General features: G+C 45.2%; 50 protein-coding genes, 1 tRNA gene and 1 other RNA gene (2 of these 52 only partly in view). 42 read left to right on the top strand and 10 right to left on the bottom strand.

Going from position 1 to position 57671, the window contains the following annotated elements:
* The 8 genes from ACTNEW_RS04775 to ssrA all read left to right on the top strand — a co-directional run.
* Positions 1–681, top strand: the 3' portion of a protein-coding gene (locus ACTNEW_RS04775; RefSeq protein WP_441058523.1) for an aminotransferase class I/II-fold pyridoxal phosphate-dependent enzyme. The gene continues 540 nt to the left of window position 1, outside the view; the window shows 681 of its 1221 coding nt (coding positions 541–1221); its start codon lies off the left edge, out of view; it ends in the stop codon at positions 679–681.
* A gap of 150 nt (positions 682–831) precedes the next feature.
* On the top strand, positions 832–1137 hold the full coding sequence (locus tag ACTNEW_RS04770) for a BMC domain-containing protein (protein ID WP_441058521.1): 306 nt from the start codon (positions 832–834) through the stop codon (positions 1135–1137).
* Between the two features lie 104 nt (positions 1138–1241).
* The gene (locus ACTNEW_RS04765) at positions 1242–2603 is read left to right on the top strand and encodes a citrate/2-methylcitrate synthase (RefSeq protein ID WP_441058519.1); all 1362 of its coding nucleotides are present in this window, start codon (positions 1242–1244) and stop codon (positions 2601–2603) included.
* 13 nt (positions 2604–2616) lie between these two features.
* A complete protein-coding gene (locus tag ACTNEW_RS04760; protein ID WP_441058516.1) occupies positions 2617–3120 on the top strand; it encodes a YqeG family HAD IIIA-type phosphatase in 504 nt (167 codons plus the stop codon).
* Positions 3117–3641 (top strand): shikimate kinase, encoded by a 525-nt coding sequence (locus tag ACTNEW_RS04755; RefSeq protein WP_441058514.1) that lies wholly within the window; start codon positions 3117–3119, stop codon positions 3639–3641. The genes ACTNEW_RS04760 and ACTNEW_RS04755 overlap by 4 nt, the downstream gene beginning before the upstream one ends.
* 62 nt (positions 3642–3703) lie before the next feature.
* On the top strand, positions 3704–4261 hold the full coding sequence (efp, locus tag ACTNEW_RS04750) for an elongation factor P (protein ID WP_441058512.1): 558 nt from the start codon (positions 3704–3706) through the stop codon (positions 4259–4261).
* A 122-nt stretch (positions 4262–4383) separates the two neighbouring features.
* Positions 4384–5766, top strand: a complete 1383-nt coding sequence (locus ACTNEW_RS04745) for an MATE family efflux transporter (protein WP_441058510.1) — start codon at positions 4384–4386, stop codon at positions 5764–5766.
* A gap of 188 nt (positions 5767–5954) precedes the next feature.
* Positions 5955–6303, top strand: a transfer-messenger RNA (tmRNA) gene (ssrA, locus tag ACTNEW_RS04740).
* Positions 6304–6535: 232 nt separating this feature from the next.
* Here ssrA and ACTNEW_RS04735 read toward each other — a convergent pair.
* Entirely contained in the window at positions 6536–7384 is an 849-nt protein-coding gene (locus ACTNEW_RS04735; protein WP_441058508.1) for a LysR substrate-binding domain-containing protein, read from the bottom strand.
* 135 nt (positions 7385–7519) lie between these two features.
* Between ACTNEW_RS04735 and ACTNEW_RS04730 the strand changes: the two genes are divergently transcribed.
* From ACTNEW_RS04730 to ACTNEW_RS04700, 7 genes are all read left to right on the top strand, one after another.
* Complete coding sequence (locus tag ACTNEW_RS04730) at positions 7520–10078, top strand: FAD-dependent oxidoreductase (RefSeq protein ID WP_441058506.1); 2559 nt, start codon at positions 7520–7522, stop codon at positions 10076–10078.
* 362 nt (positions 10079–10440) lie between these two features.
* Positions 10441–11121 carry a response regulator transcription factor gene (locus ACTNEW_RS04725; protein WP_441058504.1) on the top strand — a complete coding sequence of 227 codons (681 nt, stop codon included), beginning with the start codon at positions 10441–10443 and terminating at the stop codon, positions 11119–11121.
* A gap of 131 nt (positions 11122–11252) precedes the next feature.
* Positions 11253–12773 carry an ATP-binding protein gene (locus ACTNEW_RS04720; RefSeq protein ID WP_441058711.1) on the top strand — a complete coding sequence of 507 codons (1521 nt, stop codon included), beginning with the start codon at positions 11253–11255 and terminating at the stop codon, positions 12771–12773.
* 144 nt (positions 12774–12917) lie between these two features.
* Positions 12918–13538: an imidazole glycerol phosphate synthase subunit HisH gene (hisH, locus tag ACTNEW_RS04715; protein WP_441058502.1), complete on the top strand. Its 621-nt coding sequence runs from the start codon at positions 12918–12920 to the stop codon at positions 13536–13538.
* Positions 13539–14321 carry an imidazole glycerol phosphate synthase subunit HisF gene (hisF, locus tag ACTNEW_RS04710; RefSeq protein ID WP_441058500.1) on the top strand — a complete coding sequence of 261 codons (783 nt, stop codon included), beginning with the start codon at positions 13539–13541 and terminating at the stop codon, positions 14319–14321.
* 6 nt (positions 14322–14327) lie between these two features.
* The gene (locus ACTNEW_RS04705) at positions 14328–15002 is read left to right on the top strand and encodes a uracil-DNA glycosylase (protein ID WP_441058498.1); all 675 of its coding nucleotides are present in this window, start codon (positions 14328–14330) and stop codon (positions 15000–15002) included.
* 14 nt (positions 15003–15016) lie between these two features.
* Positions 15017–16648, top strand: a complete 1632-nt coding sequence (locus ACTNEW_RS04700) for a putative polysaccharide biosynthesis protein (protein WP_441058496.1) — start codon at positions 15017–15019, stop codon at positions 16646–16648.
* 241 nt (positions 16649–16889) lie between these two features.
* Here ACTNEW_RS04700 and ACTNEW_RS04695 read toward each other — a convergent pair whose 3' ends face one another.
* Positions 16890–21119 carry an acyl-CoA dehydratase activase-related protein gene (locus ACTNEW_RS04695; protein ID WP_441058494.1) on the bottom strand — a complete coding sequence of 1410 codons (4230 nt, stop codon included), beginning with the start codon at positions 21117–21119 and terminating at the stop codon, positions 16890–16892.
* Positions 21120–21335: 216 nt separating this feature from the next.
* Between ACTNEW_RS04695 and tgt the strand changes: the two genes are divergently transcribed.
* The 9 genes from tgt to ACTNEW_RS04650 all read left to right on the top strand — a co-directional run bounded on the left by tgt (position 21336) and on the right by ACTNEW_RS04650 (position 31073).
* Positions 21336–22487 (top strand): tRNA guanosine(34) transglycosylase Tgt, encoded by a 1152-nt coding sequence (gene tgt / locus ACTNEW_RS04690; protein ID WP_441058492.1) that lies wholly within the window; start codon positions 21336–21338, stop codon positions 22485–22487.
* A gap of 92 nt (positions 22488–22579) precedes the next feature.
* Complete coding sequence (yajC, locus tag ACTNEW_RS04685; protein ID WP_441058490.1) at positions 22580–22879, top strand: preprotein translocase subunit YajC; 300 nt, start codon at positions 22580–22582, stop codon at positions 22877–22879.
* A 274-nt stretch (positions 22880–23153) separates the two neighbouring features.
* Positions 23154–24236 (top strand): 3-isopropylmalate dehydrogenase, encoded by a 1083-nt coding sequence (leuB, locus tag ACTNEW_RS04680; protein ID WP_441058488.1) that lies wholly within the window; start codon positions 23154–23156, stop codon positions 24234–24236.
* A 71-nt stretch (positions 24237–24307) separates the two neighbouring features.
* Positions 24308–25981 carry a dihydroxy-acid dehydratase gene (ilvD, locus tag ACTNEW_RS04675; RefSeq protein WP_441058486.1) on the top strand — a complete coding sequence of 558 codons (1674 nt, stop codon included), beginning with the start codon at positions 24308–24310 and terminating at the stop codon, positions 25979–25981.
* Between the two features lie 12 nt (positions 25982–25993).
* Entirely contained in the window at positions 25994–27685 is a 1692-nt protein-coding gene (ilvB, locus tag ACTNEW_RS04670; RefSeq protein ID WP_441058484.1) for a biosynthetic-type acetolactate synthase large subunit, read from the top strand.
* Positions 27669–28751: a 3-phosphoserine/phosphohydroxythreonine transaminase gene (gene serC, locus ACTNEW_RS04665; protein WP_441058482.1), complete on the top strand. Its 1083-nt coding sequence runs from the start codon at positions 27669–27671 to the stop codon at positions 28749–28751. The genes ilvB and serC overlap by 17 nt, the downstream gene beginning before the upstream one ends.
* The gene (locus ACTNEW_RS04660; protein ID WP_441058480.1) at positions 28751–29914 is read left to right on the top strand and encodes a phosphoglycerate dehydrogenase; all 1164 of its coding nucleotides are present in this window, start codon (positions 28751–28753) and stop codon (positions 29912–29914) included. Before serC ends, ACTNEW_RS04660 begins: the two co-directional genes overlap by 1 nt.
* Positions 29915–29942: 28 nt before the next feature.
* A complete protein-coding gene (locus ACTNEW_RS04655; protein ID WP_441058478.1) occupies positions 29943–30134 on the top strand; it encodes a hypothetical protein in 192 nt (63 codons plus the stop codon).
* 231 nt (positions 30135–30365) lie between these two features.
* Positions 30366–31073: a hypothetical protein gene (locus tag ACTNEW_RS04650; RefSeq protein WP_441058476.1), complete on the top strand. Its 708-nt coding sequence runs from the start codon at positions 30366–30368 to the stop codon at positions 31071–31073.
* Positions 31074–31271: 198 nt separating this feature from the next.
* Here ACTNEW_RS04650 and ACTNEW_RS04645 read toward each other — a convergent pair whose 3' ends face one another.
* Both ACTNEW_RS04645 and ACTNEW_RS04640 read right to left on the bottom strand, forming a co-directional pair.
* Positions 31272–32246, bottom strand: a complete 975-nt coding sequence (locus tag ACTNEW_RS04645; protein ID WP_441058474.1) for a carbohydrate kinase family protein — start codon at positions 32244–32246, stop codon at positions 31272–31274.
* A gap of 267 nt (positions 32247–32513) precedes the next feature.
* Complete coding sequence (locus ACTNEW_RS04640) at positions 32514–32666, bottom strand: molecular chaperone GroEL (RefSeq protein WP_441058472.1); 153 nt, start codon at positions 32664–32666, stop codon at positions 32514–32516.
* A 210-nt stretch (positions 32667–32876) separates the two neighbouring features.
* On the opposite strand from ACTNEW_RS04640, the gene ACTNEW_RS04635 reads away from it, so the two are divergent.
* A tRNA-Thr gene (locus ACTNEW_RS04635) sits at positions 32877–32949 on the top strand.
* Positions 32950–33061: 112 nt separating this feature from the next.
* On the opposite strand, the gene ACTNEW_RS04630 is transcribed toward ACTNEW_RS04635, so the two are convergent.
* Entirely contained in the window at positions 33062–33412 is a 351-nt protein-coding gene (locus ACTNEW_RS04630; protein WP_441058470.1) for a YmaF family protein, read from the bottom strand.
* 123 nt (positions 33413–33535) lie between these two features.
* On the opposite strand from ACTNEW_RS04630, the gene ACTNEW_RS04625 reads away from it, so the two are divergent.
* The 7 genes from ACTNEW_RS04625 to ACTNEW_RS04595 all read left to right on the top strand — a co-directional run bounded on the left by ACTNEW_RS04625 (position 33536) and on the right by ACTNEW_RS04595 (position 41678).
* Entirely contained in the window at positions 33536–34906 is a 1371-nt protein-coding gene (locus tag ACTNEW_RS04625; RefSeq protein ID WP_441058468.1) for an amidohydrolase, read from the top strand.
* An 18-nt stretch (positions 34907–34924) separates the two neighbouring features.
* Positions 34925–36073: an ABC transporter ATP-binding protein gene (locus tag ACTNEW_RS04620; protein WP_441058466.1), complete on the top strand. Its 1149-nt coding sequence runs from the start codon at positions 34925–34927 to the stop codon at positions 36071–36073.
* Complete coding sequence (locus ACTNEW_RS04615; protein ID WP_441058464.1) at positions 36066–36920, top strand: ABC transporter permease; 855 nt, start codon at positions 36066–36068, stop codon at positions 36918–36920. The genes ACTNEW_RS04620 and ACTNEW_RS04615 overlap by 8 nt, the downstream gene beginning before the upstream one ends.
* Positions 36921–36931: 11 nt before the next feature.
* Positions 36932–37720 carry an ABC transporter permease gene (locus tag ACTNEW_RS04610; protein WP_441058709.1) on the top strand — a complete coding sequence of 263 codons (789 nt, stop codon included), beginning with the start codon at positions 36932–36934 and terminating at the stop codon, positions 37718–37720.
* A gap of 141 nt (positions 37721–37861) precedes the next feature.
* The gene (locus ACTNEW_RS04605) at positions 37862–38890 is read left to right on the top strand and encodes an ABC transporter substrate-binding protein (RefSeq protein ID WP_441058462.1); all 1029 of its coding nucleotides are present in this window, start codon (positions 37862–37864) and stop codon (positions 38888–38890) included.
* A 26-nt stretch (positions 38891–38916) separates the two neighbouring features.
* Positions 38917–40536, top strand: coding sequence for a phosphoenolpyruvate--protein phosphotransferase (ptsP, locus tag ACTNEW_RS04600; RefSeq protein ID WP_441058460.1), 1620 nt, complete (start codon positions 38917–38919; stop codon positions 40534–40536).
* Between the two features lie 8 nt (positions 40537–40544).
* Positions 40545–41678, top strand: coding sequence for a DUF362 domain-containing protein (locus ACTNEW_RS04595; protein ID WP_441058458.1), 1134 nt, complete (start codon positions 40545–40547; stop codon positions 41676–41678).
* An 89-nt stretch (positions 41679–41767) separates the two neighbouring features.
* On the opposite strand, the gene ACTNEW_RS04590 is transcribed toward ACTNEW_RS04595, so the two are convergent.
* A complete protein-coding gene (locus tag ACTNEW_RS04590) occupies positions 41768–42643 on the bottom strand; it encodes a homocysteine S-methyltransferase family protein (protein WP_441058456.1) in 876 nt (291 codons plus the stop codon).
* A gap of 1044 nt (positions 42644–43687) precedes the next feature.
* Here ACTNEW_RS04590 and ACTNEW_RS04585 point away from each other — a divergent pair.
* From ACTNEW_RS04585 to ACTNEW_RS04560, 6 genes are all read left to right on the top strand, one after another.
* Complete coding sequence (locus ACTNEW_RS04585) at positions 43688–44428, top strand: DUF3825 domain-containing protein (RefSeq protein ID WP_441058454.1); 741 nt, start codon at positions 43688–43690, stop codon at positions 44426–44428.
* A 57-nt stretch (positions 44429–44485) separates the two neighbouring features.
* Positions 44486–45475 (top strand): acyltransferase family protein, encoded by a 990-nt coding sequence (locus ACTNEW_RS04580; RefSeq protein WP_441058452.1) that lies wholly within the window; start codon positions 44486–44488, stop codon positions 45473–45475.
* 93 nt (positions 45476–45568) lie between these two features.
* On the top strand, positions 45569–46315 hold the full coding sequence (locus tag ACTNEW_RS04575) for an ABC transporter ATP-binding protein (protein ID WP_441058450.1): 747 nt from the start codon (positions 45569–45571) through the stop codon (positions 46313–46315).
* An 11-nt stretch (positions 46316–46326) separates the two neighbouring features.
* Positions 46327–47244: a SufB/SufD family protein gene (locus tag ACTNEW_RS04570; protein ID WP_441058448.1), complete on the top strand. Its 918-nt coding sequence runs from the start codon at positions 46327–46329 to the stop codon at positions 47242–47244.
* Positions 47245–47370: 126 nt separating this feature from the next.
* On the top strand, positions 47371–48183 hold the full coding sequence (larE, locus tag ACTNEW_RS04565; RefSeq protein WP_441058445.1) for an ATP-dependent sacrificial sulfur transferase LarE: 813 nt from the start codon (positions 47371–47373) through the stop codon (positions 48181–48183).
* 84 nt (positions 48184–48267) lie between these two features.
* The gene (locus ACTNEW_RS04560) at positions 48268–49671 is read left to right on the top strand and encodes an MATE family efflux transporter (RefSeq protein ID WP_441058443.1); all 1404 of its coding nucleotides are present in this window, start codon (positions 48268–48270) and stop codon (positions 49669–49671) included.
* A gap of 128 nt (positions 49672–49799) precedes the next feature.
* Here the strand turns inward: ACTNEW_RS04560 and ACTNEW_RS04555 are convergent, their stop codons facing one another.
* The 4 genes from ACTNEW_RS04555 to ACTNEW_RS04540 all read right to left on the bottom strand — a co-directional run bounded on the left by ACTNEW_RS04555 (position 49800) and on the right by ACTNEW_RS04540 (position 53394).
* Positions 49800–50318 carry a hypothetical protein gene (locus ACTNEW_RS04555; protein ID WP_441058441.1) on the bottom strand — a complete coding sequence of 173 codons (519 nt, stop codon included), beginning with the start codon at positions 50316–50318 and terminating at the stop codon, positions 49800–49802.
* Between the two features lie 219 nt (positions 50319–50537).
* The gene (locus ACTNEW_RS04550; protein WP_441058439.1) at positions 50538–51626 is read right to left on the bottom strand and encodes a sugar kinase; all 1089 of its coding nucleotides are present in this window, start codon (positions 51624–51626) and stop codon (positions 50538–50540) included.
* A 210-nt stretch (positions 51627–51836) separates the two neighbouring features.
* Positions 51837–52634, bottom strand: coding sequence for an ABC transporter permease (locus ACTNEW_RS04545; protein ID WP_441058437.1), 798 nt, complete (start codon positions 52632–52634; stop codon positions 51837–51839).
* On the bottom strand, positions 52627–53394 hold the full coding sequence (locus tag ACTNEW_RS04540; protein WP_441058435.1) for an ABC transporter ATP-binding protein: 768 nt from the start codon (positions 53392–53394) through the stop codon (positions 52627–52629). The genes ACTNEW_RS04545 and ACTNEW_RS04540 overlap by 8 nt, the downstream gene beginning before the upstream one ends.
* Positions 53395–53551: 157 nt before the next feature.
* On the opposite strand from ACTNEW_RS04540, the gene ACTNEW_RS04535 reads away from it, so the two are divergent.
* The 4 genes from ACTNEW_RS04535 to asd form a co-directional block, all read left to right on the top strand.
* A complete protein-coding gene (locus ACTNEW_RS04535; RefSeq protein ID WP_441058433.1) occupies positions 53552–54442 on the top strand; it encodes a phosphatidylserine decarboxylase in 891 nt (296 codons plus the stop codon).
* Positions 54390–55031 carry an epoxyqueuosine reductase QueH gene (locus ACTNEW_RS04530; RefSeq protein WP_441058431.1) on the top strand — a complete coding sequence of 214 codons (642 nt, stop codon included), beginning with the start codon at positions 54390–54392 and terminating at the stop codon, positions 55029–55031. The genes ACTNEW_RS04535 and ACTNEW_RS04530 overlap by 53 nt, the downstream gene beginning before the upstream one ends.
* Before the next feature lie 141 nt (positions 55032–55172).
* Positions 55173–56549 carry an argininosuccinate lyase gene (gene argH, locus ACTNEW_RS04525; RefSeq protein WP_441058429.1) on the top strand — a complete coding sequence of 459 codons (1377 nt, stop codon included), beginning with the start codon at positions 55173–55175 and terminating at the stop codon, positions 56547–56549.
* 123 nt (positions 56550–56672) lie between these two features.
* On the top strand, positions 56673–57671 hold the 5' portion of the coding sequence (gene asd / locus ACTNEW_RS04520; RefSeq protein WP_441058427.1) for an aspartate-semialdehyde dehydrogenase. 87 nt of this gene lie beyond the right edge of the window; only the first 999 of its 1086 coding nucleotides appear in the window; it begins with the start codon at positions 56673–56675; the stop codon falls past the right edge of the window.

Raw genomic sequence — 57671 nt, 5'->3', positions numbered from 1 at the left:
ACAGGAGCGGTATATCCCAAAGAAGTACTGGAGCAGATTGTCCAGATTGCCAGAGAACATGAACTGATCATTTTTTCTGATGAGATTTATGACCGTCTTGTCATGGATGGGTATGAACATACATCCATTGCTTCACTGGCACCGGATGTTTTCTGTGTAACCTTTTCCGGATTGTCCAAATCTCATATGATCGCCGGTTTCCGTATCGGATGGATGATCTTAAGCGGAGCCAAAGACAGGGCAAAAGGATACATAGAAGGAATTAAGATGCTTTCTTCCATGCGTCTTTGCTCCAATGTACCGGCGCAGTCTATTGTACAGACGGCCCTTGGCGGATATCAGAGTGTGAATGAATATATCCAGCCGGGCGGACGTATTTATGAGCAGAGAGATTTTATTTACAAAGCCCTGACTGATATTCCGGGAATCACAGCTGTGAAACCGAAAGCAGCTTTTTATATTTTCCCGAAGATCGATACGGAGAAATTCAACATTACGGATGATGAGCAGTTTGCGCTGGATTTCCTTCATGAGAAACAGGTTCTCTTGGTACCGGGCAAGGGATTCAACTGGCAGCATCCGGATCACTTCCGTGTTGTTTATCTGCCGAATGTTCTGCAGCTGGAAAAAGCAACGAAAAAACTGGCAGAGTTCCTGAGTACCTACAGACAGGGAAGATAAAGACAACTGAATGACATAAAAAAATAAGAGTAACGAGTAGTGTTTATCACGTAAATCCAGTTGATAAGCACTACTTTTTTATTTTTGCTGTTTCGGATGGGGACGCGGCCTGTTTGAATAACCTTAAAAAATATGAATGGAGGAAATAACATGGCAGCACATGAAATGAAGATCCGAGTGATGAAGACAGTTTCCGAAGGGACAAAAGAAATCATTCTCGGCAGAGTAAAAAAGAAAAATCTGGAAGAAATTTTTTCCGAACGTACGGCGCTGGCACTTATACATGGAGATGTGTGCGATATGATCTATGTCAGTGACCTTGCACAAAAAACATCCAGTGTGGAAGTTTTTGAAATTCCGGGAAGCTGTCCACAGCATATGACATGTCTTGGGATTATGGGGGATGTTTCTGCAGTAGATGCAGCAGTACAGAGAATAAAAAAAGAACTGTGCTGACAACGGCGGGATTTCGTGTTATAATAAAAAACGAATCAAAATTCTGGGAATGAGGAGGGAAACTGATCGGTAAAGCTGAGAGAATGAAAGGGGTATTATAAAATATGACAAGATTCAACACAAAAGTAACACCAGAAATCGAGAGACTCACAGATATTTGTACGGGTCATACCAGTATGGATGTGTCTCTCTACGGAAAGTACGATGTGAAACGTGGACTGCGTGACATTAATGGTAAAGGCGTTCTTGCCGGATTAACTCAGGTATCGAATGTGAAAGCGACCAGCATGGTAGACGGAAAAGAAGTTCCGTGTGCGGGAAGTCTTTCTTACAGAGGTTACGATATCAAAGACCTGACAGGCGGTTTCGTGAGAGATCATCGCTTCGGATTTGAAGAAACGACGTATCTTCTTTTGTTCGGAGAACTGCCGAACGAAGAGGAATTGAATAATTTTAAGAAACTGCTGGCTAACCAGCGCTCGCTGCCAACTAATTTTGTCCGTGATGTTGTGATGAAGGCACCAAGTAAGGATATTATGAATGCTCTTTCCAGAAGTGTGCTTACCTTGTATTCTTATGATACCAATCCGGATGATATTTCTCTGCCGAATGTTTTGCGGCAGTGCCTGAATCTGATCAGCGTATTTCCATTGCTGTCTGTATATGGATATCAGGCTTATAATCATTACATCAGAGGCAAGAGTTTATATATTCACAATCCGAAAAGGGAATTATCTACAGCCGAGAATATCCTGAGAATGCTTCGCCCGGATAAGAAGTATACGGATCTGGAGGCGAAGATCCTGGATCTGGCCCTGATTCTTCATATGGAGCATGGCGGAGGCAATAACTCTACGTTTACGACACATGTGGTATCTTCTTCCGGTACAGATACCTATTCTGCTGTTGCTGCTGCACTTGGGTCTCTGAAGGGACCGAAGCATGGCGGTGCGAATATTAAGGTAGTCAGCATGTTCCAGGATATGAAGAAAGAAGTGAAAGACCCTGAGGACGAGGAAGAAGTGAGAGATTATCTGAAACGCCTTCTTCACAAGGAAGCCTTTGACAGAAGAGGTCTGATTTATGGAATGGGACATGCGATTTATTCCGTATCTGATCCCCGTGCCGAAGTTCTGAAGGGATTTGTAGAAAAACTTGCCGAGGAAAAGGGCAGGATGAAAGATTACCGTCTGTATTCCATGGTGGAGCGAATGGCTCCGGAGGTGATCGCGGAAGAAAGACGGATCTATAAGGGCGTCAGTGCCAATGTGGACTTTTACAGCGGTTTTGTATACAGTATGCTTGATCTTCCGCTGGAACTGTATACACCGATGTTTGCAGTGGCAAGAATTGTCGGATGGAGCGCCCACCGTATGGAGGAACTGATCAATACGGATAAGATCATTCGTCCGGCATACAAAAATGTGCTTGAGGCAGCGCAGTATGTGCCGCTTCACGAGCGATAAAGGCGGGAAATACATGTTTCGATGTTTTTTTCCGGATGAATACCGGGATTCGACTTATGAAATCGATTTTGACAAATTGTACCGGGAAGGGTACCGGGGTCTGCTCTTTGATATTGACAATACACTTGTTCCCCATGGAGCACCTGCGGATGACAGAGCCATTGCTCTGTTTGCCCATCTGAAAGAACTGGGCTTCAAAAGCTGTTTTATTTCCAACAATAAAATTGGACGAGTGTCTTCTTTTAACGATTCGGTTGGGGAACGTTTTATTGAGAATGCTCATAAACCGTCGGTGCGCAATTATCTCAAAGCCATGGAGCTTCTGGGAACAGACACCGGCAATACGATTTTTATCGGCGACCAGCTTTTTACGGATATTTATGGAGCGAAGAGGGCGGGAATCCGCAATATTCTTGTGAAGCCGATCGATCCGAAGGAAGAGATCCAGATCGTTCTGAAACGATATCTGGAAAAAATCGTACTATATTTTTACCAGAAGGAGGAAAGGAATTCATGAACCATATTGTAATTATCGGATTTATGGGTTCAGGAAAAACGAGAGTGGGAAAACGTCTGGCACAGGAATACGGTCTGCCGTTTATTGATGTGGACAGAGTTGTCACTAAGAAAATGAATCTGACAATCAGTGAAATTTTTCAGAGATTCGGGGAACCGTATTATCGTGCACTGGAAACACTGGTAATTAAGGAACTGACCAATGATAAGGAGCGAAAGGTGATTTCCCTCGGTTCCGGACTTCCCATACAGGAACAAAACCAGAAATACCTTAAGGATCTGGGAACGATCATTTATCTGAAAGGCTCTCTGGAGACGCTGAAGAAACGACTGGAGGCCGGAAGCAATAATCCGCTTCTGGAGGGAGACGACAGAGAAGATAAGATCAAAAAACTTCTGAAACAGCGTGATCCGGTCTATGCGAAGTATGCGGATATTGAAGTGATCACAGGAGTGAAGCCTTTTGAAGCTTTAATTGAGGAAATTAAGGAAAAATTGGAAGCATTCGAAAAAAATAGTTGAAAAAACTCGATAGGTATTATAGAATAGTTGATAGTGAAGCACAATAAGGAGGAAATATTATTATGATTTCAGCAGGTGATTTCAAAAACGGCATCACACTTGAGATTGACGGCAATGTTTGCCAGATTGTAGAATTTCAGCATGTAAAACCAGGAAAAGGTGCAGCATTTGTCAGAACCAAATATAAAAATATCATTACAGGATCTGTACTGGAAAAATCTTTCCGTCCGACTGAAAAATTCCCGCAGGCTCGTATTGAACGTGTGGATATGCAGTATCTTTATAATGATGGTGAATTATATTACTTCATGAACGTAGAGACATTTGATCAGGTTGGTCTTACTGCAGAGCAGGTTGGTGATTCTCTGAAATTTGTAAAAGAGAACGAAATGGTTAAAATCTGTTCCCATAACGGAAATGTATTTGCTATTGAGCCGCCATTATTCGTAGAACTGGAAGTAACTGAGACAGAACCTGGTTTTGCAGGAAATACTGCACAGGGTGCTACCAAACCGGCTACTGTTGAAACAGGCGCACAGGTTCAGGTTCCTCTGTTTGTTAACCAGGGTGATAAGCTGAAAATCGATACCAGAACAGGTGAATATCTGTCTCGTGTATAATGTTGATTGAAGAATCCACTGCCATCGGTATTGCCGGTGGCAGTTTTTTGTGTCATGGAAAATGTGATGTGTTTTCCGTGACACAAAAAGCCTTTCTGGCAGATGTGTGAGGATGAGGGTTGTTGTTTAAAGAAGTAAAGGAAAACAGGGATTTTTACAGGCGTATTTTTAAACTGGTTCTGCCGATTGTGATTCAGAATCTGTTGAGTGCAGCAGTCAGTTCTGCAGACGTAGTGATGCTGAACTATGTGGGACAGTCTTCCATTTCTGCTGTTTCACTGGCTTCTCAGTATGCCAGTGTACTGTTTATGGTACTTTATGGGCTGGGTACGGGGGCTACGATGCTTTGCGCCCAGTATTACGGCAAAGGAGATATGCGTGCGATTCAGGCAGTGGAAGGAATCGTTATGCGGTTTACTCTTAGTATTTCCATGCTGTTTGGATTGATGGCGCTGTTTCTGCCGGAACAGATGATGCATATTTTTACCAATGACAGGGAACTGATCGAGATAGGAGCTTCTTATCTTCGGTGTGTCAGTGTGTGCTATATCTGCTGGGGAATTATTGAAGCGTATCTGTCTGTTCTGCGGAGTATCGGCCGTGTGACCATCAGTACGGCTATGAATGTACTGGCATTTTCGCTGAATATTCTTTTGAATGCAGTATTTATTTTCGGACTGTTCGGTGCACCGAAGATGGGAGCAACCGGTGTCGCGATTGCCACTTCTGTTTCCAGATTTGTGGAACTTCTGGCGTGTATGGTGGTTTCTGCTCTGAGCAAAGATATCAAACTGGATTTCCGCTATATGTTTATACGGAATAAGCAGCTGTTTTCGGATTTTGTCCGTCTGGCATTGCCGGCAGTGGGGAATGATGTGAGCTGGAGTGTGGCTTTTTCCATGTACTCGGTCATTCTGGGACATCTGGGTACAGATGCGGTTGCTGCAAATTCTTTCGTTGTTGTGGTGCGCAATTTCGGAACGATTCTCTGCTTCGGAGTGGCTAGTGCAGGCGGGATCCTTCTGGGGAATGTACTTGGAGAAAACAAACTGGAAAAAGCACGAAAAGAGGCCAGTGAAGTGGTCAGGCTGACCGTGTTTACCGGAGCAATCGGCGGTCTGATTGTTCTGGCGGTTACTCCCTTTGTGCTGAAATATGCAGATCTTTCTGCACAGGCCCTGCATTATCTGAAGTATATGCTGCTGATTAATGTCTATTATATTATGGGTACGGCGGTGAATACAACGCTGATTGCCGGTGTCTTCCGTGCCGGTGGGGACAGCAGATTCGGGCTGATCTGTGATACGATCGATATGTGGTGTTATGCTGTACCGTTGGGATTTCTGGCAGCGTTTGTCTTTAAGCTTCCGGTGATGGTGGTTTATTTCCTGCTTTGTACGGATGAATTTGTGAAATGGCCGTGGGTGATCAAACGTTATAAGAGTGGTAAATGGATCCGGAATATTACGAGAGACAACCTGTTTGATCAGGATGAAAAAAATTAGCAATATGAAAGAATGCGGAAAAGTTATTTTACAGGATTGTTTCAGTAAAGGATAATCATGAAATTGCCCCTTGACAATAAAGGGGCAATTTGCATATAATGAATCATACATTGGTTCACAGGGTATCTGATGGAACTTCTTTGAATCTGATGTAAGAGGTACAGCTTTCATGTGCCGGCCGTAAATCAGGGCTTGTACTGGTTTCGACGGGGGCTTTGAAGTTGAGGAAGCCATCCGCAGACTCCTGGACTGCGTACCAACCGGGAAACTAAATATAAACGCTAACGAAAATTACGCGTTAGCAGCCTAAGCGCTGCTCGTCAGTCCTGATGCACTCACACATCAGGAATCTGGCGTCGACTATGTGAGAAACCTTGTCGGGTAAGCTTTGCCCCGGCAGATGTATCATGAAGCTACTGAAGCTGTAAGCCTGTCGGTGGGCGTACAGCCGAGGGAATGTTAAAACAGCGACTGTGATGGGAGATGCCGCAAGGGATAGGCTTTCGGACAGGGGTTCGATTCCCCTCAGGTCCACTTATTATGCAGAATCCGAACTCATCGAGTTCGGATTCTGTGCGTTTGGTTCCGCTTATGGGGTAAAAGCTGCAAAATCCGAACTCGATGAGTTCGGATTTTTTTGCGCTTATTACAATGAATGATGGGGAATCCGTGTTCCGTCTGTGCAGGAAAGAAATTTTTAAACAGGCTCTGGCATCATCTGCTCTAAACAACCATCAGTTTCGCTGACCGTCTTTCCAGATAGAGTGGATCACACCAGAAACCAGTTGATTTTCTCCTGGACGTCTGCGTGCTTCAGATATACAATATTGAATTCACGGATAATCGGTTCTCCCTGAATGGTGAAAGTGGCAATGTCAGGGTCGCTTTCCGCCAGAATGTCATAGACAAAAGAAACACCATAGCCGGCTTTTACCAGATCCAGGATCAGCTTGAAGCTGGAAATACAGATGTGCCGGTGAAAGCGCATCAGAGATTCATTATAGCCCATCAGTTTCTCTTCCAGGATAGCACGGGTGCCGGAGCCTTCTTCACGGTGTATGATCGTTTCGTCCAGAAGCTCGTTAATACAGACCTCACGTCCTGCAAAGGGATGTGTCTTTTGGCAGATTCCTACAAACGGTTCTTTGCGGTACAGCTGGCTGTCATATCTTTTTTTGTCAAAATAGCCTTCAATAATGGCATAATCCAGTTTATTTTCCCTCAGCAAATTTAGAAGATGTTCCGTATTGTCCACGATCAGAGTCAGAGCAGTATCCGACTGCGAAAGAAACTGGTGGATATGATCCGTAATGACATAATCGCCGATGGTCTTGGTTGCACCAATCCGGAGTTCGCGCAGGTCGCAGCTTTTCAGTTTTTGGCGCAGAGCCAGTTCTCTCTGCCGGACCGCACGAATATGATCCTCCAGCAGGCATGCCTCCGGAGTTTTGGTCAGCTTTCTGTTTTCGTACAGAAAAAGCCGGCAGCCATATTCATTCTCCAGAAACTGAATATGCTGTGTGACGGCAGGCTGTGTAATATGCAGGATTTCTGCGGCCTTGCGGTAATTCATTACATCACATACCGCCATAAAAGTTTCGATTCTGTGGTCTAACATAAATCACCTCATAATGATAAATATAAATTATCAAATAATAAGAAATAATAATTTGATATTATCATAAAAGGGCGATATAATCAACATAAAGCAAAGGAAAAAAATCCCAGAACAAAAACAAAGGAGAAACGCATTATGAAGTGTATCGTTATCGGCGGCGTTGCCGCAGGGACAAAGGCAGCAGCCAAGATTCTTCGTCAGGATCGAAGCGCTGAAGTATGTATTTATACAAAAAGCAAAGAGATTTCTTATGCAGGATGCGGACTGCCCTACTATGTGGGCGGAGGAATTGCATCCAGAGATGCACTGATTGTCAATACACCGGAGAAATTTTCCGCATTGACAGGAGCAAAAGTCCGTACTGAAATGGAAGCTGTGAGTGTGGATGCCGCAGCGAAAACGGTCCGTTTTGCCAATGGAGAAGAAACCGGTTATGATAAACTGATCATTGCGACCGGAGCCGTTCCTTTTGTACCGGATGTTGCCGGAACAGATCTTGACGGTGTGTTTACCATGCGTACACCGGATGATGCAATCGGTCTTCGCTCTTATGTGGAAGAGAACAATTGCAAAAGTGCTGTTGTAGTCGGCGGTGGTTTTATCGGTCTGGAAATCGCAGAAAACCTGATGTCCAGAGGGTTGAAGGTGACAGTTGCAGATATGGCAGACCAGGTGATGCCGAATCTTTTTGATACGGATATGGCGGATTATATGCGTCGTCAGCTTCAGCAGAGAGGAATGCGTATTGTCACAGGCGCTGCGCTGGAAGAAATTCTGGGAGAACAGAAAGCATCAGGAATCCGTACCAGTGTAGGAACCTTTGAAGGTGAGCTTGTGGTTCTGGCAATCGGTATCCGTCCGGCTACGGGATTTTTGAAAGATTCCGGCATTGAAATGAACAAAGGAACCATTGTGGTTGATAAATACCAGAGAACCAATCTTCCGGACATCTATGCGGCAGGAGACTGTGCACAGGTTTATAACCGCATAACTGGAAAACCGCAGTGGTCTGCAATGGGATCTACAGCTAATATTACCGGAAGGTGCCTTGCAAAAAACGTGACCGTGGGAAATACTCCATATGGCGGATGTCTTGGCACAGGTGTGGTAAAACTGGCGGAGGATCTGAATGCAGGCCGTACCGGTCTGACAGAAGCTCAGGCAAAGGAAGCCGGATTTGATCCTGTAACTGTAACAGTTGCAACAGATGACAAGGCACATTATTATCCGGGAGCAGCCGGCTTTGTGACGAAATTGATTGCAGATAAAGAGAGCCACAGATTACTGGGAATTCAGACTGTTGGTGCCGGTGCCGTGGATAAAATGACGGATATCGCAGTAACAGGGATTTCCATGGGAGCAAAAGCAGAAGATTTTGATACACTGGATTATTCTTATGCACCGCCATTTTCTACTGCCATTCATCCATTTGTTCAGGCCTGCACGGTTCTGGAAAACAAACTGGCAGGTGAGCTGGAAAGCTTTACTCCGGCAGAATATGCGGCAGGTGCTGCACGCGGTTACCGGGTGATCGATGTTCAGCCGGCTCCTTCTATTCCGGGAGCAGAATGGGTGGATCTGAGCAAGGTAACAGGCCCGATGGAAGGATTTGCAAAAGACGAAAAACTTCTTCTTGTTTGTACAAAAGGCAAGAGAGGATATTTCCTGCAGAATCGTCTGAAAGCATTTGGCTATACCAATACCAGAGTTCTGGAAGGCGGTGTATCGGTGAATCAGGTGAAAGTTCCGCGTACGGAGGGCAAACTCAGTGCAGCAGAGATCAAGCGGGTAAAAGGTCTGGGGTGCCTGCAGGATAAACGATTTGATGATGTTTTTAATGTTCGTGTGATTACCAGAAATGGCCGTATTACAGTAGAAGAACATCGTGCCATCGCGGAAGCTGCTGAGAAATTCGGAAGCGGAGAAGTGACAATGACTTCCCGTCTGACCATGGAAATCCAGGGTGTGAAATATGATCATATTGATGCGGTAATTGAATTCCTGAACGGATACGGTCTGCTTACCGGAGGTACCGGAAGCCTTGTGCGCCCGGTTGTTTCCTGTAAGGGTACCACCTGTCAGTATGGTCTGATCGATACCTTTGATCTCAGTGAAAAAATTCATGAGCGTTTCTATCTGGGGTATCATGGAGTAACCCTTCCGCATAAATTCAAGATCGCAGTGGGCGGCTGTCCGAACAACTGTGTGAAACCGGATCTGAATGACCTTGGCATTATCGGACAGAGAGTTCCAATGATCGATTATTCGAAATGCCGTGGATGCAAGAATTGCCAGGTAGAGAAGAATTGCCCGATCAAAGTGGCAAAAGTAGTGGATGGAAAGATTCAGATCGATCCGAAAGAATGTAATAACTGCGGACGCTGCAAGGGAAGATGTCCGTTTGGAGCATTGGAAGAATACCAGAACGGTTATCGTGTATACATCGGCGGACGCTGGGGCAAAAAGGTTGCACACGGCAAGTCTCTGACAAAGATCTTTACGAGCGAAGAAGAAGTCATGAATGTGGTGGAAAAGGCGATTCTTCTGTTCCGCGATGAGGGAATTTCCGGAGAACGTTTTGCAGATACTGTGGAACGTCTGGGATTTGATTATGTGAATGAAAAACTGATCAGTGGAAATATTGATAAAAATGCGGTTCTGAACAAAAATGTACAGGGCGGCGCTACCTGCTAGGAAGAAAAGAATAATACTGTGAAAATGGGGCTGATGGATTGCAGTGAGTCTGATGGAACTGTAATCCATCAGCCTTTTTTTTCTATTACAGGAAAGTGCTCTGCATTTTTCTGTAATAGAAAAAAGCTGGAAAAGAAAGAGTGGGATTTGGAGATAATATCTGTTATACTATACAAAAGGCAGTTGGGAAGTAAGGAGCGTGTAAAAGAATGGGGATGTATTTAAATCTGGGAAACGATGAACGATATCAGAAAGAATAAAGAATTTTATTCAATTTCACAAAAGTATCATAAATCTCTGCTATAGTAGGAGTCAGGTGTGAGAGAATTATCAAAAATAAAGAAACAGGAGGAACTGCAGTCATGGATGCATTGAAAATACTTGTTGTGGATGATGAAAGCCGTATGCGCAAGCTGGTGAAAGACTTTCTGACGAAAAAGAATTTCCAGGTACTGGAAGCCGGAGACGGTGAGGAAGCCATGGATATTTTTTATAAAGAGAAGGATATTGCCCTGATTATTCTGGATGTCATGATGCCGAAAATGGATGGATGGCAGGTCTGCCGGGAAATCCGCAAGAATTCCAAAGTGCCGATCATCATGCTGACAGCAAGAGGCGATGAACGGGATGAACTTCTCGGCTTTGACCTTGGCGTAGATGAATATATTTCCAAGCCTTTCAGCCCCAAGATCCTGGTGGCACGTGTAGAGGCAATTCTGCGTCGAACCGGTCAGGATATGTCACAGGACAAATTAAGCGCGGGAGGAATCGTAATCGACAAATCGGCTCATATGGCTACTGTAGATGGAAAGCCTATGGAACTGAGTTTTAAAGAATTTGAACTGCTGACCTATTTTCTGGAGAATGAAGGTATCGCTCTTTCCAGAGAGAAAATCTTGAATTCTGTATGGAACTACGATTATTTCGGGGATGCCAGAACCATTGATACGCATGTAAAAAAACTGAGAAGCAAAATGGGAGAAAAAGGCGAATATATCAAGACGGTCTGGGGAATGGGCTATAAATTCGAGGTGGAATCATGAAAGAATCTGAAAAGCCGGAAAGGCATCACAAGTTCCCTGAAAGAGAAAAGACGTCTGTATTTGAGAAAAAAGAAAAAAATAAGAAGTCTGAAAGGCAAAAAAGTTCCAGGAAACCCCAAAAACTCCATTCCATGCGAAATCAGATCGCTGTACTGTTTATTGGACTTCTATTTGTTTCTATTGTAGCGATCAGCGTAATCAATGCGGTTTTTCTGGAAAAATACTACATTACCAAAAAAACCGATGTGATTCTGGAGGCCATGGAAAATCTTCAGGATCTGAAGGTGATACAACAGGGGGCAGATGAGGATGATTCCAATGAGACAGAAGATATTTTTACAGATGGAACAGATACAGAACTGGAGGTTTCGGATGAACTGAGCAGATTCAGTTCGCGGAATAATCTCAGCTGGGTGGTGATCTCCAGGGATAATATTCTGCGTGCCTCTGTGGCAAATGATCCGGATATGCTGAGAAGCCGCCTGTTTGGCTATGCCTATGATCTGGACCGGGATTCCAAGAAGGGTTCCTGGAGAGTGCTGAAGGAAGAAGAAAACTATGTAGTACAGCAGATACATGACCGTTTTGCAAGTATGGATTATGTGGAATGCTGGGGAGAACTGGACAGCGGTGATTATTTTCTAATCCGTACGCCTCTGGAAAGTATTCGTGAAAGTGTGTCGCTTTCCAATAATTTTTACTTCTGTGTAGGGGCTGTGATTATTCTGATCAGCGGTGTGATCATTTGGGTTCTCACGAATAAGCTTACAAAGCCCATCAGTGAGTTGACAGAGCTTTCCAAGAAGATGACAGATCTGGATTTTGATGCAAGATATCAGAGCTGTGCGGGAAATGAGATTGATATTCTGGGTGATAATTTTAATAAGATGTGTATGGAACTGGAGCATACCATATCGGAACTGAAATCTGCCAATAACACACTGCAGCAGGATATTCAGGATAAGATTAAGATTGATCAGATGCGTAAGGAATTTCTGGACAACGTTTCTCATGAACTGAAAACCCCGATTGCTCTGATCCAGGGATATGCGGAAGGACTGAAAGAAAATATTTCTGATGACCCCGAAAGCCGCGAATTCTATTGTGATGTAATCATGGATGAATCTGCAAAGATGAATAAACTGGTAAAAAATCTGCTGACCCTGAATCAGCTGGAGTCCGGCAAAGATGCAGCAGTGATGGAACGATTTGATATCGTATCTCTGATCCGCGGTGTCCTTCAGAGTATGGAGATCATGATTCAGCAAAAAGATGCGAAAGTGATTTTTGAAGCAGAGGAACCGGTCTATGTATGGGCGGATGAGTTTAAAATCGAAGAGGTGGTCACCAATTATACCAGCAATGCGCTGAATCACCTGGAAGGTGACCGTCAGATTGAAATTAAAGTCCTGAAAGAAGAGAAACAGGTAAGAGTAACCGTATTTAATACAGGAACACCGATTCCCGAAGAAGATATTCCGATGCTCTGGAATAAATTCTATAAAGTGGACAAGGCGAGAACCAGGGAATACGGCGGAAGCGGTATCGGATTATCGATTGTAAAGGCAATCATAGAAGGCCTTAATCAGCAGTATGGCGTACAGAATTATGACAATGGAGTGGAATTCTGGTTCACGCTGGACTGCAGTTGAATGCCTGGATTTCGTCAGCGGGATGGTGCTGGAAAGCTTTGCGTATTCTCAAAAAACAGGCAGAAGCAAAGAAATTACTTTGCAACTGTCTGTTTTTGCGTTATACTTGGAAAGAAAATAAAAGTAGTGACAGGATGTGAACATATGATAGGAATTATTGATTACGATGCCGGTAATATAAAAAGTGTGGAAAAAGCATTGCAGTATCTGGGAGAGCAGGCAGTGGTTTCCCGTGATCCTGAAGTTCTGTTAAACGCAGACAAAGTGATCCTTCCGGGAGTCGGCAGCTTTGGTACTGCAATGGAAAAGCTTCACAGCTATGGGCTGGTACCGGTAATAAATGAAATCGTAGAAAGGAAAACACCGTTTCTTGGAATTTGTCTGGGGCTTCAGCTCCTTTTTGAGAGCAGCGAAGAGAGTCCGGGAGTGGAAGGTCTTGGAATTCTGAAAGGCAGAATTGCCAAAATCCCTCCGAGTCCGGGACTGAAGATCCCGCATATGGGATGGAATTCCCTGCATCTTCAGAATGATGGAAGACTGTTTCAGGGGATACCGGAGCAGACTTATGTGTATTTTGTACATTCCTATTATCTGGAGGCGGAAGAGCCTGAGATCGTGAAGGCAGTTACGGAATACAGTACCTGTATCCACGCTTCTGTGGAAAAGGACAATGTATTTGCCTGCCAGTTTCATCCGGAGAAGAGCAGCCGTTACGGTCTGAAGATTCTGGAGAATTTTGCGAAGCTGGGAAAGGAGGACTGCTGAATGTTTACCAAGAGAATCATTCCCTGTCTGGATGTCAATAAAGGACGTGTGGTAAAAGGTGTCAATTTTGTGGATCTGAAAGATGCCGGTGATCCGGTGGAAATCGCCAGGGCTTATGATGCCGCAGGTGCGGATGAACTGGTTTTTCTGGATATCACAGCTTCCTGTGAAGAAAGAGACACTGTGGCGGATATGGTGCGTGCTGTGGCTGCCAATGTATTTATTCCCTTTACTGTCGGCGGAGGAATCCGTACCGTTGATGATTTCAGACGGCTTCTGCGCGAAGGTGCGGACAAAATTTCCGTAAACTCAGCCGCAATCGACCGTCCGGAACTGATCCGTGAAGCGGCAGACATCTTCGGAAGCCAGTGTGTAGTGGTTGCGATCGATGCCAAGAGACGTGAGGATGGCGGATGGAATATTTATAAGCACGGCGGCCGCCTTGATACAGGAATCGATGCCATTGCATGGGCAAAACAAGCTGAGGAACTCGGTGCAGGAGAAATTCTTCTGACCAGTATGGACTGCGATGGGACGAAAGCCGGCTATGATCTGGAACTGACCCGTGCAGTTGCGGATGCTGTTTCCATTCCGGTAATCGCATCCGGAGGAGCAGGAACTCTGGAGCATTTTTATGATGCTCTGAGCGAGGGCGGAGCAGACGCAGCGCTGGCAGCTTCTCTGTTCCATTATAAAGAACTGGAAATCTGTCAGGTGAAGGATTATCTTGCAGATCGGGGAGTTTCCGTTCGACGTATATCAACAGAAGAGAATATGAGGTGAAAAAGAATGGCTCCTTTGTCGGGAGAGTGGCTGGAGGCGTTAAAGCCGGAATTTCATCAGCCATATTATGCGAAATTATACAAAACAATTAATGAAGAATACAAAACCAGAAAGATTTTTCCTCCTGCGGATGAGATGTTCAATGCCTTTCATTTTACGCCGCTCAGTGAGGTAAAAGTCGTGATTCTCGGACAGGATCCCTATCATAATGACGGACAGGCACACGGACTTTGTTTTTCCGTAAAAAAGGATGTGGAAATTCCGCCGTCCCTGGTCAATATTTACCAGGAGCTCCATGATGATCTGGGGTGCTATATTCCGAATAATGGTTACCTTGAGAAATGGGCGCGTCAGGGAGTGCTGCTTTTGAATACGGTGCTGACTGTACGTGCACATCAGGCAAATTCCCACAGAGGAATCGGCTGGGAACAGTTCACCGATGCAGCTATCCGTGTGCTGGACGAACAGGATCGTCCCATCGTATATCTGCTCTGGGGAAGACCTGCGCAGATGAAGAAGTCTATGCTTCATAATCCGAAGCATCTGATTCTGGAGGCACCTCATCCCAGTCCATTGTCTGCATATCGGGGATTTTTCGGATGCAGGCATTTCAGCAGGACAAATGAATTTTTGGAAGCTAATGGACTTACGCCGATTGACTGGCAGATTGAAAATGTATAAAGGAACCGTGAGAAATGGGAAAAGATAATAATACTCTTGAAAAAAATGCAACATTTTTGATGATTGCGGCGCTGATTTCCAAAATTATCGGTATGCTGTACAAAAGTCCGCTGTCTACGACTCTTGGTTCCCAGAGCTTTGCTCTTTTCCAGTTTGCGCAGAATATTTATTTTATTCTTTTGATGATCGCGACTTTCAGTATTCCTCAGGCTGTATCCAAAATAATGGCGGAAAAGATTGCCTTTAAAAGATACCGGGATGCGCAGAAGGTATTCCGCTGTGCACTTCTGTATGCGGTGATCGCCGGAGGAGCAGTGGCACTGTTCTGTGTTTTCGGAGCTTCCATACTGGTGCCGGATAACATGGCAAATGCACGTCTGGCGCTGCAGATGCTTGCGCCTACGATTTTTCTTTCCGGTATTCTCGGGGTATTTCGAGGATACTTTCAGGCATACCGGAATATGCTGCCAACTTCGATTTCGCAGATCATAGAGCAGATTTTTGTTGCAATCGTGGCACTTGGCATGTCCGGATTTATGGTGCGTCATTTCAGCGGACAGGGGGAAGATGTGGTTCAGAGATGGAGTGCAGCCGGAGCGACCCTTGGAACAGGGGCAGGTGTGCTGTCTGCGCTTTTGTTTATGCTTCTGGTCTACAAAGTAAATTCCAGAACGATCCGCGGAAAGATAGAACGTGACAGACGTTCAGTCAATGAAAGCTATTCAGTGCTGATGAAAAGCATCATGCTGATCGTATTTCCTATTATATTAAGTACATTCATTTATAATGTGAATGGTACGGTAAACAGCTATATGTACATGGGAATTATGGGAATGCGCGGCAGAGAAGAGGATATGCTGCAGGTACTGTATGCAGAGTATGGATTTTTTATGACTCTGATCAATATTCCGCTGACTCTGGCAAGTACAGCGCCTACTTCTATGATTCCTGAGGTTTCGGCTCATTATGCGACCGGAGATCTTGAGGCGGCCAATGCCAAGACGGACAGAGCAACATGGATCAGTATGCTGATCTCCATTCCGGCAGCAGTAGGGCTCGCAGTTCTTTCGGGACCAATCACCCGTCTGATTTTTCCGAAAACCAATGGTGTGGCAGGGCAGCTCCTGATTCTTGGTGCAATTACGATTATTCTGAATGGAAATTCCAATATCTCCAATGGAGTGCTGCAGGGAATCGGAAAACCGAACATTCCCATGATTCATGCAGCCATTGCGCTGGTAGTGGATGTGATCGCGATGGCTCTTCTGATGTTTTTTACAGATCTTGGGATTTACGGTGTTGTCATTGCCATGATCGTGTATGCGGTGGTGATGGTCCTTCTCAATGACCGTGCCATGAAGAAATATATGGGACACCGCAATCCGTGGAAGAGTGCCTATCTGTATCCGCTGCTGGCATCCATTCCTATGGGACTGGTGGCAGGAGGGGTATATTACGGACTGTATGCATTGCTTCCTGTCAATATAATCTGTCTGGGAGTATCCGTGATTTTTGCAGTAGTGGTATATTTTGTGGTTTATCTTCTGGTGAGCAGACCGACGGAAGAGGATTTGTCTGCACTTCCGGGAGGACGTTATCTTGCACGGGCTGCAGGAAGACTGTATCGGTCAAAAGATCCGAAATAATCTGCGAAGGTGCATTTTTCTGGATGGATTACAAAGTATCCTGTTGTGTAGAAATATGAAATAAGATATGTTTGGAAAAAGTGCTGAACTGTGTTGCATTTCTGCAGTTCAGCGCTTTTTATCACTCTATTGAGATCTTTATATTTAGTATTGTCTTTTTTATTATAGAAAAATAATGGTAATAAAAAACCGGAGGAAGATGAGAAATCCCTCCGGTTTTTGTGTGCGCATATATTTTGAATTATTGATTGTTATTCAGATTCCTGACTGCTGTGGAGAGCATCAGCTTGATTCGGTTCAGCTGATTGACCTCACTGGCACCCGGATCGTAATCAATAGCAACGATGTTGGCCTCCGGATGGGTTCTTCGGATTTCCTTGATGACACCCTTTCCGACGATATGATTTGGCAGGCAGCCAAATGGCTGGATACATACGATATTCGGCACACCTCCGTGGATGAGTTCCATCATTTCACCGGTAAGGAACCAGCCTTCACCGGTCTGGTTGCCTGGAGATACGATGGGAGATGCCATTTCTGCCAGGTTTCGGATATCTGCGGAAGGTGTGAAATGACGGCTTTCCGCAAAGGCTTCATTGGCGGTTTTACGGATCCATTCGATTCCTTTGATTCCGAGATTGCCCAGGACTGCTTTTGATTTTTTGAATCCAAGATATTCCGATTTAAAATTCTGGTTATAGAAGCAGTAGTTAAAGAAATCGATGAGATCCGGGCAGACTGCTTCGGCACCTTCTGACTCCAGAAGTTCAGCCAGATGGTTGTTGGCAGCAGGCAGGAATTTTACAAGGATTTCCCCGACAATACCGACTCTCGGTTTCTTTTCATCTGTAATCGGGATCGTATCAAAATCATGCACCATTTCCCGGCATAATTTCTTGAACTGGCTGTGGCTGACACTGCCTCCCTGGAGAAACGCAATGACACGCTGCTCCCAGATTTTGTGCTTGCGGTTGACGATGCCTTTTTCCACTTCGTAAGGACGCATGCGGTAAACGCACTTCATCAGGATATCACCGAATACGGCTCCATATACCATACGTTTGGCCAGTGGAAGAGTAATTCTGAATCCCGGGTTGCTTTCGAGACCGCTGAGGTTTGCGGAAATAACCGGAATCTGTTCCATACCGGCTTTTTTGAGTGCACGGCGGATAAAGGCGATATAATTGGAAGCACGGCAGCCGCCGCCTGTCTGAGACATGATGACAGCAGTCCGGTTCAGATCGTATTTGCCGGAAAGCAGTGCATCCATAATCTGACCTACTACGATCAGGGAAGGATAGCAGGCATCGTTGTTGACATATTTCAGACCTACATCCACTGCGTGTTTGTTGTCGTTCGGCAGTACTTCCAGGTGATAGCCGCAGGTATTCAGCACCGCCTGAAGGATGGTAAAGTGGAATGGTGACATCTGCGGGCAGAGGATCGTATAACTCTTCCGCATTTCTTTGGTAAATGATACTTTTTCAATAGAAGCCGGTTTGATTTCCCGTGGTCTGTTCTGAGCTTCCTTGGCACGGATGGCAGCCAGAAGGGAGCGGACACGAATACGAGCAGCTCCAAGGTTGTTGACTTCATCGATCTTCAGACAGGTATAGATTTTTCCGCTGCCGTCAAGAATCTCAAAAACTTCGTCAGTGGTAACCGCATCCAGACCGCATCCGAAGGAATTCAGCTGGATCAGATCCAGATCATCCCTGGTCTTCACAAAGTTTGCGGCTGCATACAGGCGGGAGTGATACATCCACTGGTCATTGACACGGATCGGACGTTCAATCTGCGCAAGATGGGAAACGGAATCCTCTGTCAGTACGGCAATCCCATAGCTGTTGATAAGATCTGGAATTCCATGATGAATTTCCGGATCAATATGGTAAGGACGTCCGGCGAGCACGATACCTCTGCGTCCGGTCTCTTTCAGGCAGGCAAGAGTTTCTTCACCTTTTTTCTGGACATCTTTATGTACCTGTTCCAGTTCTGCCCAGGCCTTGTGAGCGGCAGCCTTTACTTCATCTGCAGGAAGTTCCGGGAATACCTGTACCAGACGGTCGGTCAGAATTGCCTCGGAAGTAAATGCCAGGAACGGATTGCGGAAGTCGATGGACGGATCATGAAGCTCGTCCACATTGTTTTTGATATTTTCCGCATAGGAAGTAACAATCGGGCAGTTATAATGGTTGACTGCATCAGGAAATTCATTTCTTTCGTATGGAACACATGGATAGAAAATGAATTTCACCCCGTTCTTTAACAGCCAGCTGATATGTCCGTGGGCAAGCTTTGCCGGATAACATTCGGATTCACTTGGAATGGATTCGATACCGAGTTCATAAATCTTTCTGGTGGAAGTAGGAGAAAGTACCACTTCATATTTCAGCTCTGTGAAAAAGGTGAACCAGAAAGGATAATTTTCAAACATATTCAGGACACGGGGAATGCCCACTCGGCCTCTTTTGGCCTGATCTGCAGTCAGCGGCTGATAGGAAAACAGCCGTTTATATTTATATTCATAAAGATTCGGAACATGGTCTTTGTTTTTTTCTTTGCCGATTCCGCGTTCACAGCGGTTGCCGCTGATAAACTGGCGTCCGCCTGTGAATTTGTTAATGGTAAGACGGCAGTTGTTGGTACATCCGCGGCAGTTGGCCATGGATGTGGTATATTTCAGTTCATTGATCTTGTCAATGGAGAGCATGGTTGTCTCTTTGCCCTTTTCATACCGTTCTCTTGCAATCAGTGCAGCGCCGAAAGCACCCATGATGCCGGCGATATCCGGACGGATGGCCTCACAGTTGGCGATTCGTTCAAAGCTTCGAAGAACTGCGTCATTATAAAAAGTACCGCCCTGTACCACAATATGTTTGCCAAGCTCCGTGGCATCGGATACTTTGATTACCTTATAAAGTGCATTCTTGATGACGGAATAGGCGAGTCCGGCGGAGATATCGGAAACTTCCGCACCTTCTTTCTGGGCCTGTTTTACCTTGGAGTTCATAAATACTGTACATCTTGTTCCGAGGTCAATGGGATGCTGGGCAAAAAGAGCCGCTTTTGCGAAATCCTGTACACTGTAATTCAGAGACTTGGCAAATGTTTCGATAAAGGAGCCGCAGCCGGAGGAGCAGGCTTCATTCAGCTGTACGCTGTCAACCGTCTGATTTTTGATCTTGATGCATTTCATATCCTGACCGCCGATATCCAGGATACAGTCGACTTCCGGGTCAAAGAATGCGGCTGCATAATAGTGGGACACGGTTTCGACTTCTCCTTCATCCAGAAGCAAAGCGGCTTTGATCAGTGCTTCGCCGTAGCCGGTGGAGCAGGAGTAGGCAATATGCGCATCCTCCGGGAGCAGAGAATAAATTTCCTGGATAGAACGGATCGCGGTTTTTAACGGACTTCCGTTGTTATTGCTGTAAAAGGAGTAGAGAAGGCTTCCATCTTCTCCGACAAGAGCCGTTTTGGTAGTGGTGGAACCTGCATCAATGCCGAGATAGCAGTTTCCTCTGTAAGAGGCAAGGTCACCAGTGGCAATTTTATAGCTGTCCTGACGGGTACGGAAAGCCTGGTAATCTTCGTCTGTGGCGAACAGCGGTTCCATACGGGCAACTTCGAATTCCAGCTTGATGGAATTACGAAGGCGGTCTTTCAGATCTGTCAGAGAAACAACCGTTTCTTTTTTGGAGTTCAGGGCAGAACCGATGGCTGCGAACAGGTGAGAGTTTTCCGGAACAATGGTGTGTTCCTCATCCAGTTTCAGAGTACGGATAAAAGCCTTTTTCAGTTCTGACAGAAAGTGAAGAGGTCCGCCAAGGAATGCTACATGCCCGCGGATGGGCTTGCCGCATGCCAGTCCGGAAATGGTCTGGTTTACCACTGCCTGAAAAATAGAAGCAGACAGGTCTTCTTTGGTGGCGCCCTCATTGATCAGCGGCTGGATGTCTGTTTTTGCAAAAACTCCGCAGCGTGCTGCAATTGGATAAAGGGCTTTGTAATCTTTTGCATATTCATTCAGGCCGGAAGCATCTGTCTGAAGCAGGGATGCCATCTGGTCAATAAAAGAACCGGTACCGCCGGCGCAGATGCCGTTCATTCGCTGCTCGATATTGCCGCCCTCAAAGTAAATGATCTTTGCATCTTCTCCGCCAAGCTCAATGGCTACATCTGTCTGTGGAGCCATTTTCTGGAGAGAAGTGGAAACAGCGATCACTTCCTGTACAAAAGGTACTTCCAGATGCGTTGCAAGAGTCAGTCCGCCGGAACCGGTGATCACCGGGCTTAAAGAAAGTTCGCCAAGTTCGGCGTAAGCCTTCTCCAGCAGATCTGCAAGGGTCTCCTGAATATTGGCAAAGTGTCGTTCGTAATCCGCAAACAGCAGATGCTCCTGTTCATCCAGAATCGCGATCTTGACGGTTGTGGATCCGATATCAATTCCCAATGTAAATGTACTCATATAAATCAGTATTGCCTCCTCATCTAATTACACGTCACATATATACAAAAATTTCTTATTATAATGCAGTTTTAAAAATATTCCGTAACATTATACGACAAAGTTTTCAAAATGACAATGTTAAAGTTCCACAAGGATTCTTCTCACTGACGGTTGAAATTTAGGATAAATCAAGATATACTGATACATGATCAAATAAAAAGAAGAGGAGCAGAAATGGCAGAATATAAACTGATAAAAACAGAAGGCAGGGCGAAACGTGCAGAATTCCATACCGTACACGGAACAATACAGACCCCTGTTTTTATGAATGTTGGAACGATTGCAGCGATCAAAGGCGCGGTTTCCACTACAGACCTTCAGGAAATCGGCACACAGGTGGAGCTTTCCAATACGTATCACCTTCATGTGCGCCCAGGAGATCAGGTTGTCAAGCAGCTTGGCGGACTTCATAAATTTATGGTGTGGGACAAACCGATCCTGACGGATTCCGGCGGATTCCAGGTATTTTCCCTTTCCGGTCTGCGCAAGATTAAAGAAGAAGGTGTTTATTTCCGTTCTCATATTGACGGACATAAGATTTTTATGGGACCGGAGGAAAGCATGCAGATTCAGTCCAATCTTGCGTCTACCATTGCCATGGCTTTTGACGAGTGCCCCAGCAGTGTGGCAGACCGGGATTATGTACAGAAGTCTGTTGAGCGGACCACCAGATGGCTGGCCCGTTGTAAGGAAGAGATGACAAGGCTGAACAGTCTTCCGGATACGATCAACAAAGAACAGCTTCTTTTTGGTATCAACCAGGGAGGTGTTTATGAAGATATCCGTATTGCGCATGCACAGCAGATTGCGGAAATGAATCTGGACGGTTATGCCGTCGGAGGACTTGCTGTTGGCGAGACGCATGAAGAAATGTACCGTATACTGGATGAAGTGGTGCCATATCTTCCGCAGGATAAGCCGACATATCTCATGGGAGTGGGAACACCGGCCAATATTCTGGAAGGAGTGGAGCGCGGTGTGGATTTCTTTGACTGTGTATATCCCAGCAGAAACGGACGCCACGGGCATGTGTACACCAACCAGGGGAAACTGAATCTGTTTAATGCCCGGTATGAGCTGGATTCCCGGCCGATTGAGGAGGGATGTCAGTGTCCGGCATGCCGTCACTACAGCAGAGCCTATATCCGTCACCTTCTGAAAGCGAAGGAGATGCTGGGCATGCGTCTCTGCGTGCTTCATAATCTGTATTTTTATAATCATATGATGGAAGAAATCAGAGATGCACTGGATGCCGGTAATTTTGCAGAATATAAAAAAATGCGCCTGGAAGGTTTTGAGCAGGGAAATATTCCTGAAAAAATGTGAAAACTACTTGAAGTATCAAACTTTTTTGTGTATGATATCCTATAGTGTTCCTGAAATTCGGAACAAGAATGACTGAAACAGGAGGAAATAACATGGACGCACAGAGCGGAGCAAGTCTGGGAATGATGATTATCTGGATGGTTTTGATTTTTGGTATGATGTACTTTTTGACGATCCGTCCTCAGAAGAAAGAACAGAAGAGACTTCAGGCAATGCTGAACAGCATGGAAGTAGGCGACAGCATTATGACCACCGGTGGTTTCTATGGTGTGGTAATCGACATGACAGAGGAAGATGTCATTGTTGAATTCGGCAATAATAAGAACTGCCGTATCCCAATGAGAAAACAGGCTATCGCAGAAGTAGAGAAATCTGAGCAGGCATCTGCATGATTTTCTGCCCGAAGTGATGGAGAAAGAAGTAAGTACTGCTGACGTGGTACTTACTTTTTTATATGTAAAATTCCTGTACAGACCAGAGAATTGTGGAGATTTTGCAGAGTTTTGGTCATGATTTGTTCCAATCTGGATATTTTTTCACTTTAATAGGTTGAAATCATGGAAAAAGTGCGTTATTATAATAACAATACTCTGGCGGAACGGTTACAGGCGGTATGTAAGCAGAAGGTCTGACACGTGAAACGCCATAGAAGGAGAGGAAATTGTTATGGAATGTAAGATTGCATTGATTCCCGGTGATGGAATCGGACCGGAAATTGTAAGAGAAGCTAAAAAAGTTCTGGATCAGGTTTGCGAAAAATATCACCATACATTTACATATTCAGAAGTTCTTCTGGGAGGCGCCTCCATTGACGTACATGGTGTTCCGCTGACAGAAGAAGCGATTGCACAGGCGAAGGCATCTGATGCAGTTCTGATGGGCTCCATCGGCGGAGATGCGAAGACATCCCCGTGGTATCAGCTGGAACCGTCTAAGAGACCGGAAGCAGGTCTTCTGGCTATCCGTAAAGCCCTGAATCTTTTTGCGAATCTCCGTCCCGCATATTTATATAATGAATTAAAAGCAGCCTGCCCGCTGCGCGAGGATATTATCGGCGATGGATTTGACATGATCATTGTCCGTGAGCTTACCGGCGGTCTTTATTTCGGAGAGCGCAGAACCGTAGAAGAGAACGGGGTAAAAAAAGCCATTGATACCCTTTCTTATAATGAAAATGAAATCCGGCGTATTGCAGTCAAAGCTTTTGAGATCGCTATGAAGCGTTCAAAAAAAGTGACCAGTGTTGACAAAGCCAATGTTCTGGATTCTTCCCGTCTCTGGAGAAAAGTAGTAGAGGAAGTTGCGGCAGATTATCCGGAAGTGACTCTGGAGCATATGCTGGTGGATAACTGCGCAATGCAGCTTGTCCGTGATCCGAAACAGTTTGATGTCATTCTGACAGAGAATATGTTTGGTGATATTCTTTCTGATGAGGCAAGCATGGTAACCGGTTCCATCGGAATGCTTTCCTCCGCAAGTCTTAATGAGACGAAATTCGGTCTTTATGAGCCGAGCCACGGTTCTGCACCGGATATTGCAGGACAGAACAAGGCAAACCCGATCGCAACCATCCTTTCCGCAGCCATGATGCTCCGTTATTCTCTGGATCTTGATGCGGAAGCCGATGCAGTGGAAGCTGCTGTTCAGAAAGTTCTGACAGACGGATATCGTACCGGTGACATTATGTCAGAAGGCTGTACTCTCGTGGGAACAAAAGAAATGGGCGATCTAATCGCAGCAGCAATCTGATCTTTCGTTTTATGGTATTTTGAGAAAATATCTGCAGATGCAGACAGCATAATTATAAAAGGAGTGGAAATATGAGAAGTGATGCAGTAAAAAAAGGCTCACAGCAGGCACCGCACAGGTCCCTGTTTAATGCTCTTGGAATGACAAAAGAAGAAATGGAACGTCCTCTGGTAGGTATTGTAAGTTCTTACAATGAGATCGTACCGGGACACATGAACCTTGATAAAATCGTAAATGCAGTAAAACAGGGTGTTGCCATGGCAGGTGGAACCCCTGTTGTCTTCCCGGCAATTGCTGTCTGCGACGGTATTGCCATGGGACATATCGGTATGAAATATTCTCTGGTAACCCGTGATCTGATCGCAGATTCCACAGAGTCTATGGCTCTTGCACATCAGTTTGATGCACTGGTTATGGTGCCGAACTGTGACAAGAATGTTCCGGGACTTCTGATGGCTGCAGCCAGAATTAACGTACCTACCGTATTTGTCAGTGGCGGCCCGATGATGGCCGGACACATTGACGGTCACAAGACAAGTCTTTCCAGTATGTTTGAGGCAGTCGGCGCTTATGCGGCGGGAACTATTGATGAAGAGAAGCTGACCGAATGGGAAAACAAAACCTGTCCTACCTGCGGCTCCTGTTCCGGTATGTATACCGCGAACAGCATGAACTGTCTGACAGAAGCCCTGGGCATGGGTCTTCGCGGCAACGGAACCATCCCGGCAGTTTATTCCGAGAGAATCCGTCTTGCCAAACATGCAGGAATGCAGGTAATGGAACTTTATCGTCAGAACATCCGTCCGAGAGATATCATGACAAAAGACGCGATCCTGAATGCACTGACAGTTGATATGGCACTTGGATGCTCTACCAACAGTATGCTTCATCTTCCGGCAATCGCTCATGAGATCGGTATGGATTTTGATATCAGCTTTGCAAATGAGATCAGTGAAAAGACTCCGAATCTCTGCCATCTGGCACCGGCAGGCCCGACCTACATGGAAGACCTGAATGCAGCCGGCGGTGTATATGCAGTGATGAATGAACTGGCAGAGGCAGGACTTCTTCATACAGACTGTATGACAGTAACCGGAAAAACCATGGGCGAAAATATCAAAAACTGCGCGAACCTGGATCCGGAAGTCATCCGTCCTCTTGACAATCCATACAGCAAAACCGGCGGACTTGCCGTACTGAAAGGAAATCTTGCTCCAGACGGCGGCGTTGTAAAACGTTCCGCAGTGGTTCCGGAAATGATGGTGCACGAAGGCCCGGCCCGTGTATTTGACTGTGAAGAGGATGCGATCGAAGCAATCAAGAGCGGTAAGATCGTAGCGGGTGATGTGGTAGTGATCCGTTACGAGGGACCGAAAGGCGGTCCTGGTATGAGAGAAATGCTGAATCCGACTTCTGCAATCGCAGGTATGGGACTTGGTTCCTCTGTGGCTCTGATCACAGACGGACGTTTCAGCGGTGCCTCCAGAGGTGCCTCCATCGGACATGTTTCTCCGGAAGCAGCAGTAGGCGGTCCGATTGCACTGGTGGAAGAGGGCGATATCATCAGCATCAATATTCCGGAGATGAAACTGGAAATCAAAGTTTCCGATGAAGAAATGAAGGTAAGAAAGGATAAATGGCAGCCGCGTGAGCCAAAGGTTACTACCGGTTATCTTGCAAGATATGCAGCAATGGTAACTTCCGGCAACAGAGGTGCTATTCTGGAAATACCAAAGGCGAAATAAGGAGGTAATAAAATGCAGCTGACAGGTGCAGAAATCATCGTAGAATGTCTTAAAGAACAGGGTGTTGATACTGTTTTCGGATATCCGGGCGGAGCGATTCTGAACGTTTATGATGCACTTTATGAATACAAAGATGAAATCACGCATGTACTGACATCCCATGAACAGGGTGCTTCCCATGCGGCAGACGGATATGCCCGTGCAACAGGAAAAGTAGGTGTCTGCATGGCAACTTCCGGACCTGGTGCCACAAATCTGGTAACCGGAATTGCAACCGCATATATGGATTCTGTTCCGATGGTGGCGATTACAGCGAACGTTGGCAAGGCTCTTCTTGGTAAGGATTCTTTCCAGGAAGTGGATATTGCCGGAATCGTTATGCCGATCACTAAGCACAGTTATATTGTAAAGGATATCAACCAGCTTGCAGATACCATGCGCAAGGCATTCTGCATTGCAAAAAGCGGACGTCCGGGACCGGTACTGGTGGATGTGACCAAGGATGTGACAGGAGCGAAATGTGAATATACGCCCCGCCGTCCGGCAACGATCCACAGGGAAATCAGTGAGGTTCATAAATCTGATATAGATACAGCAGTACAGATGATCTGCAGTGCACGGAAACCGTTTATTTTTGTAGGCGGAGGTGCTGTTATTTCGGATGCTTCCGAGGAAATTGCAGAACTGGCGCACAGAATTGATGCCCCGGTTTGTGACAGTCTGATGGGCAAGGGCGCATTCAGCGGAGAGGATCCTCTGTATACCGGTATGCTTGGAATGCATGGAACCAAAACTTCCAATCTGGGTGTCAGCCAGTGTGACCTTCTGATCGTGCTGGGTTCCCGTTTCAGCGACCGTGTAACCGGAAATGCCAAGAGCTTTGCTAAAAATGCGAAAATTCTTCAGATCGATATCGATGCTGCCGAAATCAATAAAAACGTAGTGGTTGACGCTTCTATTGTCGGCGACGTCAAGGAAGTCCTGAAGAAAATTCTGGCAGATGTTCCGGAGAAAAAACATACCGAGTGGGTTTCTCAGATTCAGCAGATGAAAGAAAAATACCCGCTGAAATATGATCATACACAGCTGACAGGACCGTATATCATTGAGAAACTGTACGAACTGACAAAAGGTGATGCAATCATTACGACAGATGTAGGACAGCACCAGATGTGGGCAGCACAGTATTATAAATATAAGGAGCCTCATACATTCCTGACCTCCGGCGGCCTTGGAACGATGGGCTATGGTCTGGGTGCTGCTATCGGTGCCAAGATGGGAAGACCGGATAAAACGGTTGTAAATATTGCAGGTGACGGATGCTTCCGTATGAATATGAATGAAATTGCAACAGCAGTTCGATGCGGCAGACCGCTGATCCAGATTGTACTGAACAATCATGTGCTCGGTATGGTACGCCAGTGGCAGACACTGTTTTATGAAAAGAGATATTCTCATACGATTCTGAACGACGCAGTGGATTTTGTGAAGATTTCAGAAGGTATGGGTGCAAAAGCCATTCGTGTGACAAAAATGGAAGATGTAGAGCCTGCATTGAAAGAGGCTCTTGCGTCTGACGGACCGGTGGTTCTGGATTGCTGGATCGACCAGGATCTCAGTGTATTCCCAATGGTTCCGGCAGGGGCTAATATTGACGATGTATTCGACGAGGAGGATATGAAGAAAGATGAGCAGAGTATATAATTTTTCCGCAGGACCGGCTGTTTTGCCGGAAGAGGTATTAAAAGAAGTTGCAGATGAGATGCTGGACTACCAGGGAACAGGGATGTCCGTTATGGAAATGAGCCACAGAAGTGCTGCTTTTCAGTCAATCATTGATGAAGCTGAGAAAGATCTTCGTGAGCTGATGAACATTCCGGATAATTACAAGGTTCTGTTCCTTCAGGGAGGTGCCTCCCAGCAGTTTGCCATGATTCCGATGAACCTTATGAAAAACAAAGTGGCAGACTATATCGTTACCGGACAGTGGGCAAAGAAAGCTTACCAGGAAGCGCAGAAGTACGGCAAGGCCAACAAAATCGCTTCTTCCGAGGATAAGACTTTTTCCTATATTCCGGACTGCAGCGATCTTCCGATCAGCCCGGATGCGGATTATGTTTATATCTGCGAAAACAATACGATTTACGGAACCAAATATAAAACACTTCCAAATACAAAAGGAAAAACACTGGTGGCAGATGTTTCTTCCTGCTTCCTTTCTGAACCGGTAGATGTAAGCAAATACGGTATAATCTACGGTGGTGTGCAGAAGAATATCGGACCTGCAGGTATGGTCATTGTGATCATCCGTGAAGATCTGATCACAGAAGATGTCCTTCCGGGAACTCCTACTATGCTGACTTACAAGACCCATGCAGATGCAGGTTCTCTTTACAACACTCCGAATGCATATTGCATTTATGTCTGCGGCAAAGTATTCAAATGGCTGAAGGCAATGGGCGGTCTGGAAGAGATGAAGAAAAGAAACGAAGAAAAGGCAAAAATTTTGTATGATTATCTTGACCAGAGCAAAATGTTCCATGGAACGGTTGTGGCAGAAGACCGCTCTCTTATGAATGTTCCGTTTGTGACAGGTGATAAGGATATGGATGCCAAATTTGTAAAAGAAGCAACCGCAGCAGGTCTGGTGAATCTGAAAGGACATCGTACCGTAGGCGGCATGCGTGCAAGTATTTACAATGCTATGCCGAAGGAAGGCGTAGAAGCCCTGGTTGCTTTTATGAAAAAGTTTGAGGAGGAGAATGCATAATGTTTCAGTATCATTGCCTCAATCCCATTGCAGATAAAGGATTAAATCTTTTCAGTGATAATTACAAAAAAACAGAAAGCCTGGAAGATGCAGACGCTGTTCTGGTGAGAAGTGCCAAAATGCATGATATGGAGCTTCCGTCCAGTGTCAAAGCCATTGCCCGTGCAGGAGCCGGTGTCAATAACATTCCGATCAAAGAATGCGCAGAGCAGGGAATCGTGGTATTCAATACACCGGGAGCCAATGCCAATGGTGTAAAGGAACTCGTTCTTGCAGGTATGCTCCTTGCTTCCCGTGATATCGTTGGAGGTATTGAATGGGTTGCCCAGCAGGAAGATAAGACCGATATTGACAAACGTGCGGAAAAACAGAAAAAACAGTTCGCCGGATGCGAGATCAGCGGAAAGAAACTGGGTATTATCGGACTTGGTGCCATTGGCGCCATGGTTGCGAACTCTGCTTCTCTTCTGGGGATGGAAGTGTATGGCTATGATCCGTACATCTCCATTGATGCGGCATGGAATTTGAGCCGTACCATTAAGCACAGCAAAACTCTGGATGAAATCTACACCCAGTGTGATTATATTACGATTCATGTGCCGCTTCTGGACAGCACGAAGAAAATGATCAACAAAGAGGCTTTCACAAAGATGAAAGACGGCGTTGTTCTTCTGAACTTTGCCCGTGACCTTCTGGTAGATGAAGAAGCCCTGATCGAAGCTCTTGAGAGCGGCAAGGTGAAAAAATACGTGACAGACTTTGCAAATCCTCTGGTAGCAGGAAGAGAGGGAATTCTGGTGACGCCTCATCTTGGTGCATCTACAGAAGAGTCTGAGGAAAACTGTGCAGAAATGGCTGTGAAGGAACTCCGTGATTTTCTGGAAAACGGAAATATCAGGAATTCCGTAAACTTCCCGAACTGTGATATGGGTACCTGTGTGACCGTTGGAAGAATTTCCATTACCCATAAAAATATTCCGAATATGATCAGCCAGTTTACCAAGATTCTGGGTGAGGAGAACATCAATATTGCGGATATGACCAATAAGAGTAAAGGAGAATTTGCTTATACTTTGATTGATCTGGAAAGTGCTGCTTCCAAAGGAGCACTGGATGCGCTTGCTGCAGTAGAGGGTGTTTCCAGAGTTCGCGTGATCAAATAAAAAGTGATTCCGGGGAGGATTCAGTCAGATGAAAAAAACGAAAACCGGTAAAACGGCAGGAAAGATGAAATGGAATCCGAAGTGGAATAAAATTGCCGGAAAATGGAAGAAAAGAATCCGTCATGTCGGGTGGCTGCCAAAAATATATCATAAAAGAAAGCGCATCGGAGATGCTGTTTACAGCGTGATGTATCTTGCTTCCAACTGGAAAAGTAAATGAGATTGTGAAGATATAATGATAACATTGAAAAACCCTCCTGGTAATCTGGAGGGTTTTTCTTGTGTGTACAATACCGCATATTAATGGTATAATACAAACACGCTCTAAGATTGGAGGAATGTTCAATGACTTACGACTTTACAGTTCTATTCAAAGACGAGCCTGTCAGTGCCGAAATCATGTATGTATCATTCAGCCGGAAGCTCTGAAGGAACTCAGGCCAAATATTATATGGATGGAAAGTGGTTCAAACAAGATTTAAATGGATATGAGAGCGAAGCAGAATATCTTATATCGTGTTTGCTGGACTGTTCGAATGTATGTGACTATGTCTCATGTGAAGAATGTCTTATTAATGGAAAGAAAGGCTGTGTATCAGAAAGCTTTCTAAATGAAAATGAGGCATTCATAACATTTGAGCGATTGCACCAAATATATACCGGAAGACATATGATTGATGAAGTCATGGTGCTTAATGATATAGAAGATAGGATACAATATGTGAAAGATTTCATATTAAGTAATACTGGTCTTGATGTATCCAGTTATCTCTCAAATATATTTTCTCTTGATGCATTAACATTAAATTATGACAGACATTTCAATAATCTTGGAATTATATATGACAGTGAAAGAGAAATATATAGAGAAGCGCCTATATTCGATAATGGAGCCGGTCTGTTAAGCAACGTATCAAGATTTCCATTATTTAAATCTATTGATGAAAATGTTGGAAATATTGCAGGTCAACCGATATGCGCAAATCTTGATTTGCAGGCATATTACGCTGGAATTACACTCAGAATAGATTACCGGATGTTTGAGAATCAATATTTAAAATACATGAAACCATCAAGAGCGATTGAAATCTTGGAATATCAGCTAGAGCATAAGCGTTCTTGGATTCCCAACTTTGAAAAAATTGAAATCGAAGAATAGTGTTAATGCCTTGTTAGAAAATACGCTCTAGAACCTACGCAAGAGCCAACGATGAAATGAAACGGCAGGGACAAAAGAAATTTTACTCCTGATATCTTGAAGAAAAGAGCAGACTCTCTGATTACAGGGAATCTGCTCTTGACTTTATAACAGAAAAAAGTTCTTATATTGGAGATAAGACTCTCCATGCAGTATTTCTCAGCGTCCGCTTTCTGCGATGAAATCAAGTACGTTCTGGCGGGACGGCATTACACGGAGTGCACCCTTGCGTGTAGTGATGAGAGATGCTGCAGCATTGGCAAAGGTCAGAAGTTCCATAAGATTCTCTTCCGTAAGATCATCAAGGCCATGTTCCAGCACGTAATTCAAAGAACTTGCACAGAAAGTGTCTCCTGCACCTGTAGTCTCAATGGTGTTTTCCTGAAGGAACGGAGCTGCCTCTACGCGGAGATTCTTGTAGTATGCGCGGCTGCCGTCTTTTCCCATGGTGATGAGAACAAGCGGGATATTATATTTCTCACGGATCAGTTTTGCACCTTCGTCGTAGTCGGTGGTACCGAACAGGAATTCTACTTCATTATCGGAAATTTTCAGTACATCACATTTGGTCATGCCATATTCGATTTCGGCTCTGGCGTCATCCAGAGATTTCCAGAGAGGCGGGCGGAGATTCGGGTCAAAAGTAATAATACAGCCGGCATCTTTGGCTACTTCAATGGCGTGACGGGTAGCTTCTCTGACACCCTCATGGGTGGAAGAAAGTGTTCCGAAGTGGAAAATACGGGAATTGCGGATCAGGTCTTCCTGTACTTCGGATTTTTTGAGCATCATGTCTGCGCCCGGATTACGATAGAAAGAAAAATCTCTGTCTCCGTCCGGATAAGTATGTACAAAAGCGAGGGTGGTATGAACTTCTTCATCCATAATCAGGTTGCGTGTATCAATTCCGACTTCTTCTACAGCATTTTTTAACTGGGTTCCGAACATGTCTTTGCCGACTTTGCCGATAAAAGCGGTTTTTTTGCCAAGGCGTTCCAGCATAGCAAGAACATTACATGGGGCACCGCCGGGGTTGGCTTCCAGCAGCGGATTGCCCTGAGAGCTGGTTCCATTTTCCGTAAAGTCAATTAATAATTCGCCAAGGGCGGTCACATCATATAATCTGTTTTCCATTGTAAAACTCCTCCTAGAAACAAGTATAATCTGTAACGGTCCGTTTGTGGGATGATTGCCGAACAGTTACTGCTATATCCAATTTATCGCAGGAGCGGGCGTTTGTCAAATAAATTCCTTTATTTTTATTTATTAAGATTCAAGGTTATTCATCTGAGCATGCGGAGCGGCGGGCTGTCAGAGCAATCAGCATATCAGCAAGTGTCATGAGGTCTGCTGAGAGAACCGCCACTTCATTTTCATCGAGGCACTGAAAAATTCTGCATGCTATGCTTCTGCTTCTGCCACAATCTGTTCCAGTATCTGAATCAGATCCGCCAGTGAATGGATTTGCACATTGCGCTGAAGAATGACGTTTTTCAGATCAACAGAAAGCGTTTCAAATTTATCCCGGACTTCCGGTGCAATATAAGATGCCATGAGACCACCTCCAGTAGAAAATAAATAATAGTTTTAGGATCCACAGGATCCTTTTGGAAATAGGATGTGCAGGAAGAATAGGTTTTATTCACATTGTATTTATCATGCAGCACAGGATAGCAACTGTAAAAATGCATATTTTGTTAAAAATAAAAAAATCACTTGCTTTTTTGCGAAAATACGGTATAATATCATTTGTGTTGAACACAAGCTGAAATAGCTCAGTCGGTAGAGCACTTCACTCGTAATGAAGGGGTCGTGAGTTCGAGTCTCATTTTCAGCTTTGTATAAAAGAGCCAAAATCCTTAGTCATACTTGGGAGTGGCTCTTTTTATTTGTTCTGAAAAATCATAATCAAATGATTGATGCCACGGCAAAAGCCGGGGCGCATCTGTTTATCTGCATTTGAAATCAATCGGGCTGTCAATCTGGGTAGCAGCCTGAAATTCATGTCTGTGATGATCCTGCTCTTCCGTGAAGTCTTTGATAAAGTGAACATGTTTTCCGTTTCCTACCGGAATGGCACCGGATGTTTTTTCGCAGAATTCATGAAAATGCTCATCATCAAAATCTGTGCGGAATTTTACTTCATGGAAATGATCGGATTTGTCAGGAGTATATTTTGCTTCATCGGATACGGTACAGAACCTGTGATTATGACAGCTGTGGCATTCATGGAAGATTTTTGTACTTCCGGATAATTCATGGACATGTTTTTGCTCTCTGCAATTCATTTTTTCAGGCATGAGAAAACTCCTTATTTTGGGTACACAATATCATATGCCAAAACAGCAGATTTGGCAGAAAAAACGTGCATTTCAGGAGAGTTTATGATAGTATAAAGGATGGTAATGAGAGGTGAACCTGAAATGGATTTAATAGAACAAAGAATACTTGATATCATAGACCGTCACCGGGAAGAAATCCTTTCTTTTGCGAAAGACATCGAACAGCATCCAGAACCGGGATTCGAAGAAATGAGAACGGCGGAAAAAGCTGCAGAATTTTTGAGTTCTCTTGGGTATGAGGTACAATCCGGGCTTGCACGCACAGGGGTTCGAGGAGACTGGATAAAAAAGGAAGGACCCAATGTGACCATTATCGGAGAAATGGATGCAATCGGTTGCAGGACACATCCCAAAGCAGATCCGGAGAATGGAACAGCACATGCATGCGGACACCATGCGCAGCTTGCAGCTATGATCGGTGCTTCACTGGCACTTGCCGATGAAGATGTCAGGGCTTCACTGTCAGGGTCCGTTTCTTTTTTTTCCGTGCCTGCGGAAGAATACATAGATGCCGGAAAAAGAGAACGACTGAAAAAAGAAGGAATCGTTTTTACAGGTTCTGGAAAAAGCGAACTGATACGTCTTGGAGCTTTTGACAGAACGAATCTGGTGATGACGACACATGTACATATGGTACCGGTAAAAGAAGATTTTTATCTGGGAAATCCTGCGTGCAATGGTTTCACAGCAGAAAAAGTGATAGTTCGCGGAAAGGCAGCCCATGCAGCCATTGATCCCTGGAATGGAGTCAATGCCCTGAGCATTACCACCAGTGCAATCCAGATGATGGGACTGATGCGGGAGACTTTTCGCGAGGAAGATCATGCCCGGCTTCATAATGTGATACGAAAGGCCGGAGATGTACTGAACAGCGTTCCAGATGAAGCAGTTGTGGAGACGAAGGTACGCGCCTCTTCTCTGAAACGGATCGAGGAAATCCGGGACATGGTCGACCGTGCTTATGATGGCGCCGCGTACGCTTTTGGCGGAACGGTAGAAAGAGAAGTCCTTCAGGGATATATGCCGATTCTTCCGCGGAAGGCAGACAGGGTTATGGTGGAAGCCATGCAGGATCTGAAGAACTGGATACAGAAAAAGTCCGATCAGAATACTTCCGGGGATCTTTCCTGGAGGGAAGTACAGGAAGGGGACTTCAATAACGCCTGTACAGATGTGGGGGATCTCAGCCATCTGTTTCCCGTACTGAATTTTACATTTTCCGGTTTTGAAGGGAAGCTTCATGGAGCAGATTTTCGCATTGTTGATGAGGAAAAGGCGTATATTCTTCCGGCTATGCTTCTGGCGCTTACCACTTATAAGCTGCTGAAAAACGGAGCATCAGAAGCAAAAAAGATTATAGAGGATTTCCATCCGGTATTTGACAGGGAAAGCTATGTACGTTATGTACAGGAACATCATTCATACAGTCACATTGACGGAAAAGAATCCTGAAAGGGATAGGAGCATGGTATGACAGAGATTTGTTTGGAATTAAAAAATATAAAAAAAAGATTCGTTGCAGAAAAGGGTGTATTGAAGGGAATCAGTCTGTCGGTGGCAAAAGGAGAATTTATTACGCTTCTGGGCGCTTCCGGCTGCGGAAAGACAACGACTCTGCGTATTATTGCAGGTCTGGAAGTACCGGATGAGGGACAGGTATTTCTGGAGGGGAAGGATGTCACAGCACTGGAACCGGAGCAGAGGGATGTCAACACGGTTTTTCAGAATTATGCCCTGTTTCCCCACATGAATGTGGAGGACAATATTGGTTATGGACTGAAATTGAAGAAAGTCCCCAAAAGTGAAATTCGTCAGAAGGTATCGGAAATGCTGGAACTTGTACAGCTTTCCGGATATGAGAAGCGCAGACCGTCAGAACTTTCCGGCGGGCAGCGTCAGAGGGTGGCCATAGCAAGGGCTCTGGTGAATAATCCGAAGGTTCTGCTTCTGGACGAACCGCTCGGTGCTCTGGATCTGCAGCTTCGAAGAGCGATGCAGGTGGAACTGAAACGTCTGCAGAAGAAACTGGGAATTACTTTTATTTATATCACGCATGATCAGGAAGAGGCGATTAATATGTCTGACAGAATCGCCGTGATGAATTATGGAAAATTTGAACAGGTGGGAACTCCGGATGAGATCTACAATCATCCGAAGACCAGTTATGTGGCTTCTTTTGTGGGAAATGCCAATATTCTGGAAGGAACAGTGAAAAAAACAGAGGGAACCAAAGCAACGGTGCAGCTTTGCGGCGGAGACGCCCTGGTAGAAACCGGAGGGGAGAATCTGATCATCGGAGAACCTGTTACGATTGCGGTAAGAAGTGAGAATATCCGCCTGGACGAGACGGGAAGTGTGGGACTTGGAGCGGTTGTTCATGAAAAAAGCTTTGCAGGCGGGCAGCTGCGCGTGACACTGGAACTTTCTGATGGAACAGAAGTCGTGGCAAGTCGTTATGGCATTGATGCAAATGTCAGCGTGGGACAGAAGGTCTGCTGGAATTTTTCAGCAGAGGATGCAGTACTGGTAGATCGTCCGGAGGAAACAAACAACAATCAAAAATTGAAATCCTCTTTAAAGGATCATGCCGGGACATCCGGGGAGGTGCCAAATGCGTAGGCGAAAATTCGGTGCTCTCTGGATGATTCTTCCGCTGTATGTGTTTACGCTGATCTTTGTGGCAGGACCCTTGATCTATATGATTGCGTTAAGCTTTGCGGAAGCAAATGAAGTTCACGGAGTGAACTGGATCTTTACCCTGGATAATTACCGGAAAATACTGGAACCGGTATATCTGGATACATTTCTGCAGTCGTTCCGTCTGGCAGTGACCAGTACCGCGATTATCTGTCTGGTGGGGTATCCATTTGGTTATTTTATGGCGAGAATGCCGGAAAGCCGCAGAAAAAAAGCAATGCTGTTTCTGATGCTTCCTTTCTGGGTGAATTCCCTGATCCGTTTGTATGGATGGATTATTATTCTCCAGAAAAAAGGAATTCTGAATCATATTCTGCAGTCTCTGGGACTGATCGAGAAGCCGATTTCTTTTCTTTACAGTTATCCGGCCATTGTTTTTGGCATGGTATATGCGCTGCTGCCGTTTATGATTCTGTCTGTATATTCCAGTGCGGAGAAAATGGACTGGTCTCTGGTTGAAGCAGCCAGAGATCTGGGGGCATCCCGAACAAAGGCTTTCTGGACGGTGACTTTCAAACTGACGGTTCCGGGATTGTTATCCGGTATCATTCTGACGTTTATTCCGTCTATGGGGCTGTTCTTTATTGCGGATATTCTGGGAGGCAATAAAATCGTTCTTGTGGGAAGTCTGATCCAGGAACAGATGACAAGAGCAGGAAACTGGCCTTTTGCAGCCGCTATGGCAGTAGTTATGATGGTGCTTACGACAATCATGATTGTGATGTACCGCAGAATCAGTCATGTGAAGGAAGTGGAGGGAATCGGATGAATGAAAACAGAATGAAAAAAAATTCAAAGTTTGCCGGTTTTTATCTTGGGCTGATTTTCTTTTTGATGTATCTTCCCATTGGTGTGGTTGTTGTGTTTTCTTTTAATGAATCAAAATTGCCGGTGCGTTTTACCGGTTTTTCCACGCAGTGGTATGAAAAGCTGTTCCATAATAGTGCCATGCTGGAGGCTTTGTGCAACAGTCTGATCCTTGGTGTCTTAAGCTGTCTGATCTCTGCAGTGATCGGTACGCTTGGAGCAGTAGGGCTTTCCAGGATCCACTGGAAAACAAAGGGTGTGATGGAATACATTTCGATTCTCCCTCTGATGACACCGGAAATTATTCTGGGTATGGTTCTTATGGCATTTTTCTATATGCTGAATCTGCCTTTTGGCATGCTGACCCTTCTGATCGGTCATACGATATTTTGTGTTCCGTATATTCTGATGGAGGTAAAAGCGCGGCTGGCAGGTATGGACCCCGCACTGGAGGAGGCTGCCCGGGATCTGGGAGCCAGTCCGTTCCGGGCTTTTCAGGATATTACACTGCCGCTGATCATGCCGGCGGTGCTTTCCGGATCATTGCTGGCTTTTGCCATGTCCATGGACGATGTGGTCATCAGTATTTTTATTAACGGACCAAAGGTCTCTACACTGCCGATTAAAGTATATACGCAGCTGAAAACAGGAGTAACCCCGGAAATCAATGCACTCTGTACGATCATGCTGGGAGTGACTCTGATTGCGCTTGTACTGTATTTTCTGGTTCGCAGAATCGGAAAGAAAAACAGAATGGAATAGAATTCCGGAAAAAAGAACTTATAAAAATTCTGGAAAAAAGAACTTTTTCTTTTCAAGACAGAAGAAGTGAGATATACTTTTAATGAGATTCGTATCTGCCGTATTTGCGGCAATAGGGAATTTAGAATGGAGGATACTATTATGAAAAAAATCGCAACAGGTGTGTTATGTGCAGCTTTGGCAGCCTCTTCCATGACAGTGCCGGTTCTGGCAGATGATCAGGAAATGGTGCTGTATACCTGGGAAGGAATGTTCCCGCAGGAGGTTCTTGACGGATTTCAGGAAGAAACAGGGATTAAACTGATTTATTCCAATTTTGATACGGACGAGACGATGCTGGAAAAACTTTCCATGGCAAAAGGCGGCGATTATGATGTGATTATCGCAGACGATTATATTATTGAGGCCGTAGTTCAGGAAGGTCTTGCAGAAAAACTGGACAAAGAGAAACTTACCGGATATGACAATATCAATCCGCTTTATCAGGGACAGTTTTATGATCCGGATGATGAATATACTGTGCCGTATGGCGCGGGAATTCCGCTGATCGTTTATGATCCGGAGATGGTGGATATTGAGATCAAGGGCTACAGTGATCTCTGGAATCCGGAGTTGGAAGACAGCATTGCTCTGACTGCAAATTATCGTGTGATCAATGGGATTACCAATCTGACCCTTGGCAAGAGCATGAATGAGGAAGATGTGGATTCTATTAAAGAAACAGGAGAGAAACTTCTGGAGCTGGCACCGAATGTGCGCCTGATTCAGGATGACAATACACAGAATGCACTGTTAAGCGGTGAAGCAAGCGTGGCATTTCTTTATACTTCTCAGGTGATGGCAGCACTTGCAGAGAATCCTGATCTTCAGGTAGTATATCCGGAAGAAGGCCTTGGATTCGGAATTATGGGAATGTTTATTGCCAGTGATGCGCCGAATAAAGATGCCGCATATCAGTTTGTGGATTATATTCTGCAGCCGGAAATTGCCGCACAGTGTTTTGATTATATGGGATATTACTGCACCAATAAAGCTGCAGATGAACTGGTGGATCCGAAGCTGGTTGTTCCGGATTCTGTTTCCAGCGGTGAAATTGTGCAGAATGTAAGTCAGGAAGCAGAAGAACAGTACAATAAAAACTGGACAGAATTCAGAGCTGCCTGCGATTAAGAGTAAAGTAACAGGGGGATGAGGAGATGGAAATCTACAAGGGGACGGCTACCTTTCCGGGAATTGCGATCGGCAGACTGCTGATTTATCAGAGAGCAGAGTATCAGATCCGTCAGTATCTGGTCAGCAATGTAAAAAAAGAACTGGATGACTTCAGTTCTGCACGGATCCGGGTGAAGGAGCAGCTTGAGGCCCTTTATGAGCAGTATCAGGGGATTCAGGAGGCGGAGGCGAGGACGTTTCTGAACCAGTCGAAGCTTCTGAATCCGGGAAGTTTTCAGAGAGCAGTGGAAAGTATGATCGTATCTGAGAAGGTCAATGCGTCTTATGCGGTTATGACGACCAGAGATGAGCTTACCAATACATTTCGCAATCTGGAAGATCCGCTTATCCGGGAACGCATCAATAACATCCGGGAGATTTCCAACCGCCTGATTGAGGTGCTTGGCGGGGATTCAGTGAAAATCGATCTTGGTGATGAGCCTGTGATCGTGGCATCAGAATCCATTCTTCCTACTGAGATGATGGAAATGGGCAAGGAGAAATTACTTGCCATTGTGACATACCAGGGTTCCAGCGATTCCCATACTGCCATTATGGCAAAAACAATGGGAATCCCGGCACTGGTAGACATTGAACCGGGAGAAGACTGGGATGGAGCGCAGGCAATTGTAGACGGATATACAGGGACACTGTATGTGCATCCGGATGAAGAACTGAAAAAAGAATATGAAATCCGTCAGAAAGAGGATCTGAAGGAGCGGGAGGAACTGCTGGCTCTGAGAGAGGCCAAAGATGAGACCCTGGATGGCAGACAGGTGAAGCTTTATGCAAATACAGGGAGTCTGGACGATCTGAATAATGTGCTGTTTTACGGAGCAGAGGGAATCGGGCTTCTGAGAAGTGAATTCCAGTATCTTGGCAGGGAAAATTACCCAAGGGAAAATGAACTGTTTCTTGCCTACAAGAAAATTGCGGAAACCATGGGAGACAGGCTGGTTGTGATTCGGACTGCAGATCTTGGTGCAGATAAAAAAGCAGATTATATGGATATCCCGGATGAAATTAATCCGATTATGGGAAACAGAGGAATCCGTCTGTGTCTGGACCGCAGAAAAATGTTCAAGGCACAGCTTCGCGCAATTTATCGTGCCAGTGCGTTTGGAAATCTGGCTGTCATGTATCCCATGCTCAGTTCTGAGGAGGAACTGGATGAGATTGAAAAGATCATCGATGAGGTAAAAGAGGGCCTGAAGCAAAAGGGAGTTCCCTTTAAAGAGATTATGACAGGAATCATGATCGAGACTCCGGCTGCTGTGATGATCAGCCGGGAACTGGCGAAGCGTGTGGATTTTTTAAGTCTTGGAACCAACGATCTGACACAGTATACTCTTGCGATGGACCGCCAGAATCCTCTTTTGAGGAATAAATATAATGATCATCATCCGGCAATTATGCGAATGGTTCAGATGGTTGTGGAGGAAGGGCATAAAGAGAACTGTAAGGTGTGTATCTGCGGAGAGCTGGCAGCGGATACTGCTCTGACAGAAACTTTCCTGCGAATGGGTGTGGATGCTCTGTCTGTTGTTCCGGCATGTATTCTTCCGGTGCGCAAGGCAATCAGAAATACGGATCTTCGGAAATAGGTGAATCAATGAAGAGTAAAGTAATTCTTCTTCCCTGTGATTCGTACAGGGAAGATCTTGTTTATGAGAACTTAAAAAAAGGTCTGGCTCTTCTGGGCGGCCTGAAAACAATGTTATCTGAAGAAGAGAAAATTCTTCTGAAACCGAATCTGCTGAAAAAAGCAGAAGTGGAGAAAGCCGTCATTACGCATCCGGCGGTAGTAGCTGCTTTTGGACGGATTCTGCGGGAAGAAGGCTATCAGAATGTGATACTTGCGGATTCCTGCGGAACGGGAAATACGGTAAAAGTAATCCGTGGAACAGGGATGGATACGGCTCTTGAGAAGCTTGGAATTCCTGCCGTTGATTTTACAGAAGGGGTACATGTGGATTATCCGGAAGGAATTCAGGCAAAAGAATTCATCATTCCCAGGGAACTTCTGGAATCGGATTGTGTGATTTCTCTGTCAAAAATGAAAACGCATGCTCTGGAACGAATCACCGGTGCGGTAAAAAACAGTTACGGATTTATCTTTGGCATGAACAAAGCCATGGGACACACCCGATATCCAAGTGCAGACAGTTTTGCGCGAATGCTGGTGGATCTGAATAAATATGTGAAGCCGCGTCTTTATATTATGGACGGAATCATGGCAATGGAAGGAAACGGACCGGGTTCCGGGGATCCTGTTCCGATGAATATGATGCTGATGTCCACAGATCCGGTGGCGCTGGACAGCGTATTCTGTTCCCTGGTGCATTTGAAACCGCAGATGGTGCCCACGAATTATCATGGTGAAAAAATGGGACTTGGTGTGTGGAGAGAGGAAGATCTGGAACTGTACACTCCAGATGGCAGAATTACTCTGGAAGAAGCAGTGAAGCGATACGGCAATCCGTCTTTCCATGTGGACAGAAGACCGGTACGTCATGGAATCTGGGAAAAAATGGCAAAGGCGCTGAATATTTTTCAGAAGAAGCCGTACATCGAAAAAGACCTGTGTATCCGCTGCGGTGTCTGTGTAAACAGCTGTCCTGTTCTGGGAAAAGCAGTGGATTTTAAAAACGGAAAAAATCAGCCGCCGGTCTATGATTATAAAAAATGTATCCGATGCTTCTGCTGTCAGGAGATGTGTCCGAAAAAGGCCATTAAAGTGAAGTAGAGGTATTCATAAAAACAACTCCCGCAGAGTGAGGTTTCCGCGGGAGTTGTTTTTATTACATTACAGGGATAAAATAAAGCACAGAATTTTTATAAAAGGTTGAGGATTTCTGCAGTTTTACGAATATATTCCGGAGTAGTACCGCAGCATCCGCCGATCAGTGTAGCTCCGCTCTCAACAAGAACTTTCATATGACGGGCGAAATCCTCCGGCTGCATGGAATAAATGGCATTGCCCTGATCATCAATAAACGGCATGCCTGCGTTGGGTTTGGCAATTACAGGGATGGAAACATTTTCGCAGATATTGCGTACTACCGAAACAAGCTGATCCGGACCAACAGAACAGTTGAGTCCTACGGCACTGGCTCCGGCACTCTCCAGTGCAAGTGCTGCTTCTATGGCATTGCCTCCGCTGAAAATGCTGCCGTCTGCTTCTACCGTCATTGAGCACATGATAGGGAGTGAGCAGACAGAATGCGCTGCATCGACAGCTGCGAGAGTTTCTTCAATATTGATCATGGTTTCTGCAACAAGGCAGTCCACTCCTGCATTCTCAAGGAAACGGATCTGTTCGCAATAATTGTCAAACGCCATTTCATAAGTATATTCCCCGTTATCTGTGAGAATCTGTCCGGTTGTGGTGATGTCACCGGCAACATAGGCACGATGTCCGACAGCTTCCCGGGTATAGGCAACGAGAGTCCGATTAAGTTCTTCCAGTTTTTCTTCCAGTCCCCGCTGTCTGAGTGTCAGGCGACTGGCGCTGAAGGTCGGTGCATAAACGATGCGGGTACCTGCATCAATATAAGCTTTCTGCAGCTCCTGCAGGATTTCTTTATGTTCCATGATCCAGAGTTCCGTACAGATTCCCCGGGGCATTCCATGCGCCATCAGGTAGGAACCTGTCGCTCCGTCCAGGAGAACAGTATTCTGTGTAAGTCGTTGAAATTCTTCTTTTGTCATGAGTTTCCTCCTTTATTTTCAGCGATACTTGTGTATCAGTTTAGAAGCGGCTAAACTAGTACATCGTTTTCGAAATAACTACACCAAATAACTTGCCTATTTCTCCGATTGCGCATGATAAAAAGCCTCAGCGTAGCCCGCTACGCCTGCGTTTTTTGCCATGCACACTCGAAGAAATATTCTGCGTTATTGGTATAGTTATTTACGAAACGATGTACCAGATAACTTTATCAATTTTTTGACTGCATACTATAAAAATATCGGTACAGTCCAACTTTTATATTATAGCATGCTGCAGGGGAAGAGGGATAGTATAATTTGAGAATATTTCTATGGGTTATACAGGTATAGAAGAGAATAATGTACAGTTCGATGGTATAATTGGTGTCACTTATTGACTTTTTCGGAAAAAGGGAAAATGAGTCGGAATAAGAAAGAGAAGGAAAAAACCGCCATGGGTTGATATGGCGGTTTTTTACATGGACATATAGTATTAAAGACGGTCAAATTTTTGAAGGCATCACTCCTTTATGTTATAGGAATCAATATTCGGAATTATACAGGGAAGATTTCTAGGTGATTTGGAGTGGATAAAGTTATGAATAACGACATCCAAAGCTGCACATGAGCGTGCGAAGATTCAGAGGAACATGATTAGCGAAGAAGTAAGTAATCAAAGGGGCTGATGTCAAAACCCTATTCGGTTAACAGGTTCTGAGAACGGTCATGAATAGAAATGAAGGATGATTTGTCGAAAGATTCTTCTTGTCAATAAATCAGGGAGATGGTAAGATAAAAGCATCCAAATAAAAAGAAATATCGGAAGATCGTTTTGCAGTATGGTTTCAGCTGCTGTCTGCAGAGCGGTTTTTCTTTTCACAAAATCCATTTTTATTTTCAGTCATAAAATTATCTGTAAATTTCATCTTTATCTGAATCCGGCAGTTCTGCCGGGAAAATTCCTAAATACAATAGTATAAATGACCGGTAAAGGGAATACAGCATACGAAGGATAATAAATGAATCAATCGGCGGGAGGCTTTTATGAATTTATTTGATTTTACGTATTGCGGAAATTATAACAGGCAGATACAGAATCTCTCCAGAATCGTTCCGGAGAAATGGAGTTTTGGAGATTCCAATGATAATGGGATTCTCAAAGGATATCTGGAATATACATTCAAGCGGGTATATGAAGAAGGCAAGATTTTATTCCATAAGGATTATGCCATATTTAATACGGGACTTTTCAATCATTATTATCAGCCGGTTTTTGCATATTTTGTTCCGAATCTGGTTCCGGACAGGCAGGAGTGGTTCCTGGATGGCTTTTATACGGAATATCATCTTTTGAAATCAGGAATTGCAGATCTGCCGGAAAAGGCGGAATTTGTTACAAATCCATCGGATCTGGTGTTTGATACAAGACTGGAGATCGTTCCTCAGTATGAGCATATTTTCGGGGAAGAGGAAAATGCCCAGCGCCTTCCGGAGAATGTCCGCAACAGCAGTATGAAGGTGCAGCTTTTTGACGGTGCGCTGCGTCAGACAAGAAGGATGCTGGAGGCGGATTATAAAAATGCCATTCCTCAGTATTACAATCATTCGATCCAGCTTTTAATTCCTATTTGTCTGCAGAGTCCCGGCAAACCGGATCTTGCTCTGGCATGTGTGAAAACTGCGGATGGATCACGATATCTGGGAAGAACATGCCTGACCCTTCGGATGGCATATCATAATGCAAGACTGATCGCGCGCCTGGACGGGAGCTGGCTGAAACCATGATTTATCTTGACACTGTACAGGCGCTTTGTTATACTGCCTGCGAAAGCGGGGAATTTTATGAGAAATCATGTTTTGGATGCAGCAAAAATCATAGCTGCATATGCTGTGATATTTCTTCATGTTCATTATCCGGGTATTTCAGGAGATATGATCAATATACTAATGCGTTTTGCAGTACCTTTTTTCTTTTTGGTATCAGGATATTTTTGTTACAGCAATAAAGGGAATATAAATCAGAAAATGCCTGCAAAGATTCGGCATATTTTGAAACTTACTGTTTTTTCACTGATCTTTTATATCGTATGGGGATTCCTGTATCGCATGTCAAAAGGAGAAGACGCAATTCAATGGGTGGGAGATCTTGTTCAGAAGCAATATATCAGGGAATTTATTCTGTATAATTCCACTTCACCGGTGAAGTATCATCTCTGGTTTCTGGTGGCATTGCTTTACTGTTATCTGATTTTCTGGACGGTGGAACACTTTCATCTGCATGCTGCAGCTGGGATATTGATTCCGGTACTTCTTGCTGGAAATTTTTATCTTGGAGAAGGTGCTGCTTTGAGAGGAACTGCATTCAGGGCTATGTATTACCGTAATTGGATTTTTACCGGACTGCCTTTTTTTATGCTGGGATATTGGATTCATTGCCGGGAAAACGTTATCAGAAAACATATGAACAGGAAAGTGCTGTATCTGGGAGTGATATGTGGGTTTTTTTTAACGATAATGGAATATTTCAGAGTGGGAAAGCAGGAACTATTTATTGGCACTGTGATCTCTGTATGCTGTCTGTTCATCTGGTGCGTATTAAGTCAGGACATAATGTTGCCGGGATGGCTGACGGAGACAGGCAGAAATGATGCATTTCTTATTTATCTGCTTCATCCTGCTGTATGGGAGGCGTGGAAAGACACGGTGGGCGTTATGGGAGTAACCGGAGAATTCTGGTTTGTCTGGAGTGCACCGGTACTGGTATGCATTTTCACAACAATTCTGGCGGAATCTGTCAGGTTTGCTGTTCATTTTTGGAAAAATGTGATATGATATGCGTTAGCGGTAAAATGCAGCCTGAATCAGCCCCTGGAGAAAGCAGATCAGAGTGAGCTGCACAGAAACAACAGAGACGGAGGAGAAAATATGTTAGAATTACGCAACATCTGTTTTCAGGTGCCCGATGAAAAATCCAGAAATACCAGAGAAATCGGGATTCTGAAAGATGTAAGCTTTACATTGGAAGATAACAAATTTGTAGTTATTACCGGACCGAACGGAGGTGGTAAATCGACTCTTGCCAAAATCATTGCAGGAATAGAGAAACCCACATCCGGTCAGATTCTGTGGGATGGACAGGATATCACGGATATGAGTATTACAGACAGGGCCAAACTGGGTATCAGCTATGCTTTTCAGCAGCCGGTACGTTTTAAGGGTGTGACAGTCTTTGATCTGATCCGTCTGGCAGCAGGAAAGGAAATTTCCATTGCCGGAGCCTGTGAATATCTTTCCAAGGTAGGTCTTTGTGCAAAGGATTATATTAAGCGTGAAGTGAATGCCAGTCTTTCCGGCGGCGAGATCAAGCGCATCGAAATCGCTACGATTATGGCCAGAAAGACAAGAGTGTCCGTTTTTGATGAACCGGAGGCCGGTATCGATCTGTGGAGTTTCCAGAATCTGATCCAGGTATTTGAGGAAATGCATGACCAGCTTCATGGCTCCATTCTGATCATTTCCCATCAGGAGCGTATTTTGAATATTGCGGACGAGATTCTGCTGATCGCAGATGGAGAGCTGAAGAAAAAAGGTTCCAAAGATGAAATTCTTCCGCAGCTTCTGGGAACGGCAGATGCAGCAGGTGCCTGCAATAAAGTGAAGATCAGAGAATAGGAGGCAGAGAGATGGACGCAATTCAGAGAGAATTACTGGAGGCAGTTTCCGGACTGCATGAAATTCCAACAGGAGCATATAATATCCGTGCCGATGGCGCGAGCATTGAGCGCAACAGCACAGCCAATATTGAGATTATCCCGAAAGCAGATACTTCCGGTATTGAAATTCATATCAAACCGGGAACCCGTCATGAAAGTGTACACATTCCGGTCATTATGAGCCAGTCCGGTCTTCAGGAAGTAGTATATAATGATTTTTATGTGGGAGATGATGCAGATGTGACCATCATTGCCGGATGCGGTATCCACAATGGGGGCGATGCAGCCAGCCGTCATGACGGAATTCATCGTTTCTTTATCGGCAAAAATGCCCATGTGAAATATGTGGAGAAGCATTATGGAAGCGGAGATGGCAAAGGGGAGCGCATCATGAACCCGGTGACGGAGATTCATCTGGGAGAGGACAGTTTCATGGAAATGGATACTGCCCAGATCAAGGGTGTGGATTCCACAAAGAGAGAAAACAAAGCACATCTGGAAGCCGGTGCCAAACTGGTGGTTATGGAGAGACTGATGACGCATGGTGTTCAGCATGCAGAGAGTTACTTTGATGTACAGCTGGACGGGGAAGATTCCGCAGCGAATGTTGTTTCTCGTTCTGTTGCGAGGGATGATTCGTATCAGCTGTTTACTTCCCATATTCATGGAAATAACCGCTGCAATGGACATACGGAATGTGATGCGATCATTATGGATAATGCCAAAATCAGTGCAGTGCCGGAGCTTTCTGCCAATCATGTGGATGCAGCGCTCATTCATGAAGCGGCAATCGGTAAAATTGCCGGTGAGCAGATCATCAAGCTGATGACTCTGGGCCTGACAGAAGCGGAGGCAGAAGAGCAGATCGTAAGCGGATTTCTGAAATAGATGTGTCCAGAGTTCTGAGATAAATGTAAATGGATTCTTGAAAGAATTGTAAGAAAAGCCATGAAATAACAACGAATTCCTGAAAAAGAAAACCTGAACGAAAGAAGAATGGAGGAGCAGGAACGAATGGAGGAGAGCAGAAAAAAGCATCTGAAAGAGAGAATGGAAGAGTACTGCCGTCAGGATGTCTGCGTGGCTTTTTCCGGCGGCGTGGATTCCAGCCTGCTTCTGGTTCTGGCATGTGAGGCAGCGGAGAAATTTCATACAAACGTATACGCGGTTACACTGGATACGGTGCTGCATCCCAAGGCAGATCTGGAGATTGCCCGAGAAGTTCTTTCGCGTACGCCGGCGATCCACGAAGTGTTATCCATGGATGAGCTGGCAGTACCGGAGATTCGATTTAATCCGGTAAACCGCTGTTATCTGTGCAAAAAAGAGCTCTATTCAAAAATGCTGGCTCACGCAGCAGAGCATGGAGTGCATACGCTTCTGGAAGGGAGCAATGAGGATGACCTTCATGTGTATCGTCCCGGGCTGGCAGCTGTCCGGGAACTGGGAATCCGAAGCCCTCTGGCGGAATGTGGTGTGACGAAGGCAGAAGTGCGGGAACTGGCAGCAGAATACGGAATTCCTGTTGCAGACCGTCCGTCAGCCCCTTGTCTTGCCACACGTCTTCCTTACGGAGCAGAAATTGACCTGGCTCTTCTGGAACGAATCGACCGTGCGGAAATATTCCTTCGGGAGAAAGGTTTCCGGAATGTCCGTGTACGTGTACACGGGGATATCCTGCGTCTGGAAGTGGATCAGGAACAGTTCGGGAAGGTGATGGAACAGAGAGACGAAATCATTTCCACGCTGAAAAATATCGGTTTTTCCTATGTAACTCTGGATCTGGAAGGATTCCGCAGCGGCAGTATGGATATTTATATAAAATAACGAAATTCCACCTTGAAATTCCCCCATCTTTGTGATATACATGTATGGCTACGTTGTATATACATAAGGATGAGGGGATTTTTTATGCTGAAAACTTTTAAGAAAAAATTTGTAGGAGACAGGAAATTTTATGCGATGGTACTCGCGATTGCAGTACCGATCATGGTCCAGAACGGCATCACCAACTTTGTCAGCATGCTGGACAATATTATGGTGGGACAGATCGGAACGGAACAGATGTCCGGTGTTGCCATAGTCAATCAGCTGATTTTTGTGTACAACCTCTGTATTTTCGGAGGACTTGCCGGGGCAGGGATTTTTACTGCACAATATTTCGGACAGCAGGACGATGAAGGAATCCGTCATACGTTCCGGTACAAAATCTGGATGGCAGTTCTTCTGACTGTTGCGGCTGTTGTGCTGTTTCTGGGAGCCGGAGACACGCTGATCCAGTATTACCTGAGCGGAAACAGTGACGGCGGAGATCTGGCGGCAACACTTCATTATGGCAAAGAATATCTCTGGGTGATGTTATTCGGCCTTCCGCCTTTTATGCTGGTACAGGTTTATGCAAGTACACTGAGGGAGTGCGGAGAGACAGTGGTTCCCATGAAGGCCGGAGTTACGGCGGTGTTTGTGAACTTGGTGCTGAACTATCTGCTGATTTACGGAAAATTCGGACTTCCGGCTCTTGGTGTTGTGGGAGCAGCTCTTGCAACTGTAATCTCCAGATATGTGGAAGTGGCGATCGTGGTCGTCTGGACGCATACACATAAAGAAAAGAACAGTTACATTATTGGCATTTACAAAACTCTTAGAGTCCCGCTGTTTCTGGTGAAGAAATTTATCATCAAAGGGTCACCGCTTCTCTTTAATGAAGCGTTGTGGGCATCTGCCATGGCTGTACTGACTCAGTGTTATTCAATCCGAGGGCTGAGTGTGGTGGCTGGATTGAATATTGCCAATACACTGAATAATGTGTTTAATGTGGTATTCATTGCTCTGGGAGATTCGGTTGCAATCATTGTAGGGCAGCTCCTTGGTGCAGGCAAAATGAAGGAAGCACGGGATACCGATAATAAGATGATTGCGTTTTCGGTATTCTGCTGTATACTGATGGCAGCGTTGATGCTTCTGATTTCTCCGCTGTTTCCAAGAATTTACAATACCACAGAAGAGGCAAGAATCCTTGCCGGGAGATTTATCATGGTACAGGCGATTTTTATGCCGCAGAACGCCTTTCTGCATGCGGCGTATTTTACCCTGCGTTCCGGAGGGAAGACGATTGTGACCTTCTTCTTTGACAGTGTGTTCGTCTGGTGCGTGAGCGTGCCGATTGCTTATATTCTGAGCCGATATACAGGCATGTATGTGGTCTATATTTTGGCAATGGTTCAGATCGGTGACTGGATCAAATGTCTGATTGGATTTATTCTGGTAAAAAAAGGTGTCTGGCTGCAGAATATTGTGGCAGAATCGCAGAAGTAGATCTTTTGTTAATTTTCAAAAAATGAAAACAGGAAAGATTCGTTATTTTTTTCATATTACCGCAAAAATAAAAGCAGCCTGAGACGGAAAGGTTTCCGAAACAGGCTGCTTTTTTAGTTTCATTCGGGTTATTCAAATTGATAGGTTTCTTCCGTCTCATTCCAGGAAATTCCGTCCTGATAGGTTTCATCCTGATAGGTATCTTCGCTGTAAGTGTCATCCGGATACGTATCATCATAGGAATCATCGACTGGTTCTTCTACATAAGAATCACCGCTGCCGGTATCGTCGATGTAAGAATCGTCAGAGGGCTGTTCCCAGTCTGTGTAGGAATCATCGGTATTTCCTGAAGAATCCTCACCGGTATCCTGCGGGATATCGGAAGTATCAGTGTTCTGGGAAGAATCATAAGTTTCCTCATAGGAGGAGCTGTCCTCATAGAAGTCGTCATAATTGCTTTCCTGTGTATAAATCTGGAATCCGTACGGATCGTCCTCATAGGAAGAATCCTCGGATGGAATTTCCGGCATGCGGGCCTTGGTGGTCTGTACCACTCCGTCTTTGGGGAAAACAGCGTAGACCAGAAGCATTACAATACAGAAAAGAGCAGCAGTTGCTCCGATTTTCAGTTCTTCCAAGTGTTTCATATCATCACTCCTGTAGTATGTGTGAGACGGGGAAATCCGTCTGCTGAAATAAAAAGGTATGAATTTATCAAAAAATATTGTCTACGCTATTATACTATAAGTTTGCAAAATTTTGTACCCGGAATTTTTTGGCTGACAAAAGTCTGTTCCAGAGCGTGTTTGAAAATTGCTTTCCGGAAGATGTTGGGAATGAATTGCCAAACACGCTCCAGGGAGTGATTAACGTTTGATATCGTAATTCATATTCATCAGGTTGCGGATTGTTTTTTCGTCATCTGTGATATTGGCGTCTCCGTGGATCGTGTGTTTGATGGCACTGCTGGCAACTGCAAAATTCACCATATCCATCGGACGGTAATCATGCATCATGGCGTAGATCAGTCCGCTTGCAAAGGCATCGCCGCCTCCCACACGGTCCAGAATATTGAAAGTGAAAAGCCGGCTTTCAAAAGTATGGTCTTCATACCACATATAGGCTTTGAGGCTGTTTTCGCTTCCGCTGTGGGCATATCGCACATGTCGTGCAATGCATTTCAGGTTGGGATAGCGTCTGGCAAACGCATGGAAAATTTCATCCTGCTGTTCATAGGTTGGCTGGAAAGGAATTCCGTCTTTGCAGTCTCCTTTGCTGTGGTCATTTTCGTCCCGCCATAGATGATAGGGTTCGATGCCAAGAAGAACGTCCACGTACGGAAGACATTCCGTACAGAAATCCCGGGCCTCTTCCCATGTCCACAGAGTGCTGCGGAAATTGCCGTCAAAGCTGACGGTGATGCCTTTTTCTCTGGCTTTTTTGAGACTGTTGAGGATAAGGCTCTTGCAGCTGGGGCTTAATGCAGGCGTAATGCCGCTTAAATGCAGCCAGTGATAACCATCCAGCAATTTATCCAGGTCGATTTTGCTGAAATCGTATTCTGCAAAGGCACTGTGTTTGCGGTCATAAGTAACTTTGCTCGGGCGGATCCCATAGCCTGCTTCCAGATAGTAGGTTCCAAGCCGGTGAGAGGGTGTTTCCTGCGGGGTACTGAGAATCATGGGTGTGCAGTGTACATCATTGCTCCGGAGCATGCGCACGGCACTTTTTCCGAGACTGTTATTGGGGACAACGCTGAAAAAAGTGCTGTCCACGCCGAGATTGGCGAGTGCCAGTGCAATATTGGCCTCACTTCCGCCATAGCTGGCTTCAAAAGTGGTGGCAACGCGGATTTTGTCATAGTTTGGAGGGGTCAGGCGAAGCATGATCTCGCCGATGGTAAAAAATTTTTTTGCATCAGAACTGTCTGATAATAAAGGATTAGCGTGTTCCATGATAGGCTCCTTTTGGTGCGGGGTTTACGGGTATCATTCCTCCATCTGTTGATTTATTATAGCAAAGGAGTTTGTGAAAAAAAAGAGAGAGATGCAGAAAATATCTGCCAGATATGTATCATTTTGGATACAATCAAAACGAATCCAAGAAAATACGGGACGCATTTTGTACGTCCCGCAGTATTGAGCGAAGGAGATGAACACAGGCTGTTACATTCTCCGGATGTATCGTTTTTCAATAAAACCGAGAATGCCGTAAAGCACCATGGCAATGATACACAGGATGACGATGGACATCAGCACCCAAGTAAGTTTAAAAGTCTGACTTCCATAAATGATCAGGTAGCCAAGTCCCTCACGTGCACCGATGAATTCTCCGATAATGACACCTACCAGGCACAGACCGATATTGACTTTCATGGTACTTAAGATCAGTGGAACGGAAGAAGGGAGGACCACTTTCAGAAGTTCATCTTTTTTGGTTCCGCCTAAGGTGGCAATCAGTTTGCCTTTTTCCGGCCCCACTTCCTTGAAACCGGTATAAAGGCTGATGATGGATCCGAAGATCGCCACAGACATCCCTGCGACGATGATGGTTTTCTGATTCGCTCCCAGCCACACGATCAGCAGAGGAGCGAGTGCGGATTTGGGAAGGCTGTTCAGGACGACCAGATAAGGCTCCAGGACAGCGGAAAGTTTCGGACATGCCCACAGAAGAATGGCAGTTCCAATTCCGAGCAGGACGACAAAAAGGAAACTGAGAAGCGTTTCTTTTACGGTGATCCCGATATGGGTGAACAGAGACTGGTCTATGCACATCTGGAGAAAGGTTCTGCCAATGAGGGAAGGACTGCTGAAAATAAACGAGTCGATCCATCCGAACCGAGCGGAAATTTCCCACAACAGGAGAAAACTGAGAAAAAGCAGGACACGCATGACTGCGATGAACTGCTTTTCACGTTTTTGCTGCAGGAGATATTTTTTTTGTGCAGAGGAAAGTTCATGCATTCTGATTCAGCTCCTTCCAGATTAAATTGAAATAGGATTTAAATGCAGGGGCATTTCTGGAGATGAGCGGCGTTCTTTCTTTTAGTCCAAGGTCAATGGGAATGATTTTCCGGACAGTGGCAGGACGGGCGGACAGGATGATGATCCGGTCTGCCATGCTGATCGCTTCGGAAATATCATGGGTGACCAGAATTGCCGGTTTATGTTCTTTTTTGAGGATTTTTCCAATGTCATCACTGACATTCAGGCGTGTCTGATAATCAAGTGCGGAAAAAGGTTCATCAAGAAGCAGGAGATCCGGTTTCAGGACCAGTGTGCGGATGAGTGCGGCACGCTGCCGCATACCGCCGGATAACTGGGAGGGACGGGCATCTGCAAATTTGTCCAATCTATAGGTTTTTAGCATTTCGTTGGCGAGAGCCTTTTTTTCGGGAGTGATTTTACCCCGGATCTCCAGTCCGAGAATGACATTTTTATAGATACTGCGCCATTCCAGCAGATGATCTTTCTGAAGCATGTAGCCGATGCGTGAGGTCTGCGTCCGGATGGGGCTGCCGTCCATGAGGATGACGCCCTGTTCTGCGGGAAGAAGTCCGCAGATGACATTCAGAAGAGTGGATTTGCCGCAGCCGGAAGGACCGACGATCGCCAGAAATTCACCGGGCATCAGCGAAAACGATATATGGGAAAGGGCGGTTGTTTCTCCCTGAAGTGTGTGATAAGAAAGAGAAAGATCTCTGACTTCCAACAGTGGCTTCATTGTGTAACCTCCATTTTTGTATATTTTATCATATGCTTTTGGAAAGGGTTATGATATAATAAATGGGACTTATGCAGTAATAGGATACAGGATGTCTGCACTGGCAGACGTTTTTGTTAACCGGGAATAGGAACGATACGAACAGGATGTGGGGAAAATGAAGTACATTGATCGAAAAGGTAATATGACCATTGAAGAGAATGAAGAGGATAAGCTTGTACGGCACCTTTATACGGATCTGGGCGGGAGAACCTGCCTGAAAGTTCTGATACAGCCATGGTTTTCTGCTCTTGCGGGAGCGGCGCTGGAAACGGGATTATCTGCGCGTCTGATTCCCGGATTTGCCCGCAGAAACCGGATCGATATGTCGGAATACGAGGAAAAAAGATATCATTCATTTCGGGAATTCTTTATCAGAAAAACCAGACCGGAGGCGAGACCGATGGCAGAGGGAGACAAAATCCTCGTCAGCCCCTGTGACGGCAGGCTGAGTGTGCATCGCATCGGGCATGATTCCGGATTTTACATTCAGGAAACAGAGTATTCTCTGAAGAAGCTTCTGCGAAGTGAGAATCTGGCGAAGCGTTATGAAGATGGTTATGCGGTTGTGATCCGCTTGTCTCTGGAAGACGGGCATCGATTCTGTTACGCAGCAGAAGGAGTGAGATCGTCCGGTATTTCACTTCCGGGTGTTTACCATGCATCCCATACGCCTGCAGAAGAATCCTTTCCGGTTTATCAGGAGAATGCCCGGGAATACTGTCTGCTCCAGACGGTCAGATTTGGTACCATCCTGATGATGGAAGTAGGCAAGGTACGTAATCTGCACAAAAGTCCGCGCAAGGTAGACAAGGGAGAAGAGAAGGGATATTTTGAATTCGGAGGCTCTGCAGTGATTCTGTTTCTGCAGCATGGCAAAGTACGCCTGGATTATGATCTCATGGAGAATACAGAGAACGGATTTGAGACAATCGTAAAGATGGGAGAGAGAATCGGTGAACAGAAATTACCAAAAAGAGCTGGAAAAGCTTCTGGCAGGACTGAATAACGGGACACGGGTACCGAGACTGTTTCTCCATGCCTGCTGTGCTCCGTGCAGCAGCTATGTGCTGGAATATCTTTCTGAATATTTTGAGATTACGGTGTTTTTTTATAACCCCAATATATCGCCAAAGGAAGAATATGACAAGCGGGTGGAGGAAATCCGCCGGCTGATTGGAGAAATGAAGTTCCGTTATCCTGTGAAACTGGTGGAAGGAGCGTATCATCCGGAAGACTTTTTCCGGATGGCGAAGGGACTGGAAAAGGTTCCGGAAGGCGGGGAACGATGTTTCCGATGCTATCGCATGCGCATGGAAGAAGCTGCCCGGCTTGCTTTTGAGGGCGGTTCCGATTATTTTACCACCACGCTGTCCATCAGTCCGCTCAAGAATGCGGCGAAGATCAACGAAATCGGAGAAGAACTTGCGGAAATTTATCAGGTTGCGCATCTTCCTTCTGATTTTAAGAAAAAGAATGGTTACAAGCGTTCCATTGAACTGTCGGCGGAGCACTGCCTTTACCGGCAGAATTACTGTGGATGTGTGTTTTCCAGGCGGGATGTTTTAGAGAGTGACTTTGACACGTTAATAGAATAAATAAAATGTTTGCATTTTCGGGAAAGTATGATAAACTAGAGCGTGTTTGAAATTTGCTTTCCGGCAGATGTCGGGAATGAATTTTTAAACACGCTCTGATATATATACGGAATTTATTACAGAAGAAATGAGGAAAAATATATGGCACAACTTTGGGGCGGACGTTTCACAAAAGAAACGGACAAGCTGGTATACAATTTTAATGCGTCTATTTCCTTCGACCAGAAGTTTTATGAACAGGATATCCGCGGAAGCAAGGCTCATGTGCGGATGCTGGCGAAACAGGGAATCCTTACGGATGAAGAGAGAGATGCCATTCTGGAAGGCCTTGACGGGATCCTTGAGGATGTGAGATCCGGAAAGCTTGAGATTACTTCCGAATATGAAGATATTCACAGCTTTGTGGAGGCAAATCTGATCGACCGGATCGGTGACGCAGGCAAGAAACTTCATACAGGACGCAGCCGCAACGACCAGGTGGCACTTGACATGAAACTTTATGTGAGAGATGAGATTGATGAAATTGACGGCGAAGTCAGAAATCTTCTTCTTGCTCTGCAGAAAATCATGGAGGAACATGTGCATACTTATATGCCGGGATTTACGCATCTGCAGAAGGCACAGCCGGTAACTCTGGCACATCATGTAGGGGCTTATTTTGAGATGTTCCGCCGTGACAGAGGACGTCTTGCAGACATTCGCAGAAGAATGAATACCTGTCCTTTGGGAGCAGGAGCTCTGGCAGGAACCACCTATCCTCTGGACAGAGCTTATACTGCAGAACTTCTTGATTTTGACGAGCCGACCAGAAACAGTATGGATTCTGTTTCGGACAGAGATTATGTGATCGAGCTTCTGTCCGCACTTTCCACGATTATGATGCATCTGAGCCGCTTTTCCGAGGAAATCATTCTCTGGAATTCCAACGAGTATCGTTTTGTGGAGATTGATGATGCCTACAGTACCGGCAGCAGCATCATGCCCCAGAAAAAGAATCCGGATATTGCGGAGCTTGTGCGCGGCAAGACGGGAAGGGTTTACGGGGCACTGATGTCCATCCTGACAACCATGAAGGGCATTCCTCTTGCGTATAATAAAGATATGCAGGAAGATAAGGAACTGACCTTTGATGCGATCGATACGGTGAAGGGCTGTCTGGCGCTGTTTACCGGTATGGTATCTACCATGCAGTTCCGCAAGGAAAATATGGAAGCAAGCGCAAAGAATGGCTTTACCAATGCTACGGATGCTGCGGATTATCTGGTGAATCACGGGGTACCGTTCCGTGATGCACACGGAATTGTGGGCCGTCTGGTGCTGACCTGCATTGAGAAGGGAATTTCTCTGGATGATCTTTCTCTGGAGGAGTATCAGGAAATCAGTCCTGTTTTTGGGGAAGATATTTATGAAGCCATCAGCATGCGCACCTGTGTGGAGAAACGTATGACTCTTGGTGCGCCGGGACCGGAAGTGATGGAGAAGGTAATCGCAGAGAACATAGAATACCTGGAGAAATAAACGGAATTGTAAAAAATGTAAAAAATACTTGCATTTTTGGAGAAATTGGTATAGTATTTACAAGAACGACAGATGTGTGCCATGCAACGACACGCAAATAGCATAAGTGAGGAGTCAGATATTATGAGTGAGAAACTGAGAGTTGGTATTTTGGGAGCTACCGGTATGGTAGGACAGAGATTTATTTCTCTTCTTGAGAATCATCCGTGGTTTGAGGTGGTTACTCTTGCTGCAAGTGCAAGAAGTGCAGGAAAGACCTACGAAGAAGCAGTAGGCGCAAGATGGAAAATGGATACTCCAATGCCGGAAGCAGTGAAAAAAATCGTTGTCATGAATGTCAATGAAGTAGAAAAAGTTGCTGCAACTGTAGATTTTGTATTTTCTGCAGTAGATATGTCCAAAGACGAGATCAAGGCTATCGAGGAAGAATATGCAAAAACAGAAACACCAGTTGTTTCCAACAACAGTGCACACAGATGGACACCGGATGTTCCGATGGTAGTGCCGGAAATCAATCCGGAGCACTTTGATGTCATCCAGTACCAGAAGAAACGTCTGGGAACTACCCGTGGATTTATCGCTGTAAAACCGAACTGCTCGATTCAGAGTTACGCACCGGTTCTGACAGCATGGAAAGAATTCGAGCCATATGAAGTAGTTGCTACTACTTATCAGGCAATTTCCGGTGCAGGTAAGACTTTCAAAGACTGGCCAGAGATGGAGCACAACATTATCCCGTATATCGGCGGTGAGGAAGAGAAGAGCGAAAAAGAACCGCTGAGACTGTGGGGCAAGATTGAAGACGGCGTAATCGTTCCGGCAACAGAACCGGTGATCACCTGCCAGTGTATCCGTGTTCCGGTACTGAACGGACATACCGCAGCGGTATTCGTAAAATTCCGCAAGAAACCGACGAAGGAACAGCTGATTCAGGCACTGAAAGATTTCCGCGGAGTTCCGCAGGAACTGGAGCTTCCAAGTGCACCGAAACAGTTTATCCAGTATCTGGAAGAAGACAACCGTCCTCAGGTTACAGAAGATGTGAACTATGAGAGAGGAATGGGAGTTTCCATCGGACGTCTTCGTGAAGATACCGTATATGATTTCAAATTTGTGGGACTT

The organism is Blautia sp. HCP3S3_G3 (assembly GCF_052063365.1).
Classification (GTDB): Bacteria; Bacillota; Clostridia; order Lachnospirales; family Lachnospiraceae; genus Blautia_A.
The sequence above is the reverse complement of the archived record's forward strand: the minus strand, read 5'-3'. Positions and strand labels throughout refer to the sequence as shown.

What these genes read in the sequence shown, in the direction of transcription:
- ACTNEW_RS04540 (WP_441058435.1), bottom strand. Translation starts at nt 53,394, where the DNA reads ATGAAGCCACTGTTGGAAGTCAGAGATCTTTCTCTTTCTTATCACACA.
- leuB (WP_441058488.1), top strand. Translation starts at nt 23,154, where the DNA reads ATGGAATGTAAGATTGCATTGATTCCCGGTGATGGAATCGGACCGGAA.
- ACTNEW_RS04760 (WP_441058516.1), top strand. Translation starts at nt 2,617, where the DNA reads ATGTTTCGATGTTTTTTTCCGGATGAATACCGGGATTCGACTTATGAA.
- ACTNEW_RS04560 (WP_441058443.1), top strand. Translation starts at nt 48,268, where the DNA reads ATGCTGAAAACTTTTAAGAAAAAATTTGTAGGAGACAGGAAATTTTAT.
- ptsP (WP_441058460.1), top strand. Translation starts at nt 38,917, where the DNA reads ATGGAAATCTACAAGGGGACGGCTACCTTTCCGGGAATTGCGATCGGC.
- ACTNEW_RS04655 (WP_441058478.1), top strand. Translation starts at nt 29,943, where the DNA reads ATGAAAAAAACGAAAACCGGTAAAACGGCAGGAAAGATGAAATGGAAT.
- ACTNEW_RS04755 (WP_441058514.1), top strand. Translation starts at nt 3,117, where the DNA reads ATGAACCATATTGTAATTATCGGATTTATGGGTTCAGGAAAAACGAGA.
- ilvB (WP_441058484.1), top strand. Translation starts at nt 25,994, where the DNA reads ATGCAGCTGACAGGTGCAGAAATCATCGTAGAATGTCTTAAAGAACAG.
- ACTNEW_RS04575 (WP_441058450.1), top strand. Translation starts at nt 45,569, where the DNA reads ATGTTAGAATTACGCAACATCTGTTTTCAGGTGCCCGATGAAAAATCC.
- hisF (WP_441058500.1), top strand. Translation starts at nt 13,539, where the DNA reads ATGTTTACCAAGAGAATCATTCCCTGTCTGGATGTCAATAAAGGACGT.
- ACTNEW_RS04570 (WP_441058448.1), top strand. Translation starts at nt 46,327, where the DNA reads ATGGACGCAATTCAGAGAGAATTACTGGAGGCAGTTTCCGGACTGCAT.
- ACTNEW_RS04720 (WP_441058711.1), top strand. Translation starts at nt 11,253, where the DNA reads ATGCGAAATCAGATCGCTGTACTGTTTATTGGACTTCTATTTGTTTCT.
- argH (WP_441058429.1), top strand. Translation starts at nt 55,173, where the DNA reads ATGGCACAACTTTGGGGCGGACGTTTCACAAAAGAAACGGACAAGCTG.
- ilvD (WP_441058486.1), top strand. Translation starts at nt 24,308, where the DNA reads ATGAGAAGTGATGCAGTAAAAAAAGGCTCACAGCAGGCACCGCACAGG.
- ACTNEW_RS04585 (WP_441058454.1), top strand. Translation starts at nt 43,688, where the DNA reads ATGAATTTATTTGATTTTACGTATTGCGGAAATTATAACAGGCAGATA.
- ACTNEW_RS04640 (WP_441058472.1), bottom strand. Translation starts at nt 32,666, where the DNA reads ATGGCATCTTATATTGCACCGGAAGTCCGGGATAAATTTGAAACGCTT.
- ACTNEW_RS04595 (WP_441058458.1), top strand. Translation starts at nt 40,545, where the DNA reads ATGAAGAGTAAAGTAATTCTTCTTCCCTGTGATTCGTACAGGGAAGAT.
- ACTNEW_RS04660 (WP_441058480.1), top strand. Translation starts at nt 28,751, where the DNA reads ATGTTTCAGTATCATTGCCTCAATCCCATTGCAGATAAAGGATTAAAT.
- hisH (WP_441058502.1), top strand. Translation starts at nt 12,918, where the DNA reads ATGATAGGAATTATTGATTACGATGCCGGTAATATAAAAAGTGTGGAA.
- ACTNEW_RS04615 (WP_441058464.1), top strand. Translation starts at nt 36,066, where the DNA reads ATGCGTAGGCGAAAATTCGGTGCTCTCTGGATGATTCTTCCGCTGTAT.
- ACTNEW_RS04590 (WP_441058456.1), bottom strand. Translation starts at nt 42,643, where the DNA reads ATGACAAAAGAAGAATTTCAACGACTTACACAGAATACTGTTCTCCTG.
- larE (WP_441058445.1), top strand. Translation starts at nt 47,371, where the DNA reads ATGGAGGAGAGCAGAAAAAAGCATCTGAAAGAGAGAATGGAAGAGTAC.
- ACTNEW_RS04730 (WP_441058506.1), top strand. Translation starts at nt 7,520, where the DNA reads ATGAAGTGTATCGTTATCGGCGGCGTTGCCGCAGGGACAAAGGCAGCA.
- ACTNEW_RS04645 (WP_441058474.1), bottom strand. Translation starts at nt 32,246, where the DNA reads ATGGAAAACAGATTATATGATGTGACCGCCCTTGGCGAATTATTAATT.
- serC (WP_441058482.1), top strand. Translation starts at nt 27,669, where the DNA reads ATGAGCAGAGTATATAATTTTTCCGCAGGACCGGCTGTTTTGCCGGAA.
- ACTNEW_RS04700 (WP_441058496.1), top strand. Translation starts at nt 15,017, where the DNA reads ATGGGAAAAGATAATAATACTCTTGAAAAAAATGCAACATTTTTGATG.
- ACTNEW_RS04630 (WP_441058470.1), bottom strand. Translation starts at nt 33,412, where the DNA reads ATGCCTGAAAAAATGAATTGCAGAGAGCAAAAACATGTCCATGAATTA.
- ACTNEW_RS04535 (WP_441058433.1), top strand. Translation starts at nt 53,552, where the DNA reads ATGAAGTACATTGATCGAAAAGGTAATATGACCATTGAAGAGAATGAA.
- ACTNEW_RS04695 (WP_441058494.1), bottom strand. Translation starts at nt 21,119, where the DNA reads ATGAGTACATTTACATTGGGAATTGATATCGGATCCACAACCGTCAAG.
- ACTNEW_RS04770 (WP_441058521.1), top strand. Translation starts at nt 832, where the DNA reads ATGGCAGCACATGAAATGAAGATCCGAGTGATGAAGACAGTTTCCGAA.
- ACTNEW_RS04705 (WP_441058498.1), top strand. Translation starts at nt 14,328, where the DNA reads ATGGCTCCTTTGTCGGGAGAGTGGCTGGAGGCGTTAAAGCCGGAATTT.
- yajC (WP_441058490.1), top strand. Translation starts at nt 22,580, where the DNA reads ATGGACGCACAGAGCGGAGCAAGTCTGGGAATGATGATTATCTGGATG.
- ACTNEW_RS04650 (WP_441058476.1), top strand. Translation starts at nt 30,366, where the DNA reads ATGGATGGAAAGTGGTTCAAACAAGATTTAAATGGATATGAGAGCGAA.
- ACTNEW_RS04620 (WP_441058466.1), top strand. Translation starts at nt 34,925, where the DNA reads ATGACAGAGATTTGTTTGGAATTAAAAAATATAAAAAAAAGATTCGTT.
- ACTNEW_RS04610 (WP_441058709.1), top strand. Translation starts at nt 36,932, where the DNA reads ATGAAAAAAAATTCAAAGTTTGCCGGTTTTTATCTTGGGCTGATTTTC.
- ACTNEW_RS04550 (WP_441058439.1), bottom strand. Translation starts at nt 51,626, where the DNA reads ATGGAACACGCTAATCCTTTATTATCAGACAGTTCTGATGCAAAAAAA.
- tgt (WP_441058492.1), top strand. Translation starts at nt 21,336, where the DNA reads ATGGCAGAATATAAACTGATAAAAACAGAAGGCAGGGCGAAACGTGCA.
- ACTNEW_RS04545 (WP_441058437.1), bottom strand. Translation starts at nt 52,634, where the DNA reads ATGCATGAACTTTCCTCTGCACAAAAAAAATATCTCCTGCAGCAAAAA.
- ACTNEW_RS04725 (WP_441058504.1), top strand. Translation starts at nt 10,441, where the DNA reads ATGGATGCATTGAAAATACTTGTTGTGGATGATGAAAGCCGTATGCGC.
- ACTNEW_RS04735 (WP_441058508.1), bottom strand. Translation starts at nt 7,384, where the DNA reads ATGTTAGACCACAGAATCGAAACTTTTATGGCGGTATGTGATGTAATG.
- ACTNEW_RS04580 (WP_441058452.1), top strand. Translation starts at nt 44,486, where the DNA reads ATGAGAAATCATGTTTTGGATGCAGCAAAAATCATAGCTGCATATGCT.
- efp (WP_441058512.1), top strand. Translation starts at nt 3,704, where the DNA reads ATGATTTCAGCAGGTGATTTCAAAAACGGCATCACACTTGAGATTGAC.
- ACTNEW_RS04625 (WP_441058468.1), top strand. Translation starts at nt 33,536, where the DNA reads ATGGATTTAATAGAACAAAGAATACTTGATATCATAGACCGTCACCGG.
- ACTNEW_RS04765 (WP_441058519.1), top strand. Translation starts at nt 1,242, where the DNA reads ATGACAAGATTCAACACAAAAGTAACACCAGAAATCGAGAGACTCACA.
- ACTNEW_RS04605 (WP_441058462.1), top strand. Translation starts at nt 37,862, where the DNA reads ATGAAAAAAATCGCAACAGGTGTGTTATGTGCAGCTTTGGCAGCCTCT.
- ACTNEW_RS04555 (WP_441058441.1), bottom strand. Translation starts at nt 50,318, where the DNA reads ATGAAACACTTGGAAGAACTGAAAATCGGAGCAACTGCTGCTCTTTTC.